Annotated in this window: 46 protein-coding genes and 3 pseudogenes (1 of these 49 running past the window's edge); 16 read left to right on the forward strand and 33 right to left on the reverse strand. The window is 68.9% G+C overall.

Annotated features, from left to right (window positions below):
- Positions 1-1,086: homoserine dehydrogenase (locus ACSAMQ_RS03545; RefSeq protein WP_435394317.1), on the forward strand; the 1,086-nt coding region annotated here is incomplete at its 5' end.
- Positions 1,087-2,075: 989 nt separating this feature from the next.
- On the opposite strand, the gene ACSAMQ_RS03550 is transcribed toward ACSAMQ_RS03545, so the two are convergent.
- The 8 genes from ACSAMQ_RS03550 to ACSAMQ_RS03585 all read right to left on the reverse strand — a co-directional run bounded on the left by ACSAMQ_RS03550 (position 2,076) and on the right by ACSAMQ_RS03585 (position 14,387).
- The gene (locus tag ACSAMQ_RS03550; protein ID WP_435394318.1) at positions 2,076-4,133 is read right to left on the reverse strand and encodes a glycosyl hydrolase family 18 protein; all 2,058 of its coding nucleotides are present in this window, start codon (positions 4,131-4,133) and stop codon (positions 2,076-2,078) included.
- 1,432 nt (positions 4,134-5,565) lie between these two features.
- Positions 5,566-6,582, reverse strand: a complete 1,017-nt coding sequence (locus ACSAMQ_RS03555; RefSeq protein WP_435394319.1) for an alpha/beta fold hydrolase — start codon at positions 6,580-6,582, stop codon at positions 5,566-5,568.
- Between the two features lie 158 nt (positions 6,583-6,740).
- Entirely contained in the window at positions 6,741-8,030 is a 1,290-nt protein-coding gene (locus tag ACSAMQ_RS03560) for a c-type cytochrome (protein ID WP_435394320.1), read from the reverse strand.
- Positions 8,027-8,614 carry a (2Fe-2S)-binding protein gene (locus ACSAMQ_RS03565; protein ID WP_435394321.1) on the reverse strand — a complete coding sequence of 196 codons (588 nt, stop codon included), beginning with the start codon at positions 8,612-8,614 and terminating at the stop codon, positions 8,027-8,029. The genes ACSAMQ_RS03560 and ACSAMQ_RS03565 overlap by 4 nt, the downstream gene beginning before the upstream one ends.
- Positions 8,611-11,481, reverse strand: coding sequence for a xanthine dehydrogenase family protein molybdopterin-binding subunit (locus ACSAMQ_RS03570; RefSeq protein ID WP_435394322.1), 2,871 nt, complete (start codon positions 11,479-11,481; stop codon positions 8,611-8,613). The genes ACSAMQ_RS03565 and ACSAMQ_RS03570 overlap by 4 nt, the downstream gene beginning before the upstream one ends.
- A 113-nt stretch (positions 11,482-11,594) precedes the next feature.
- Positions 11,595-12,320 (reverse strand): alpha/beta fold hydrolase, encoded by a 726-nt coding sequence (locus tag ACSAMQ_RS03575; protein ID WP_435394323.1) that lies wholly within the window; start codon positions 12,318-12,320, stop codon positions 11,595-11,597.
- A complete protein-coding gene (locus ACSAMQ_RS03580) occupies positions 12,317-12,976 on the reverse strand; it encodes a hypothetical protein (protein WP_435394324.1) in 660 nt (219 codons plus the stop codon). Before ACSAMQ_RS03580 ends, ACSAMQ_RS03575 begins: the two co-directional genes overlap by 4 nt.
- A 7-nt stretch (positions 12,977-12,983) precedes the next feature.
- Positions 12,984-14,387 carry an L-serine ammonia-lyase gene (locus ACSAMQ_RS03585; protein ID WP_435394325.1) on the reverse strand — a complete coding sequence of 468 codons (1,404 nt, stop codon included), beginning with the start codon at positions 14,385-14,387 and terminating at the stop codon, positions 12,984-12,986.
- A gap of 146 nt (positions 14,388-14,533) precedes the next feature.
- Between ACSAMQ_RS03585 and ACSAMQ_RS03590 the strand changes: the two genes are divergently transcribed.
- Positions 14,534-14,782: a glutaredoxin family protein gene (locus ACSAMQ_RS03590; RefSeq protein ID WP_435394393.1), complete on the forward strand. Its 249-nt coding sequence runs from the start codon at positions 14,534-14,536 to the stop codon at positions 14,780-14,782.
- An 814-nt stretch (positions 14,783-15,596) separates the two neighbouring features.
- On the opposite strand, the gene ACSAMQ_RS03595 is transcribed toward ACSAMQ_RS03590, so the two are convergent.
- From ACSAMQ_RS03595 to ACSAMQ_RS03605, 3 genes and pseudogenes are all read right to left on the reverse strand, one after another.
- Positions 15,597-16,151: a YceI family protein gene (locus ACSAMQ_RS03595; RefSeq protein WP_435394326.1), complete on the reverse strand. Its 555-nt coding sequence runs from the start codon at positions 16,149-16,151 to the stop codon at positions 15,597-15,599.
- 64 nt (positions 16,152-16,215) lie between these two features.
- Positions 16,216-16,773 (reverse strand): annotated as a pseudogene (locus ACSAMQ_RS03600) (cytochrome b); the annotation flags it as partial.
- Positions 16,770-17,516 (reverse strand): YceI family protein, encoded by a 747-nt coding sequence (locus tag ACSAMQ_RS03605; protein ID WP_435394327.1) that lies wholly within the window; start codon positions 17,514-17,516, stop codon positions 16,770-16,772. The gene ACSAMQ_RS03605 and the pseudogene ACSAMQ_RS03600, both read right to left, overlap by 4 nt.
- Positions 17,517-17,796: 280 nt before the next feature.
- Between ACSAMQ_RS03605 and ACSAMQ_RS03610 the strand changes: the two genes are divergently transcribed.
- The 3 genes from ACSAMQ_RS03610 to ACSAMQ_RS03620 all read left to right on the forward strand — a co-directional run bounded on the left by ACSAMQ_RS03610 (position 17,797) and on the right by ACSAMQ_RS03620 (position 28,837).
- Complete coding sequence (locus ACSAMQ_RS03610) at positions 17,797-21,312, forward strand: ATP-binding protein (protein ID WP_435394328.1); 3,516 nt, start codon at positions 17,797-17,799, stop codon at positions 21,310-21,312.
- A gap of 192 nt (positions 21,313-21,504) precedes the next feature.
- Complete coding sequence (locus tag ACSAMQ_RS03615) at positions 21,505-25,038, forward strand: ATP-binding protein (RefSeq protein ID WP_435394329.1); 3,534 nt, start codon at positions 21,505-21,507, stop codon at positions 25,036-25,038.
- A 127-nt stretch (positions 25,039-25,165) separates the two neighbouring features.
- Positions 25,166-28,837, forward strand: coding sequence for an ATP-binding protein (locus ACSAMQ_RS03620; protein ID WP_435394330.1), 3,672 nt, complete (start codon positions 25,166-25,168; stop codon positions 28,835-28,837).
- A gap of 192 nt (positions 28,838-29,029) precedes the next feature.
- Here the strand turns inward: ACSAMQ_RS03620 and hemE are convergent, their stop codons facing one another.
- From hemE to ACSAMQ_RS03635, 3 genes are all read right to left on the reverse strand, one after another.
- Entirely contained in the window at positions 29,030-30,106 is a 1,077-nt protein-coding gene (gene hemE, locus ACSAMQ_RS03625) for a uroporphyrinogen decarboxylase (RefSeq protein ID WP_435394331.1), read from the reverse strand.
- Between the two features lie 156 nt (positions 30,107-30,262).
- Complete coding sequence (locus ACSAMQ_RS03630) at positions 30,263-30,517, reverse strand: WGR domain-containing protein (RefSeq protein ID WP_435394332.1); 255 nt, start codon at positions 30,515-30,517, stop codon at positions 30,263-30,265.
- Between the two features lie 85 nt (positions 30,518-30,602).
- Complete coding sequence (locus ACSAMQ_RS03635; RefSeq protein WP_435394333.1) at positions 30,603-31,583, reverse strand: helix-turn-helix domain-containing protein; 981 nt, start codon at positions 31,581-31,583, stop codon at positions 30,603-30,605.
- Positions 31,584-31,701: 118 nt separating this feature from the next.
- Between ACSAMQ_RS03635 and ACSAMQ_RS03640 the strand changes: the two genes are divergently transcribed.
- Entirely contained in the window at positions 31,702-32,346 is a 645-nt protein-coding gene (locus tag ACSAMQ_RS03640) for a cysteine hydrolase family protein (protein WP_435394334.1), read from the forward strand.
- Between the two features lie 98 nt (positions 32,347-32,444).
- Here ACSAMQ_RS03640 and ACSAMQ_RS03645 read toward each other — a convergent pair whose 3' ends face one another.
- Entirely contained in the window at positions 32,445-33,032 is a 588-nt protein-coding gene (locus tag ACSAMQ_RS03645; RefSeq protein WP_435394335.1) for a hypothetical protein, read from the reverse strand.
- Positions 33,033-33,225: 193 nt separating this feature from the next.
- Between ACSAMQ_RS03645 and ACSAMQ_RS03650 the strand changes: the two genes are divergently transcribed.
- Positions 33,226-33,903 (forward strand): hypothetical protein, encoded by a 678-nt coding sequence (locus tag ACSAMQ_RS03650; RefSeq protein WP_435394336.1) that lies wholly within the window; start codon positions 33,226-33,228, stop codon positions 33,901-33,903.
- Positions 33,904-34,177: 274 nt separating this feature from the next.
- Here ACSAMQ_RS03650 and aroB read toward each other — a convergent pair whose 3' ends face one another.
- Together aroB and ACSAMQ_RS03660 are read right to left on the reverse strand one after the other, a co-directional pair.
- Positions 34,178-35,284 (reverse strand): 3-dehydroquinate synthase, encoded by a 1,107-nt coding sequence (gene aroB, locus ACSAMQ_RS03655; protein ID WP_435394337.1) that lies wholly within the window; start codon positions 35,282-35,284, stop codon positions 34,178-34,180.
- Positions 35,281-35,853 (reverse strand): shikimate kinase, encoded by a 573-nt coding sequence (locus ACSAMQ_RS03660; RefSeq protein ID WP_435394338.1) that lies wholly within the window; start codon positions 35,851-35,853, stop codon positions 35,281-35,283. Before ACSAMQ_RS03660 ends, aroB begins: the two co-directional genes overlap by 4 nt.
- Before the next feature lie 175 nt (positions 35,854-36,028).
- Here ACSAMQ_RS03660 and ACSAMQ_RS03665 point away from each other — a divergent pair, with 175 nt between their 5' ends.
- Positions 36,029-36,232, forward strand: coding sequence for a dodecin family protein (locus ACSAMQ_RS03665; RefSeq protein WP_435394339.1), 204 nt, complete (start codon positions 36,029-36,031; stop codon positions 36,230-36,232).
- A 66-nt stretch (positions 36,233-36,298) separates the two neighbouring features.
- On the opposite strand, the gene ACSAMQ_RS03670 is transcribed toward ACSAMQ_RS03665, so the two are convergent.
- Entirely contained in the window at positions 36,299-37,066 is a 768-nt protein-coding gene (locus ACSAMQ_RS03670; RefSeq protein ID WP_435394394.1) for a kinase, read from the reverse strand.
- Positions 37,067-37,215: 149 nt separating this feature from the next.
- On the opposite strand from ACSAMQ_RS03670, the gene pdxH reads away from it, so the two are divergent.
- Together pdxH and aac(6') are read left to right on the forward strand one after the other, a co-directional pair.
- The gene (gene pdxH, locus ACSAMQ_RS03675) at positions 37,216-37,821 is read left to right on the forward strand and encodes a pyridoxamine 5'-phosphate oxidase (protein WP_435394340.1); all 606 of its coding nucleotides are present in this window, start codon (positions 37,216-37,218) and stop codon (positions 37,819-37,821) included.
- Entirely contained in the window at positions 37,818-38,285 is a 468-nt protein-coding gene (aac(6'), locus tag ACSAMQ_RS03680) for an aminoglycoside 6'-N-acetyltransferase (RefSeq protein ID WP_435394341.1), read from the forward strand. Before pdxH ends, aac(6') begins: the two co-directional genes overlap by 4 nt.
- A gap of 62 nt (positions 38,286-38,347) precedes the next feature.
- Here the strand turns inward: aac(6') and ACSAMQ_RS03685 are convergent, their stop codons facing one another.
- From ACSAMQ_RS03685 to ACSAMQ_RS03705, 5 genes are all read right to left on the reverse strand, one after another.
- Positions 38,348-38,773 (reverse strand): GNAT family N-acetyltransferase, encoded by a 426-nt coding sequence (locus ACSAMQ_RS03685; protein ID WP_435394342.1) that lies wholly within the window; start codon positions 38,771-38,773, stop codon positions 38,348-38,350.
- A gap of 58 nt (positions 38,774-38,831) precedes the next feature.
- Entirely contained in the window at positions 38,832-39,626 is a 795-nt protein-coding gene (locus ACSAMQ_RS03690) for a cobalamin-binding protein (protein WP_435394343.1), read from the reverse strand.
- A gap of 416 nt (positions 39,627-40,042) precedes the next feature.
- Positions 40,043-40,528, reverse strand: a complete 486-nt coding sequence (locus tag ACSAMQ_RS03695; protein ID WP_435394344.1) for a DUF4426 domain-containing protein — start codon at positions 40,526-40,528, stop codon at positions 40,043-40,045.
- The gene (gene proC / locus ACSAMQ_RS03700; RefSeq protein WP_435394345.1) at positions 40,525-41,361 is read right to left on the reverse strand and encodes a pyrroline-5-carboxylate reductase; all 837 of its coding nucleotides are present in this window, start codon (positions 41,359-41,361) and stop codon (positions 40,525-40,527) included. Before proC ends, ACSAMQ_RS03695 begins: the two co-directional genes overlap by 4 nt.
- A 91-nt stretch (positions 41,362-41,452) precedes the next feature.
- The gene (locus tag ACSAMQ_RS03705; protein ID WP_435394346.1) at positions 41,453-42,151 is read right to left on the reverse strand and encodes a YggS family pyridoxal phosphate-dependent enzyme; all 699 of its coding nucleotides are present in this window, start codon (positions 42,149-42,151) and stop codon (positions 41,453-41,455) included.
- A 161-nt stretch (positions 42,152-42,312) separates the two neighbouring features.
- On the opposite strand from ACSAMQ_RS03705, the gene ACSAMQ_RS03710 reads away from it, so the two are divergent.
- Positions 42,313-43,350: a type IV pilus twitching motility protein PilT gene (locus ACSAMQ_RS03710; RefSeq protein ID WP_031370959.1), complete on the forward strand. Its 1,038-nt coding sequence runs from the start codon at positions 42,313-42,315 to the stop codon at positions 43,348-43,350.
- Positions 43,351-43,453: 103 nt separating this feature from the next.
- On the forward strand, positions 43,454-44,632 hold the full coding sequence (locus ACSAMQ_RS03715) for a PilT/PilU family type 4a pilus ATPase (RefSeq protein WP_051884544.1): 1,179 nt from the start codon (positions 43,454-43,456) through the stop codon (positions 44,630-44,632).
- A gap of 676 nt (positions 44,633-45,308) precedes the next feature.
- On the opposite strand, the pseudogene ACSAMQ_RS03720 reads toward ACSAMQ_RS03715, so the two are convergent.
- Positions 45,309-45,875: pseudogene (locus tag ACSAMQ_RS03720) on the reverse strand (DNA-3-methyladenine glycosylase I); the annotation flags it as partial.
- 214 nt (positions 45,876-46,089) lie between these two features.
- Between ACSAMQ_RS03720 and ACSAMQ_RS03725 the strand changes: the two are divergent.
- The 4 genes and pseudogenes from ACSAMQ_RS03725 to ACSAMQ_RS03740 form a co-directional block, all read left to right on the forward strand.
- The gene (locus ACSAMQ_RS03725) at positions 46,090-46,656 is read left to right on the forward strand and encodes a YqgE/AlgH family protein (protein WP_435394347.1); all 567 of its coding nucleotides are present in this window, start codon (positions 46,090-46,092) and stop codon (positions 46,654-46,656) included.
- Between the two features lie 5 nt (positions 46,657-46,661).
- Positions 46,662-47,147, forward strand: a complete 486-nt coding sequence (gene ruvX / locus ACSAMQ_RS03730; protein WP_435394348.1) for a Holliday junction resolvase RuvX — start codon at positions 46,662-46,664, stop codon at positions 47,145-47,147.
- Positions 47,144-48,079, forward strand: coding sequence for an aspartate carbamoyltransferase catalytic subunit (locus tag ACSAMQ_RS03735; protein ID WP_435394349.1), 936 nt, complete (start codon positions 47,144-47,146; stop codon positions 48,077-48,079). Before ruvX ends, ACSAMQ_RS03735 begins: the two co-directional genes overlap by 4 nt.
- A gap of 48 nt (positions 48,080-48,127) precedes the next feature.
- Positions 48,128-48,337: pseudogene (locus tag ACSAMQ_RS03740) on the forward strand (alkylphosphonate utilization protein); the annotation flags it as partial.
- Between the two features lie 264 nt (positions 48,338-48,601).
- On the opposite strand, the gene ACSAMQ_RS03745 reads toward ACSAMQ_RS03740, so the two are convergent.
- The 9 genes from ACSAMQ_RS03745 to hprK form a co-directional block, all read right to left on the reverse strand.
- Positions 48,602-49,324 carry a prolyl oligopeptidase family serine peptidase gene (locus ACSAMQ_RS03745; protein WP_435394350.1) on the reverse strand — a complete coding sequence of 241 codons (723 nt, stop codon included), beginning with the start codon at positions 49,322-49,324 and terminating at the stop codon, positions 48,602-48,604.
- Positions 49,325-49,532: 208 nt separating this feature from the next.
- Positions 49,533-50,225, reverse strand: coding sequence for a hypothetical protein (locus ACSAMQ_RS03750; protein ID WP_435394351.1), 693 nt, complete (start codon positions 50,223-50,225; stop codon positions 49,533-49,535).
- A 193-nt stretch (positions 50,226-50,418) separates the two neighbouring features.
- Complete coding sequence (gene mgtE / locus ACSAMQ_RS03755) at positions 50,419-51,780, reverse strand: magnesium transporter (protein WP_435394352.1); 1,362 nt, start codon at positions 51,778-51,780, stop codon at positions 50,419-50,421.
- Between the two features lie 188 nt (positions 51,781-51,968).
- The gene (gene ptsP, locus ACSAMQ_RS03760) at positions 51,969-53,678 is read right to left on the reverse strand and encodes a phosphoenolpyruvate--protein phosphotransferase (RefSeq protein ID WP_435394353.1); all 1,710 of its coding nucleotides are present in this window, start codon (positions 53,676-53,678) and stop codon (positions 51,969-51,971) included.
- 13 nt (positions 53,679-53,691) lie between these two features.
- The gene (locus ACSAMQ_RS03765) at positions 53,692-53,961 is read right to left on the reverse strand and encodes an HPr family phosphocarrier protein (protein ID WP_031370946.1); all 270 of its coding nucleotides are present in this window, start codon (positions 53,959-53,961) and stop codon (positions 53,692-53,694) included.
- A 53-nt stretch (positions 53,962-54,014) separates the two neighbouring features.
- Complete coding sequence (locus ACSAMQ_RS03770; RefSeq protein WP_435394354.1) at positions 54,015-54,407, reverse strand: PTS sugar transporter subunit IIA; 393 nt, start codon at positions 54,405-54,407, stop codon at positions 54,015-54,017.
- Between the two features lie 689 nt (positions 54,408-55,096).
- A complete protein-coding gene (locus ACSAMQ_RS03775; protein WP_435394355.1) occupies positions 55,097-55,453 on the reverse strand; it encodes a hypothetical protein in 357 nt (118 codons plus the stop codon).
- Between the two features lie 388 nt (positions 55,454-55,841).
- Positions 55,842-56,753 (reverse strand): RNase adapter RapZ, encoded by a 912-nt coding sequence (gene rapZ, locus ACSAMQ_RS03780; protein WP_435394356.1) that lies wholly within the window; start codon positions 56,751-56,753, stop codon positions 55,842-55,844.
- Positions 56,750-56,972 carry the 3' portion of an HPr(Ser) kinase/phosphatase gene (hprK, locus tag ACSAMQ_RS03785; protein WP_435394357.1) on the reverse strand. 728 nt of this gene lie beyond the right edge of the window, so only the last 223 of its 951 coding nucleotides appear in the window; the start codon falls outside the window, past its right edge; it ends in the stop codon at positions 56,750-56,752. The genes rapZ and hprK overlap by 4 nt, the downstream gene beginning before the upstream one ends.

A 56,972-nucleotide genomic window follows, 5' to 3' on the forward strand; every position in this document is an offset into this window, starting at 1 on the left:
CGCCCGACCAGCGCCGCCGCGGCCCGGTCGGCACCGGCGAGGGTCGCCTTGCTCGGCACCGGCACCGTCGGCGGCGCGGTGATCGCGCGGCTAGCCTCGTGGCGCGGCACCGCGCTCGGCGAACGACTGTCGCTGGTGCATGTCGCGAACTCGCGCCGCGCCGCGGTCGGCCTCGACGGCATTTCGCCGGAGCGGGCGGTCGCCGCCCTGGCCGATTCCGTGCAGCCTAGTTCGCTGGGCGATATCGCGCTGGCGCTCGAAGGCGAGGGTGCGCGGGTGGTGATCGATGCGACCGCCAGCGAAGCGGTCGCCGAACAACACGCGCAGTGGTTGGCGCAGGGCATCCATGTGGTCACCGCCTGCAAGATCGGGCAGGGCACTACCCTGGCGCGGTGGCGCGCGATCCGCGACGCCTGCGCGCAAGGCGGCAGCGGCTACGGCGATAGCGCCACGGTCGGCGCCGGCTTGCCGCTGCTGCGCAGCCTGCGCGAACTGCAGGCCGGCGGCGACCGTATCCACGCCATCGCCGGCGTGCTGTCGGGCTCGCTGGCCTGGCTGTTCAATCACTACGACGGCATGCGCCCGTTTTCGGCGCTGGTACGCCAGGCGCGCGATGCCGGCTATACCGAGCCCGACCCGCGCGACGACCTGTCCGGCGAGGACGTGCGGCGCAAGCTGTTGATCCTGGCCCGCGCCGCCGGCGTCGCTCTGGACGCCGGCGAGGTCGAAGTGGCTTCGCTGGTGCCGCCGGAACTGGCGATCCTGTCGCGCGACGGCGTGGACGCGGCGCTGCCGGCGCTCGATGCGCCCTTGCGCGAGCGTTATGCCGGAGCCTACAAGAACGGCGAGAAGCTGCGCTTCATCGCCCGCCTCGAGCGTCGCGACGACGGCCGCAGCTCGGCCAAGGTCGGCCTGGAATCCCTGCCCGGCGACCACCCCCTGGCCGGCGGCGCCGGCACCGACAACAAGGTCGCGATCTGGTCGGACCGTTATCGCGCACAGCCCCTGGTGATCCAGGGCCCGGGTGCGGGCGCGGAAGTGACCGCGGCGGGGCTGTTGGATGATGTATTGCGGCTGGTGGGGTGATCGTTCGCTCGCGGAGCGGCTTATAGGGCAGGAGCGGCGCGAGCCGCGACCGCCATGTCCCAATGTCGCGTCGCCTTCGGTTGTGCCCCTGAAGGAGCGAGGTGAGTCGCGACCATGGGACGCGCAGAGGCGGCGAGGCTGTCGCCGGTCGTAGAAGCGGCGTGCTCTCGCGAGGTAGGAGCGGCGCAAGCCGCGACATCGCTGCGACGGTTTCGCTACGTCTCTCTCAAACAAGATCAAGATCAAGTCCAAAGCTTCCGCCACTGAAGCGGCGGGTTACTTTCTTTTGTCTAAAGCAACAAAAGAAAGGTAACCAAAGAAGTTGCTTTGTTTTGAATCAAGGGCCCGCACGCGCGACGCATACGTGGGGCTTTTTCATACGGGACATCCCTGTCCCGATGAAAAACGGCCTGCATCCATGCAGGCCGCCCTCCGGGTCTTTCTCTTGCCTTCGCGAGTTCGCGGCTACACACGGCACCCGCGACGACTGCAGCTGTCATCGGAGCCACGCAGCCATCCTCCTGTAGGAGCGGCGCAGCCGCGACCGCGGATCTGCGGTTGCCGGCGCGGGCGATCGCGGTTGCGCGGTCGCGGCTTGCGCCGCTTCTACAAGCTCTGGGCCGGCGCATAGATCCGGCCGCGAAACGCGACCACCAGAAACGAAATCGGAGCGCCGATCGGGGGGATGATCGGCGCTCCGTTGCATATCACCGCGACGTATCGCTCGCCGCGGCTTTGCAAAACTGTGCCGAGGGCGCGCCAATCGGCTGGCCTTCGTAAAACGTGACTGAAGAGCGTTGGCGATGCTGCAGCAAGGCTCCGATCTGCATCCGCGATGTGCGATCCGCGATGCTGGCCGGACCTGAGGACGTCTGCCTCCGATCAGCCGAATATCCGTCGCGCTGCGATTGATCGTCGTTAAGCGAGCAACGTCCCGGCAACCCTCTCCCGCGTGGGGAGAGGGCCTTACTGGTGATTATTTCGCCGTCTTACTTCAGGCCGTCGCTGATCGCGGTGGCCAGGCTGCCCTGGGCGTCGTCGCCGCTGAACTCCCAGAAGAACGCGCCGCCGAGGTTCTGCGCCTTGACGTAGCTCATCTTCTGCGTGACCAGCGCCGGGGTGTCGTAGCTCCAGAACGTGGTGCCGTTGTACTTCCAGGTCGCGGTGGCGTTGGCATCGGTGTGGACGGTGCCGGCGAGATTCTTCAGGACCTTGTAGTCCTCGATGCCGGCTTCGTAAGTGCCCGGGGCCGCGGTGCCGCTTTGGTACAGGCCGTTGTTGACGTTCGGCACGTTGGTCCAGCCGCGGCCGTAGAACCCGATGCCAAGGTTGAGCTTGGAGGCCGGCACGCCGCGCGACAGGAAGGCTTCGATGGCGTCGTTGGAGTTGTAGAACTTCTGGTCGCCGGTCGAGGGATCGTTGGGCGAAGCGAACAGGGCGGAGTGATGGTTGGTCTTCGGGTCCCACGCGCCGTGGAAGTCGTAGGTCATCACGTTGATGAAGTCGAGGTAGGGGTGGTACGCGGCCGGGTTGGTCACGCGGATCTTGTCGATGCCGGCGCCGACGGCGACGGTCAGCAACAGGCCCGGTCGAACGGCATCTAGCTGCTTGCGGAACTCGGCCATCAACGCGGTGAAGTTGGCGTTGTCTTCCGGGGTGCCGCAGGCGATGCCGCAAGCGACCGGGTATTCCCAGTCGATGTCGATGCCGTCGAACACGCCGGCTGCCGCGCCCGGACCGCCCGCGCCGTCGGTGACCGGCAGGTTGCCTTTGATGTAGGCATCCACGCAGGATGCGACGAAGGCTTGGCGGTTCTCAGGACGCGCCGCGCTGGAGAAGCCGCGCGACCAGGTCCAGCCGCCGAGCGAGATCAGCACCTTGAGGTTCGGGTGCTTGGCCTTGAGCTGCTTGAGCTGGTTCCAGTTGCCGCGCAGCGGCTGGTCCCAGGTGTCGCTTGCGCCGCTGACGCTTTCGCCGGCCTGGAAGGCCTTGGTGTAATCGGCGAAGGCGTCGCCGCCGACGCCGGTGTTCGGGTCGGACGGAACGGTCACGCCGACTTCGCAGCGGTTGTTGCGGACGTTGCCGAAGGCGTAGTTGATGTGGGTGAGCTTCGCTGCCGAGCCGCTGGTGTCGATGTTCTTGACCCGGTAGTTGCGGCCGTAGATGCCCCACTGGACGAAGTAGCCGATCACCTTTTTGTTGCCGCCCGGGCCGGTCGGCTTGGTGGTCGCGCTGATGGATGCGGTCTGAGCCGAGGCGTTGCCGGCCTTGTCGCGCGCACGCACGGTGAAGCTGTAGCTGGTGCTGGCGGCCAGGCCGCTGCTGACGTAGCTGTTGCTCGTGGGCGAGCCGACCAGGCTGCCGTTGCGGTAGACGTCGTAGCCGGCCACGCCGCTGCCGCCGGCGTTGTCGGTCGATGCGTTCCAGGCCAGCGAGATGCTGCTGGAGGTCTGCGACGGCGAGGACAGGCCGCTCGGCACGCTCGGCGGCGTGGTGTCGGTGGGACCGGCGCCGACGGTGATGCTGACCGCGGCTGAGGTGGTGGTCGCGTTCTGGTTGTCCTTGGCCACGGCGGTGAAGCTGTGGTTGCCGGCGGTCGCGTTGTTCCAGCTCACGCCGTAGGGCGAGCTGGTGTCGACGCCGAGCGAGGCGCTACCGCGGAAGAACTCGACGCTGGCGATGCTGCCGTCGCTGTCGGCCGCGTTGGCGCTGACGGCGATGTTGGCGCCGGCGTTGTAGTTGGCGCCGTTGCTCGGCGCGGTCAGCGAGACGGTCGGCGACTGATTGCCGGGACCGGTGCCGCACACGCCCAGATCAACGTACCAGCCGCAGCTCGCACAATGGGTCGGCGGGGTGTTCCAGATCTGAATGGCGGCTTGGTACAGATGGTTCTGGTACGTCAGCTTGTCGCCGGCGTTGTAGATCGTCGAGGGGTTCCAGGCGGGAACTCCGGTGCAGGACGCGCCCTGCGCATACGCCGTCGATAGCGACGACGCGGCGAGCATGGCGGACAGCAACAGCAGGTTGGCGGACCGTGCGTGTCTCATGATGCTTCCTCTCTCCCGTGCATAGTCAAGACAGAGCCGGCCATGACCGGCCAGCGGCAGTTCCCCGCCGTGTTTGAAGAAAGGCCATGGCCTTCCGTCCTGCATGGGAGGCTCGTGCCTCCTCGAGTGATCGGCGCTCGCGCCGTCGTGTCTTGTGCTGCGGTCCTGCGGCGCACTGCCGCCGTGGCGGCGCGACCGGTGCGATAGGCCGGTCGTACGCATGTCGCTATGCGGCTTGGGCCGCGATCCCTCGGCATCCTCCCTGCGATGACCGCTGCGTCGGAGCGCCGGACGGCGCCTGCTCGCTGGTGGGCAAACTGGCCTTGCGTGACAACGTTGTCAACTCGTGATTCCAGCCTTTGCGGTGTGGTTCACAGAACACGATGACAACGTTCGCCGAATGCGACGGAATTTGCTGCGTCGCAGCGCGAAGGAAAATTGACTTATCTTTAGAAACAGTGACATACGGCGATGTCTCAAAGACATTGATGTCCATCGCAGGTCATTGGAGTTGTTGAAGTGTGCGATGACGCGGCGCAACATCGGCATTGCGCGATTGCGATGCGCGCGGCGACGAGGCCCGGGTCGGCGCGGTGGCGTTTAAGAAGCTCCTGTAGGAGCGGCGTGAGTCGCGACCATGGGACGCGCAGAGTTCACAACGCCTACGTCGTCGATCGGAGGTCGGAGCCGTCGCGAGGGTAGGAGCGGCGTAGCCGCGATCACGGACGAGCAGAGACGACGAGGCCGTTGCCGGCCGTAGAAGCTGCGTGCTCTCGCAGGGTAGGAGCGGCGCAAGCCGCGACTGCGACCTCTCAATCTCGCGTCGATGGTGGCCGCAGCCGGTCTGGGTAGGAGCGGCGCAAGCCGCGACTGCGACCTCTCAATCTCGCGCCGATGGTGGCCGCAGCCGGTCGGGGTAGGAGCGACGCAAGCCACGACTGCGACCTCTCAATCTCGCGTCGATGGTAGCCGCAGCCGATCAGGGTAGGAGCGGCGCAAGCCGCGACATCGCTGCGACGGTCTTGCTGCGTCTCTGTCTAGTAAGGTTAGAGCCAGAATCAAGATCAAGATCAAGATCAAGATCAAGCCTAAAGCTTCCGCCACTAAAGCGGCGGGTTACTTTCTTTTGTCTAAAGCAACAAAAGAAAGGTAACCAAAGAAAAACGCTTTGTTTTGAATCAAGGGCCCGCACGAGCGATGCCTCCGCGGTGATTTTTCATACGGGACATCCCTGTCCCGATGAAAAACGGCCCGCATCCCTGCGGGCCGCCCTCCGGGTCTTCTTTAGCCTTCGCTAGTGCGAAGCTGCGCACAGCAACAGCAACAGCAACAGCAACAGCAACAGCAGCAACAGCACCAGCACCAGCACCAGCACCAGCACCAGCAACAACAACGTTAGCGTCAGGGCCAGCCAGCGGTAATCGTGCGGCCGCTATGGCTTGGTGGCGGGGGCGGCGAGCGCTTCGATCAAATGGCGGTTGAAGCGGTCGGGCGCTTCGACTTGCGGTGAATGGCCCAGGTCGTCGAATTCGATCAGGGTCGAGTGGGCGATGGCGCGCGCTGCGCGACGGCCCAGCTCGGGATACAGGCCGAGCTTCGGCTTGAGCTCGGCCGAGGCGAGGTCGCGATTGATCGCGGTGCGATCGCGCTGGCCGATCAACAAGGTGGTCGGCACGCGCAGGTTGCCGAACTCGTGCACCACCGGCTGGGTGAATATCATGTCCGAGGTCAGTGCCTGGTTCCAGGCCACGCGTTCGTGGCCCGGACCGGCGTAGAGCCCGGCGAGCATGCCGACCCAGCGGTCGTACTCGGGTTTCCATTGGCCGCCGTAGTAGACCTCGAGTTGATACTGCTTGATCGAGGCGAAACTGGTCTTGAGTTCGCGCGCATAGGCCTCGTCGACGCTGCGCCACGGCACGCCGAGCGCTTTCCAGTCTTCCAGGCCGATCGGATTGACCAGCAGCAGACGCTCGCTGGCCTGCGGATACATCAAGGCATAGCGCGCGCCGAGCATGCCGCCCATCGAATGCCCGATGATGCTGGCGCGTTCGATCCGCAACGACTGCAGCAGCGCATGCGTGTTCGCGGCGAGCTGATGCAGGGTGTACTGATAATGCACGGGCTTGCTGGATTTGCAGAAGCCGATCTGGTCGGGCGCGATCACCCGATAGCCGGCGTCGCGCAGCGCGGCGATGCTGGATTCCCAGGTGGCCGCGCAGAAATTCTTGCCGTGCAGCAGCACCACGACGCGGCCGTTGGCGCGCTGCGGACGCACGTCCATATAGGCCATCTGCAGGGGTTCGCCTTGCGACCGGATGGCGTGGCGCTGCACCGAGTGCGGATAGTCGAAGCCTTCGAGTTGCGGACCGAACGAAGGCAGCGCCGGTTCGGCGGCGCCCGACGAAAGCGCGAACAGCGCCGGCAGGGCGGCGAGGAGGGACTTGCGCACCGGGAGCGCTCCATGAGGGGGAGCATGCATCTTATCCAAGCCGTGCAGCCGCATCGCCACGGCGCCACGGCGGCGACCGGGTTGGCCGAACGCCCGGCGACAGGGCGGCGAGTGATGCCCGGGAGTGCGCGAGCGCCTGCGGCTCAGGCGCCGCAGGCTCAACGATGCCCCGACTGCGGCGCTGCCGAGCGCAGCGCGCGCACTCGGCCGGCCGGGACCGGCTCGGTGCGGCCGCCGTAGCGGGCGCGCAGCCAAGTGGCGAGTTCGGCGACCTGGGCATCGTCGAACTGGTCGCCGAAACCAGGCATTTCCTGCATGCGTTCCAGGCCGGGCAGATCGTGTTCGGGCAAGCCGTCGAGGATCGCGACGATCACGTTGTGCGGATTCGCATCGCGCAGGCCGCTGTTGCCGCGCAGGGCCGGGGCGACGTGCGGCACGCCCTGGCCGTCGCGGCCGTGGCAACCGGCACAGACCGCGAGATAGCGATCCTGCGCCGGCGTCGCGGCGACCTCGCCGGCCGAGTGCGCGAGCGCCGCGGCGGGGCGGGGCGAATCGCCGGTGAGATAGGTCGCGATGGCATCGAGGTCCGGGCCGGCGAGTCGGCTGGTGGACAGATTCACCACCTTGAGCATTTCGTCCGAGGCCACCGCCTGCGCAGCGATGCCGGTGGCGAGGTAAGCGCGCAGACCGGCGCGGTCCCAGCCGCGCGCCGCGAGTCCGGTCGGGGTGAGATCCGGCGCGGCGTAACGGCCGAGCTCGTCGTTGCCGGTCAACGGGCGCTCGCGATCGACTTGGCCGAGCCAACCGCGCGGGCTATGGCACTCGCCGCAATGGCCCAGCGTTTCGACCAGGTATTCGCCGCGTTTCCAGGCCGCCGAACGACCCTGCGAGGCGGGCTGCGCATCGGCGCCGGCGAACAGCAGGTTCCAGGCGTGGATGCCGGTGCGGATGTTGAAGGGGAAGCCGACGCCGTTGGCGCGGTTGGCCTGCTGCACAGCCGGACGCGTCATCAGATAGGCATAGATCGCATCGCTGTCGGCCCGCGCCAGGGTCTTGTAGGAGACATACGGCATCGCCGGATACAACTGGTGACCGTCGCGCGCCTCGCCGCGGGTGACCGCGTGGAAGAACTCGTCGGCGCTGTAGCGGCCGATGCCGGTCTGCGCATCGGGGGTGATGTTGGTGCCGTGGATCACGCCGAACGGGGAGGCCAGCGGCACTCCGCCGGCGAACGGCGCGCCGCCGTCGGCGGTATGGCAGGCCGCACAGTCGCCCGCGGCGACGAGGTAACGGCCGCGTTCGATCTGTGCGGCGCTGGCCCGGACTTGCACGGCCGGGCCGCGCTGATGCCAGCGCTGCACCAGCCAGCTGCCCAGCATCCACACCAGTATCAACGCGGCGAGCACCAGCGCCCACAGGCCAAGGCGTTTCCAGCGGCGCCGGCTCATGGCGCGTCCTCCCGCCGGCTGCGTGCGGCATCGGCGCCGCGGACCAGGCCGGGCGTTTTCAGCACCAGTTCCTTGACCGCCTGGTAATAGCGGACATAGCCGGTGCAGCGGCACAGGTGCGGATCGAGCGCGTCGGTGATGGTGGCCTCGATTTCGCTATGCGCGATCGGCCGCTTGGCCAGGCGCTCGAGCAACACCGTGGCGGCGTTGACGAAGCCCGGCGTGCAATAGCCGCACTGGAAGCTGAAATGATCGAGGAAGGCCTGCTGCACCGGCGACAGCGCCTTGATCGCGCCGTCCTCGTCGCGCTGCGCGTGGCCTTCGACCGTGCGGATGCGTTTGCCGTTGAAATAGTGCGCGCCGGTGATGCAACTGCGCACCTCGCGCGGTCCATGTTCGTCGTCGACGATGACGGTGCAGGCGCGGCATACGCCCTGGCCGCAGCCGAAGCGGGTACCCGTCAGGCCGAGGTACTCGTGCAGGACGTCGACCAACATCATGTCCTCGGGCACCTCGAGCGGCCCATGGCGACGACCGTTGATGTCGAGCGCGAGCGGGCGCGTGCGGATCGGCGAGGCGCTCATGCGCGGGCCTCCTGGGCGGCAGCGGCGGTCGCCTCGTCGTCGGCGGCAGCCGCGAGGATCTTGTCCGGGGTCACCGGCAGTTCGCGGAACCGGTGGCCGGTGGCGTGGGCGACGGCGTTCACGATCGCCGGCACCACCGCGATCATCACCACCTCGGCCATACCCTTCGGCGCATCGGTCTGCGACACCGGCGGCAGCAACTCGCCGCTCTGCTTCCACACCGCGACGTCGCGCGCGCGCGGCAGGGCGTAGCGGTTGAAGTTCCAGCTGCCGTTGCCGGGGCCGTCTTCGTACAGCGGCAGGAATTCGTGCAGGGCATGGCCGATGCCCATCGCCAGCCCGCCTTGCAGCTGGCTGGATACCAACTCGGGCACGATCGGCGTGCCGCATTCGAGGATCGAATGATGGTTGAGCAGTTCGACGCGGCCGGTGCCGGTGTCGACCGCGACCTCGGCGATGGTGCCGACGGCGCTGTAATAGACGACGCCGGCGTTATTGCGTTGCGGCGGCGGATAGAACACGCGCGTGCGTTCGACGATGCGGTAGCCGTTGGCGGTCGGCGTGCCGGGTGTTCCGCTTGCCGGGGCTTCGGCGCCGTCGCCCCAGCGCAGGGCGAGGCCGTCCAGCGGCAGGCGCGCGTCGTCGCGCAACGGAAACTCGGCTTCGGCCCATTGCCAGCGATTGAAGGTGTGCACGATCGCGCCGGTGACGAGGCCGAGTTCGTAGGCCTTCGCGGTCAACTGCGGCAGGCTCAGCGGCGCCAGGCCGCCGGCGGTGAGCCGGCCTTCGACCCAGCGCGCATCCTCGCGCCGTATCGCCAGCGGCGAGAGTTGGCCGCCGCCGTAGCCCTGGCTCCAGATCGCCTGGGCAGCCGGCCACAGGCCCTGGGTGAACACCAGCCGCGCCGCTTCGCGGGTGGCGTGGCTGAAGAAATAGGCCGAGTTGCTGGCGCTGCTGGGGCTGGCGTAATTCGGCGTCCAGCGCGGGTCGCCGATGTGCGCGGCCTGCACCTCGGCCGTCATCAGCCAGGGATCGTCGGTGGCGAACATCGGCAGCTCGCGCCAGTCGGTTTCGCCGGTGCGGATCTCGTCGGCCGGCCGGCCCAGCCATTGCGCGCAGACCGCGGCCTGGCTGGTGGCCATGCCGGTGCCCATCTCGATGCCGATGTGGCGCAGGGCGATGCGGCCGTCGCGGTCGAGCGCCACTTCGGCGAAGGCGGCCTCGGCGCCGGTACCGTAGTCCTTCTGCACGCAGCCGAAGCCGACTCCGTAGCGCCGGCCGGGGTGCGCCGCCTCGTACTCGCGCTTGCGCGCCGCGCGTTGGCTCCACAGCGGATGCGCGCGCGCTTTGCGCAGGATATCCTCGGCGCGTTGCAGGCCGCCGGGAATCGCGCCCTGGGTGTTCTTCATGCCGGTCGCGAACACGTTGCGCAGGCGCAGTTCGATCGGGTCGAGCCCGAGCTCTTGGGCGATCTCGTCGACCAGCATCTCGGTCGCGCCCATGCTCTGCAGGGTGCCGTAGCCGCGCGCCGAGCCGGCATCGAGCGCGCGCGAGGCGATCACGGTACTGGCCAGGTCGCTGCGCGGAAAGTAATAGATCGACTGCGCCGCGGTCGCCGCGACCAGGCACACCGAGGGCGAGAAATTCATCCGGCCGCCGCCGTCGCCCTGCATGCGCCCCTGGAATACCTCGAACTTGCCGCTCGCCCGATCGAGCTTGAGCCGATAGTGCATGCGGAAACTGTGGCGCTTGAGGCTCGACTGGAATTGCTCGTAGCGGTCGTTGGCGAGCCGCACCGGCCGGCCATCGCCGTACAGCGCGGCGGCCAGGGCGTAGAACGGGTAAGGATTGTGGTCCTTGGAACCGTAGCCGACGGTGTAGCAAGGATGCAGGACCAGGTTTCTGACCCCGAACCGGCTGGCCGCGAGCATGCGCGCGCCGTCTTCGGCGACTTCGTTGGGCGATTGCGTCGCCGACACGGCATGCACGGTGGCGGTGGCGGCATCGAACCAGCCGTTGCCGTTGTCGAGCTCCATCGCCGCGGTGTCGATGGACTGGGAGAAATACTCGCGCTCGAACACTTGCTTGTCGGCGCCGGGCCGGTCGAGTTCGGCGGTCATCGCCTCGGCATGGGCCATGCCCTGTGCATCGATCGTGCCCATCGCATCGGCCAGCGGCCATTGCGGGGCCAGCTTGCGATAGCCCGCCGGAAACAGCGGGGTGTCCTTGAGGCTGGAATAGGCGTCGTCGTCGAACGGCGTCGCCCCGCCCACGCGCACGTAGCGGAAGCTGGCCCAGGGCGCGCGCTCCAACGGGCCGCTCTGCGCGCCCCAACGGATCAGCTCCTCGCGGAACTTGAGCCGGCTCTTGGCGGCGCGGAAGCGGGCGAAATCGTGCCAGATCAACAGAGCCACGGCGTGGCCGAGGTAAGCCGGGGTCTTGCCGGCCGGCAGCAGCATGTCCTCGCCGTAGAACTTGGGAAAGGCGACCCCGTCGCGCAGCAGATCGGCCGCGGTGACGATGCGGTCGGGCTGCAGCCCGGCGTCGAGCGAGGACAGGTCGATGCCTTCGAACACGTGGTCGGCGCGGGTCACTCGCAGCAGCATCGCGTGGGCCTGCGCGCGCGGCCAACCGGGCAGGTCGCGCGAACGCATGTCGTAGCTGAAAAGCTTCTCGCCGGTGACCTTGGCGGTGGCGTCGCTGCGGTAGCGGATGTGCCCGGTCTTGGGGTCCCAGGGCCCGGGCCGGATGCGCTCGCGCTCGAACAGGGCGGCGATGGCGGCGCTGCCCGGGGCGGCGATGTACACCGTGATCCCGGCCACCAGGCTGCCTTTGAGGAAATCGCGACGGCTCAAGCGGGCTGGCATGGCTGACTCCGGCTGGCGCTGGCCGATAGTAGTCACATGTTGCGCGGCAATATGCGGTGAAATCGCGCGATTCGACGGATCGACCGGCGGCCGGCGCGGCCGCGGCGCTCGGCTCAGCCGCGGACGGCGCCCGCGAATTCGTCGCGCCAGCCGCGGATCGCGTCGGCCGCGGCCTGGCCGCGGGCCTGCAGCAGGAAGTGCGGTGCGTCGATCTCGATGCAGCGCGCATCCGGCCGGGCTCGGCCGATGCGCCGCCAACTGTCGCCTGACACCAGGCGGTCGCGGCTGGCGCGCAGATACAGCAGCGGGCAGGCGATGTCGGCCAGCGCGGCGGTAACGTCGGCCGCGCCGCCTTCGCGCAGGCGATGACGCATCACCGCCGGGTCCAGCGAAGCCAATAGCGGGCCCAGGCGTTCGCGCCACGACGGCGACGACCAGCGGCCGAGCATGGCCGAGGCGACCCAGCGCGTCGGCATCCGGGCCAGCGGCAAGCGCCCGGCGAGCCGCGACAGCGTCGCTGCGCTCAGGGGCGAGCCCGGCGGCCGCGGCGCGCGCGCGAACGAGGCGCACAGCACCAACCCGGCGAGCTGCGGCGGCCTGGAGGCAGCGAGACGGATCGCGATCGGGCCGGAGAACGACTCGCCGAGCAGCAGATAGGGCGCGTGGGCCGGCAACTGCGGACGCACGAGTTCGATCAGTTCATCGTAGCCCAGCGGGCGATCGCGCGGGTAGGCGATGACCTCGGTGGCGAAGGCCGGCGCCATCGCCGCGACGAAGTCCGTCAGCAGCTCGCCGGTGCCGTCCATGCCGGGCAGCACGATGCAGCGCATCGGCGTCATGCCCGCGGTTGCGGGTCCGATAGCGCGCCGAGCCGGTCGAGCGACTTCAGCAACAACGGGCGATGACGCGCGAGTTTCATCCAGGTGGGCAGGCGCGAGACCATGCTCCGGTGGGCGACGCCGCGGCGTTCGCGCTGGTCGGCCGCGATGTAGCGGCGCAACTCGTCGAGGTGCTGCGCGTTATACGCCCACAACAGGCCGGCCCGGGTCGGTTCGATCAGCCGCAACGGCAAACCGAAGTGCGGATCGAGCCCCGCGTTCCCGCGCCGCCGCATGGCATCGACCTGGACCTCGCTGCTGCGCTCGCAGACCGGGCATTGCAACGGCAGCGACTCGCCCAGATGCGTCGAGCTGCATTCGTGCACGTGCCGGGCCTGGCTGGACGAGGGGCGAATCCGGTCGATGCACAGCCATTGGTGGCCGCAGTAGCCGCAGGGTCTTCTTCCGTAGACGCGGACCTCGCCGAACCAGTCGCAACGGGCGTCGCGCGCTTCCAGCGCACAGTGCGCGCAGACGAAGCGCGCATGCCATTGCCGGTCGCGCCAGTCGGCGCACACGGTGCCGGCCTGCCCGCAGCGCGGGCAGCGGACCTCGATGCGGTCGGCGAAGACGCCGAGGCTGCGGCCTTCGTCGCGGTGCCGGCGCGGCGCGCTCATCGCCGCCTCAGCACTCGATGACGTTGACCGCCAGGCCGCCGCGCGAGGTTTCCTTGTACTTGTCCTGCATGTCGCGGCCGGTGTCGCGCATGGTCTTGATGACCTTGTCGAGGCTGACCTTGTGCTTGCCGTCGCCGCGCATGGCCATGCGGTAGGCATTGATCGCCTTGACCGCGCCCATCGCATTGCGCTCGATGCAGGGGATCTGCACCAGCCCGCCGATCGGGTCGCAGGTCAGGCCGAGGTTGTGCTCCATGCCGATCTCGGCGGCGTTTTCGATCTGGCTCGGGGTGCCGCCGAGCGCGGCGACCAGACCGGCCGCCGCCATCGAACAAGCCACGCCGACCTCGCCCTGGCAGCCGACTTCGGCGCCGCTGATCGAGGCGTTTTCCTTGTACAGGATGCCGACCGCGGCCGCGGTCAGCAGGAAGTTGCGCACGCCTTGCAGGTTGGCGCCGGGGCAGAATCGGTCGTAGTAGTGCAGCACCGACGGGATGATGCCCGCGGCGCCGTTGGTCGGCGCGGTGACGACGCGGCCGCCGGCGGCGTTCTCTTCGTTGACCGCGAGCGCGTACAGATTGACCCAGTCGAGCACGGTTAGCGGGTCGCGCATCGCCGCTTCGGGCTTGCTCGACAGTTCCGCGAACAAGGCCGGCGCGCGCCGCGACACGTGCAGGCCGCCGGGCAGGGTGCCGGTCTCGCGGATGCCGCGCGCCACGCAGGACTGCATCGCGTTCCAGATCGCGTCGAGGCCGTCGTTGATCTCTTCGCTGGTGCGCCAGACCCGCTCGTTGGCCATCATCATCTCGGCGATGCTGAGGCCGCTGCGTTGCGCCTGCGCCAGCAGCTCGTCGCCGGAGTGGAACGGATACGGCAACTCGGTGGTGTCGGCGACGATGCGGTCTTCGGCCGCTTCGTCCTGGTTGACGACGAAGCCGCCGCCGACCGAATAATAGTCGCGCGTGGCGATGACTTCGCCGGCCGCGTCGTAGGCGGTGAAGCGCATGCCGTTGGTGTGGAACGGCAGTTTCTGGCGCTTGTTCATGATCAGGTCGTGCTTCTCGTCGAAGCCGATCTCGTGGCGGCCGAACAAACGGATGCGCTTGGTCGTGCGGATGCGTTCGAGCGCCGCCGGGATGATGTCGGGGTCGATCTGGTTCGGCCAGTGGCCCTCCAGCCCCATCAGCACCGCCTTGTCGGTGCCGTGGCCGCGTCCGGTCAGGGCGAGCGAGCCGAACACCTCGGCGCGCACGCGCGCGGTGCGGGCGAGGTCGGCGCCATCGGCTTCGGCGTTGCAGCCTTCGATGAGCCAGCGCTCGATGAAGCGCGCGGCGGCGCGCATCGGGCCGACGGTATGGGACGAGCTCGGGCCGATGCCGATCTTGAACAGGTCGAAACTGCTGACTGCCACGGGCTTGCTGCTCCAACGAGGGAAGAAGTCGGACGATGCTGGCGGACCGCGTCGCCGGCATCCGGACCGCGATGCCGCGGCAGGCGCGGAGCCGCTTATTCTACCCGGGTCGACCTGTTCCCGACGCCATACTGCGCCGCATTGCCATGACCGCCACCGCTCCCGTCCTGACCCTGTTCCAGCGCGACGACTGCCACCTGTGCGACCTCGCGCTGGAGGTGCTGGCGCAGGCCCGCGCGCCCGAGTTCGACAGCGTCTTCATCGACGAAGACGAAGGCCTGGAAGCCTTGTACGGAATGCGGGTACCGGTCTTGCGCGATGAGGCGGCCGGAATCGAGCTGGATTGGCCGTTCGATGCGGCGGCGGTCGCGGTGTTGCTGGGGCGGGTGGGGTGAGGACTGAGCGGCCGGGCTGCGTCTACGTTTCCCGCTTTGAGAAAGGGGGAGGGGCGTTGCCGCAAAGATTTTGCTGTTGTTCTACGCAGCCGAGTATTAGCGAAGGCCCTAGGAAGACCCGGAGGGCGGCCTGCAGGGATGCAGGCCGTTTTGCATCGGGGCAAGAAGGTCACGTATGGAAAATTCCGGCATCGGCATCGGCATCGGCATCGGCATCGCTCGTGCGGGCTTGTGATTACCTTTCTTTTTTTGCTTATGACAAAAGAAAGTAACCCGCCGCTTTAGTGGCGGAAGCTTTGGGTTTGATCTTGATCTATTGAACGAGAGAGCCGCCGCAAGACCGCCACAGCGATGTCGCGGCTTGCGCCGCTCCTACCCCTGGCGAAAGCACGCCGCTTTGGTGAACGAGATGAGCCTTGGTGCCGGTGCGCGTTCCGCGGTCGCGACTCACGTCGCTCCTACAAAGGGAGTTCGCTGCACCCTGAGTAAAGAGCAAAGCTTCCGTCCGTAACGGCCGGGTTACTTTCTTTTGCTGGCCCAAAGATAACCAAGGAAAAGGCCTTCCCTGCAAGGGCACACGCCCGCACGATCGCTGCCGACGCAGGGATGCTCCAGACAGGTCATCCATGGCCTGCTTGCGCACGGCCCGCATCCCTGCGGGCCGCCCTACGGGTCAGCTTTTGACCGGCAAAGCAGCAAAGCAAGTCAAAATCACGACAACGACAACGACAACGACAACGACAACGACAACGGCAAACGGCAAACGGTCAGCAACGCTGGCGTTAGGGGCCGCTGCCGCGACCCATCGCGCCGCTTACTTCGCCGGCGCGAACACCACCTTGGTGCTGACCGCCACTTCGTTCGGAATGATCGAGGTGTCGGCCCAGTCGCCGCCGCCCACGCCGAAGTCCAGGCGCTTGACCGTGGCCTTGCCGGCCAGCACGGGCTTGGCGCCGGCGGTCCAGGTGAAGGTCAGGGTGACCGGCTTGGTCGCGCCGCGCAGGTTGAGGCTGCCGTCGGCGGCGTAGTTGTTGCCGCCCAGGCTGCGGAACTTGGTCGCGGTGAAGCGGGCCTGCGGGAACTTGGCGATGCTGAAGAAGTCGGCGCCCTTGAGGGTGTCGTCGCGTTCGCTGTTCTTGGTGTTGGTGCCGGCCAACGGGATCACGACGTCGAGCTTGGAGGCGTTCAGCTGCGCGGGGTCGAAGCTGATGCGGGCGGTGAAGCCGGGGAAGTTGCCGGCGAACACCTCGCCCTGGTACTTGGTGGCGAAGGTCAGGCTGGAGCCGGGCTGCTGGACGTAGTCGGCGGCGAGGGCGGGCGCGGTGGCGGCGAACAGCAGGCCGGCCAGGGCGAGGGATTTAATCGGCATCGGGTTGCTCCGGAACTTGCGTAGGGGAAGGGGAAGAGGCATGGACAGGCGAGGCGGCCGGGGCGGGCTGCGGTTGGCGACGGCCCGGCAGCATCCGCGTCAGGGTGGCGTCGTTCTGGAACAGGTGGTGATAGAAGGCCGCGCCGGCATGCGCCAGGACCAGGGCGAGCAGCAGCCAGAAGCCGTATTCGTGGAGGTCGCGGCTCAGGCGCGACAGGTCTTCGCTGCGCTCGGCGATGCGCGGCAGATTGAACAGGCCGAAATACTGCAACGGGTAACCCGAGGACGAATTGAATACCCAGCCCGAAATAGGCAGGGCGAACATCAACGCGTACAGGGCCCAATGGGTCAGCGAGGCGATGCGTTCCTGCCAATGCGGGGTGCCGGCCACCGGGCGCGGGGCGCCGGCGTACAGCCGCCACAGCAGCCGCAGCGCGACCAGGCTCAACAGGGTCAGGCCCAGCGACTTATGCAGCGCGTAGATCTTGATCTTCGACGGGCCATTGCTCATGTCGGTCATGGTCAGGCCGATGATCGCGATCGCCGCGATCAGCAGCACGACCGTCCAGTGCAGCAACTGGCTGATCGGCCCCCAGCGGTCGGCGGTGTTCTTGAACGTCATCGGCGGGGCTCCGGTTCGGGCGTGGCTGGGCGGGGAGAAGGATCGGCGGTTTCGTCGCCGGCGGCAGGCAGGGCGTCGTCCGCCATCGGCTCGCTGTCGTCGGCGGGACTGTTGTCGAGATGCTGGTTGCGTACCGCCTCGGCTTCGATGCGCAGCTCGACCTCGTCGCCGATCACCGACTTCCAGGCGTCGATGCCGAACGCGGCGCGGCTCAGGCGCGCGGTCGCCGAGAAGCCGGCGGTATGGCGGAACGGCGGCAGCGGGTGGCGCTTGTAGGCATTGAGCCGCACCTCCATGCACAGCGGGCGGGTGACCCCGTGCAGGCTCAGCGCGCCGCAGACCCGGGCGCGGTCGGCGCGGTGCTCGCCCTCGGCCGGCAGCGGTTCGACGGTCTCGGAAACGAAGCGGGCGAGCGGGTGGCGCTTGCCGTCGAGCAGGTTGGCGGCGAGCGTGGCGGCATTCCATTTGGCGTCGCCGAGGTCCAGCCGGGTCAGCGGCAGGCTGACCTCGAGCTTGGCGCTGCGCCAGTCGTCGCGGTCGAACAACAGGCTGCCGCGGGCGCCCGACACGGTGCCGAGGGCCTGGGAGAAACCGGCATGCGAGACCGCGAACATCACCCGCGTATGCACCGGGTCCAGGCCGTAGCGCTGCGGCGGCGCCGCGCTTGCGACGGCCGAGGCCAACGCGAACGGCAGCGCGGCCAGCGCGGCGGTCAGGGCGGCGCAACGGCGGATGAGAGGCATGGCGGCTCCGGCAGGGTTCGGGGGATTCTAGGCATAGCCGCGCAAAGTCGTGTCTAGGCACGCGCAACGATCCGTTTCGACCCGCCGTAGCGGCGGGAGTTCGGTGCCGGCGAGCGGCGCCTCTTGCTTCGTACAGGCGGTATCGCCGAGCCTAGTGGGCGAGGGAACGAACAAGACGGGCGCTGGGACGCCGCGTTCCACCCGGGGAGGGGACCGAATGCTGCGTGCGCTGCTAACCGCCTGTCTGTGCCTGGGCGCCCCTTGGGCGGCCGGAGCCGCCGTGCCCGAAGTGCCGCGCGCGCGCATCATCGGCGTCGCCGACGGGTTGCCGTCGAGCAAGGTCAACGGCATGGCCTTCGACCACGCCGGCTATCTGTGGCTGGCCACGACCGACGGCCTGGCCCGCTACGACGGCATCGGCATGAAGGTCTGGCGGCATACGCCCGGCGACCCGGCGTCCTTGCCCGGCAACGACCTGACCCTGGTCTCGGTCGACGATCGCGACCGCATCTGGGTCGCGGCCGAGGGCCGCGGCCTGAGCATGATGGACGGCAAGCGCGAGGGCTTCGTCCACTACCGCCAGGCCGACCGCCCCGAGATCGGCAGCGACGACACCTTCGCCGTCGCCAGCCGCAACGGCGAGATCTGGTTCGGTACCTACGGCGGCGGTCTGCACCGGCTCGACCGCGACGGCCGCATCACCCGCTTCGTGCCCAAGCCCGGCGATCTGCGCAGCCTGCCGGCGGAAACGGTGCTGTCGCTGGCCTACGACGCCCGCGGCGATCTGTGGGTCGGCACTTTCAAGGGCCTGGCGCGCTGGACCGGCAGCGATTTCGAACGCATCGACGTGCCCGGCGAAGAGCCGGCGCCGTGGATCTTCTCGGTCACCCCGGTCGGCGACCAGCTCTGGGTCGGCACCAAGACCGGCCTGTACCGGCGCGAGCGCGACGGCCGCTGGACCGATCCCGACTACTCGGTGATGTTCGGCCATCTCAATGCGGTGCTGAGCCTGGCGCCCGACCGCGGCGGCAATTTCTGGCTCGGCACCCAGCGCAGCATCTGGCGGGTCGCGCCGGGCGCGGTGCCGGTGCCGGCCACGCTCGGCCCGGCCCGGCCGGCGCGGCCGGTGCAGCAGATCGTCGGCCAGGACGACGGTTCGTTCTGGTTTCCGTTCGCCGGCACCGGCGTGGGCTATCTGCGGTCGGACTGGCGCCGCATCGCCCAGTACTCGCGCGAACGCGGCACCTTGTCGAGCGAGCTGTATCCCTCGCTGGCGCCGTCGGCGAGCGGCGGGTTGTGGCTGCTCGGCGCGCGGGGCGAGATCGAACGCCTCGGCGCCGACGGCGTGGTCGAGCCGGTCAGCGACGGGCCGCACGACTCGATCGGCCACAGCCTGCCCAATGCCGCGGTCGAAGACCGCAAGGGCCGGTTGTGGGTCGCGACCAGCCGCAACAGCGTGGTCCGGATCGATCCTTCCGGCGTGTGGCGCGACTGGACCGTGGATACGCCGGAACCGGCGCTCAACGGCGAGCCGGAGCGGATGCTGATCGCGCGCGACGGCAGCCTGTGGATCTCGTTCCTGACCCAGGGATTGCAGCAGCGCGACACCGACACCGGCAAGGTGTTGTCGACGATCCTGGTCGGGCCCGAGCAGGGCATCGGCGTCGGCGACCTGGGTTCGATGAAGATTGCGCCCGACGGCGCGCTGTGGGTGGCGTCGGGGCAGGGCATGCTGCGCCACGATGCCGCCGGCAACCGCATGCGGCCGGTGCAGGGCCTGCCGCGCGAGCGGGTGTTCGGTTTCGTCTTCGACGACGCCGACAGCCTGTGGCTGCAGACCCTTCAGGGGTTGGCGCAATATCGCCGCGACGGCGCACGCTGGCGCCTGCACTTGCAGGTCGGTGTGGCCGAGGGCATTCCCGCGGTCGAGGCGACCGACCTGTTCCGCGACCGCCTCGGCCGGATCTGGATGCCGACCTCGCGCGGCCTGTTCCGCTGGGATCCCAAGCACCGTCAACTGCGCCACTTCGGCGTGCAGAACGGCATGAGCAGCCAGGAATTCATCCGCCGCGGTTCGGTCATGACCCCGCGCGGCGTGCTCGCATCGGCGTTGTCGGACGGCAGCGTGGTGCTGGTCGATACCGAGCTGGCCGACCCGCCGCCGCGCCAACCGCGGCTGCAATGGCATCAGCTCGACGTGCGTCGCCACGGCCGCTGGGTGCCGCTGCCGCTGCAAGGCTCGTCGCTGCCGGCGGGCGCGACCCGCGCCGCGCGTTACGCGACGATTCCGTCGCTGGCGCCGGACGACCGCGAAATGCGCGTGCAACTGCGCCTGCTGTCGTTCGACGATCCGCAGGCCAATCGGTATTACACCCGGCTGGAAGGCTACGACAGCGACTGGGTATCGGTCGGCAACAGCGGCGAGCGGGTGTTCGCCGGGCTGCCGTCGGGCAGCTACGTGCTGCATGCACGTGCGATCGACGCCAACGGCAACGCCGCGGTCGAGCGCACCCTCGAATTCAACGTGCGCCCGCCGTGGTGGCGCACGCCGCCGGCGCTGGCGGCGCTGGCCGGGTTGATCGCCTTGCTGGTGTGGTGGATCGCGGCCTCGTACCGGCGCCGCCTGCAACGCCGGCTGTCCTGGCAGGCCGCCGAACACGAGCGCGAAGTCGCCAAGCAGGCGTCGTTGGCGAAGACCCGCTTCCTCGCCACCCTCGGCCATGAAGTGCGCACGCCGATGACCGGCGTGCTCGGCATGAGCGAGCTGCTGCTCGACACGCCCTTGAACGAGCGCCAGCGCGGCTACACCGAATCGATCCTGCGCGCCGGCCAACACCTGTTACGGCTCGTCAACGACGCCCTGGACCTGGCCCGGATCGAATCGGGCAAGCTCGAACTCGCCGACGAGTCCTTCGACCTGCGCGCGCTGATCGAACAGGCGGCCGAACTGATGCGGCCGCTGGCGCAGCAGCGCGGGCTCGCGTTCGAGGTGCTGATCGCGCCGAGCGCGCCGCGCGGCCTGCGCGGCGACGCCAGCCGGGTGTGCCAGATCCTGCTCAACCTGCTCGGCAACGCGATCAAGTTCACCGAGCAGGGCAAGGTCAGCCTGATCGTCGATGCGCTGGCGCCGCAGGGCGTGCGCTTCGAGGTCGCCGACACCGGGCCGGGCTTGAACGAAGAACAAAAGGCGCGCCTGTTCCGCCGCTTCGAACAAGCCGACGGCGCGCGCACCGCGGCGCGCTACGGCGGCAGCGGCCTGGGCCTGGCGATCTGCCAGGAGCTGGCCGCGGCGATGGAAGGGCATATCGCGGTGCACAGCGAGCCCGGCCAGGGCGCGCATTTCGTGTTCGAGCTGCCGTTGCCGAGCGCCGAACCGCCGGTATCGCCGTCGTCGACGCTGGAACCTGCCTCGCGCGGCGCGCAGGTAGGACCGCTGGCGTTGCTGTTGGTCGAAGACGATCCGACCGTGGCCGAAGTGATCGCCGGCCTGCTGCGTGCGCAGGGCCACCGCGTCACCCATGTGGCCAATGGCCTGGCGGCGCTCGCCGAAGTCACCACCGCGCATTTCGATTTGGCGCTGCTCGACCTGGACTTGCCCGGCATCACCGGCCTCGACCTGGCCCGGCAACTGCGCGCGCAAGGATTCGCCGCGCCCCTGGTCGCGGTGACCGCGCGCGCCGACGCCGATGCCGAACCGCAGGCGAGCGCGGCCGGCTTCGACCGCTTCCTGCGCAAGCCGGTGACCGGCGCGATGCTCGCCGACACCGTGGCGGCGGTGCGGGCGCAGAAGCCTTGATCGCCCCGCGCTGTCGCCCAAGCGCCGGGGCAAGCGTGACCCGATGCGCAGTTGAGATCCGCGTGCCCGCCCGGGGCGCCCGATGAACCGGATGGATGTCGCACAATGAGCCACGCTTGCGCCTGCGGAACACCGTTGCGACGATAGCGTTCGACCGCACCGGGGGCTTCGCTCGCGGTCCAGGAGGTACCCGTGCTGGGACGTTGTCTGTGTCTGCTGATGTTGCTGTTCGCCATGCAGGCAGAGGCACGCCTTCCCGAAACGCCGCGTTTCCGCCGCTACGGCCAGGAACAGGGGCTGCCCAAGTCGGTCGTCAGCATGGACCTGGATCGCCAGGGCTATCTGTGGATCGCGACCGAGGACGGGCTGGCCCGCTACGACGGCGTCGAGTTCACCGTCTGGCGCCATGTCATCGGCCTGTCCGGCTCGCTGCCGGACAATTCGATCGAAGACGTTTATGTCGACGGCCGCGACCGCGTCTGGGTCGCCAGCCGCGATGGCCTGAGCTGGCTCGGCAGCGATCGCAAGGAATTCGTCCGCGTCGTCTTCGAGGGCCAGGACGCTTCGTGCAGCGATGATGTCTCGTACATGACCGGCACGCCGGACGGCGCGATCTGGACCGCGACCTACGACGGCGAGATGTGCCGCATCGACGCGGAGGGCCGCCTGTCGCGCTATACCCCCGGCGTCGGCGCCGGCAAGCGCCTGCCGCCGGGGCCGGTGACCGCGCTGCTCAGCGACGACCGCGGCCGCCTGCTGGTCGGCACCATGCATGGGCTGGTGCGGTTCGAGCGCGGCCGCTTCGGCCCGATCGGCGGCGACGACACCGCCGGCGTGCGGATCGGCGAGTTGTCGCGCGATGCCGACGGTTCGATCTGGGTCGGCAGCCAGCGCGGGCTGTTCCGGCTCGGCACCGACGATCGCATGACCCCGGCGCCGTGGGCGCTCGGCGAGCAGACCACCAACGCCATCGTCGTCGGCGACCAGTCCGGCGGACGCTGGATCGGCACCACCGCCGGCCTGTACCGGGTCGACCGCAACGGCGAGGCGCGGCTGTTGCAGGACGACGCCGGGGACGGCATCTGGGATCGCCGCAGCGGCCTGCAGCAGATGCTGCGCGACGGCGAAGGCGGGCTGTGGCTGGTGACCTATTCGCAGGGGCTGGTGTATCTGCCGCCGGACTGGAACCGTTTCGCTTCGATCACCTCGGTCGGCGGCGTGCAGATCGACCGCCTCGACGTGCGCGACATCGCGCCCGACGGCGAGGGCGGCTTCTGGATGTTGTCGGCCACCGACCTGTATCGCCTGCGCCGCGATGCGCGTGTGCTGGAACCGGTCGCCGACAACCGGCAGCTCGGCCTGAAGTGGATGCACACCCTGTATCTGCGCCCCGACGGCACCTTGTGGATCGGCCATTCCAGCGGCCTGAGCCTGTTCGACCCGGCCACGCGCACGGCGCGCAGCTGGCCGTTCGGCGCCGGCGAGCTCGGCACCACGGTGTGGTTCCTGCACGAGTTGCCCGACGGCGGCCTGTGGCTGTGGTTCTCCGACGGCAGCGCGCGCCGCTACAACGCCGCGGGCGAACGCCTGCCCTCGGGCGAGATCGAACGCGTGTTCGCGACCGCCGGTTTCACCACCGGCGCGGCGACCTTCGTGGTCGGCCCCGGCGAACGGCCCTGGTTCGCCGGCACCGCGGGTTTATGGCGTTGGGACGGCAAGCGCTTCGTCGCCGTGCCGGGTGGCGCGTTCGGCGACGTCCAGGCGATGGCCTTCGCCGGCCCGCACCGGCTGTGGGTCGCGCGCAACGGTGCCTTGGAGTCGCATCGCTGGGCCGAGGGTCAGCTCGTGTTCGAGCAACGCATCGACAACAGCGCCGGTTATCCCGACACCAGCGTGTCCGGCCTGCTGGTCAGCGACGCCGGCATGGTCTGGGCGACGACCTCGCGCGGGCTGCTGCTGGTTTCGCCGAAAGACAAGCGCCTGCGCCTGTTCGGCCTCGGCGACGGTATCCCTAACGTCGAGTTGAACCGGACCGCGCCGCAGCGTGGGGCCAAGGGCATCGCCGCGACCCTGTCGCTCGACGGCATGGTGCTGTTCGACCTCAATACGCCGTTCCCGCGTTCGCGGCCGCCGCGCCTGTCGCTGGAAAGCCTCAGCGTGCGCCGCGAAGAGGACGAGTGGGCGTTGCCGATCGAGCACGACACGGTGCAACTGGAATCCGGCGACCGCGATTTCCGCGTGGTCGCGCGGTTGATGTCCTTCCTCGACCCGCGCTCGCACACTTACCGTTTCAAGCTCGAAGGCTACGACCCGGACTGGATCGAGCAACGCGCCAACGGCGAGCGGGTGTTCTCGCGCCTGGAACCGGGCGAGTACCGGCTGCAGGTGAAGGCCGCCGGGGCCGACGGCATCTGGTCCGATCCGGCCGCTTTCACCTTGCACGTCAAACCGCCGTGGTGGCGCGCGACGTGGGCCCAGGCCGGGTTCGTATTGCTGGGCCTGTTGCTGCTCGGGATCGGCGCGCTTGGGTACCGCCGCCGGCTCGGCCGACGCAGCGCCTGGCAGCTCGCGGTGCACAAGCGCGAACTGGCCGAACAGGCCTCGCTGGCGAAGACCCGCTTCCTCGCCACCCTCGGCCACGAAGTGCGCACGCCGATGACCGGCGTGCTCGGCATGAGCGAGCTGCTGCTGGATACGCCGCTGGACCCGCGCCAGCGCAGCTACACCGAGGCGATCCGCCGCGCCGGCGAGCATTTGCTGCGGCTGGTCAACGACGCGCTGGACCTGGCGCGGATCGAATCGGGCAAGCTCGAACTCGAAGATCGCGCCTTCGACCTGCGCGCGCTGGTCGACGAGGTCACCGGGCTGATGCAGCCGCTGGCGCGCCAGCGCGGGCTCGCCTTCGAGGTGGTGATCACTTCGAGCGCGCCGCAAGGCCTGCGCGGCGATCCGAGCCGGGTCTGCCAGATCCTGATGAATCTGCTCGGCAACGCGATCAAGTTCACCGAGCAGGGCAAGGTCAGCCTGATCGTCGATGCGCTGGCGCCGCAGGGCGTGCGTTTCGAGGTCGTCGACACCGGCCCGGGCTTGAACGAGGAACAGAAGACCCGGCTGTTCCGCCGCTTCGAACAGGCCGAAGGCGCGCGCACCGCGGCGCGCTACGGCGGCAGCGGTTTGGGCCTGGCGATCTGCCAGGAGCTGGCCGCGGCGATGGAAGGGCACATCGCGGTGCAGAGCGAACCCGGCCAGGGCGCGCGTTTCATCTTCGACGTGCCGCTGTTGCCGGTGGCGGCGCCGCCGCACGAAGCTTCGTCGTCGCCGCCGGAGCCTGCTTCGCGCGGTCTGCGGATCAGGCCGCTGGCGCTGCTGTTGGTCGAAGACGACGCCACCGTGGCCGAAGTCATCGCCGGCCTGCTGCGCGCGCAAGGCCATCGCGTCACCCATGTCGCCAACGGCCTGGCCGCGCTGGCCGAAGTGGCGACCGGGCACTTCGACCTGGCCCTGCTCGATCTCGATCTGCCCGGGCTCAACGGGCTTGATCTGGCGCGGCAGTTGCGCGCGCAGGGCTTCCTGCGGCCGCTGATCGCGGTGACCGCGCGCACCGACCCGGACGCCGAGCCGCAAACGCGCGAGGCCGGCATCGACCGCTTCCTGCGCAAGCCGGTCACCGGTGCGATGCTGGCCGAGGCGATCGCCGCGACGATGGACGGCGCAGCCCCGGAATAGGCGCGATGCCAGTGCAGGCGGCCCGCGCCGGAGCATGGCGGTGCAGCCCCGCCGCGGCCGCGCTTGCGCGATAACACACACATTGCGACGATCCCGGATCGCCGCGCGTTGTGGCGAGGGAGTCCGGATGCGGCGCACTATTCGTTGGCTGTTCGCGCTGTGCCTGGCGGCGCTGTCCTGCGCCGTGGCGCCGCCCGGCTCGATCTTGAGCAGCGTGATCGCGACCGCCGCGGCCGGCCTGCCCGAGACGCCGCGGCCGCGCCAGCTCACCGTCGCCGACGGCCTGCCGTCCAACACCGTCAACCGCATCGCCGAAGACCGCCAAGGCTATCTGTGGCTGGCTACCAGCGAAGGGCTGGCCCGCTACGACGGCAGCGGCTACCGGGTGTGGCGGCGCGAACAGGGCCTGCGCGACAACTTCCTGTGGGCGGTGCACGTCGATGCGCACAACCGGGTCTGGATCGGCACCAGCCAGTCCGGCCTGGCGATGCTCGACGCCGAGCGCAAGCAGTTCCGCTACTACGACCGCGCCAACACCCCGGGACTGGGCGACAACAACATCTGGTCGATCGCCTCCACGCCCGACGGCGCGCTGTGGTTCGGCACCGCCCACGGCGGCCTGCACCGGATGGCGGCCGACGGCCGCATCACCCGCTACGTCGCCCGCGAAGGCGATCCGCGCAGTCTGCCGAGCGACGGCATCGCCAACCTCAGCGTCGCCCCCGACGGCAGTCTGTGGGTGAGCACGCTGGCCGGTGCGGCGCGCTGGACCGGGCGCGATTTCGAGCGCGTGCCCAAACGCGCGCTGACCTCGGACATCGTCAACACCATTACTTTCGAGAGCGACGGCACCGCCTGGTTCGGCACCCCGCACGGCGTCGGCGTGCGCCGTCCCGACGGCCGCTACGAGGCGCAGCCGTGGGCGCGCTTCGCCCCCGACAAGACCATCATCGACGTGCTGCGCCGCGACCGCACCGGCCAGTATTGGTTCGACCTGCCCGAAGGACTGGGCATCGGCAACGCCGAAGGGGTGGCGGTGGTGCCGTTGTTCAGCAGCACCAGCCAGGGCCTGGTGCGGCCGAACTGGTCGGGCGCCTACGAGGACCGCGAAGGCGGCCTGTGGTTCGCCAGCAACGGCCACGGCCTGTGGTATCTGCCGCCGAACTGGCGCCAGTTTTCGGTGCTGACGCGGCGCATCGACGACCCCTCGACCCTGGCTAACGCCAGCGTGCGCGGCATCGCGCCGGCGCAGGGCGGCGACATGTGGCTGGTCGGCAGCGGCGGGGTGCTCGACCGGCTCGATCCCGAGAGCGGGCATGTGGTGCATGTCGCCCAAGGCTTCAGCGGCAACCTCGGCCTGGACAGGGTGCTGCAGGATCGCGCCGGCCGGGTCTGGGTGACTTACTACGGCGGCCTGGCGCGGATCGATCCGGCCACCGGCGCGTATCGCAACTGGAGCCTCGACAGCGCCCGCGACCCGACGGTCGGCGGCACCACCGCCGAGCTGGTCGAAAGCCAGGGCCTGATCTGGCTGCTCGGCAGCGACGGCGACCTGCAGGCGCGCGACCTCGACGGCCGCGTGCGCGAGTCGTTTTCGTTCGGCGAGCGCGGACTGCCGAAGGACGCCGCCCTAGAACAAAGCAGCAACGGCCCCGATGGCGCCTTGTGGGTGTCCAGCTCGCAAGGGCTGTGGCGCTGGAATGCCGGCGCGCGCCGCTTCGAGGCGGTGCCCGGTTCGCCGGCGCAGCCGGTGCATGCCTTCGCTTTCGAAGGACGCACGCGGATGTGGGCGGCCGGTTTCGGCACGCTCGAGGCCTATCGCTGGGACGGCGTGCGCCTGCAGCACGAGTCGAGCCTGGGCGCGCGCGCCGGCCTGCCGCTGACCGAAGCGCGCGGGCTGATCGTCGACAGCGCCGGATTGATCTGGATGACCACCACGCGCGGCCTGGTGCGGGTCGACCCGCAACTGCGCTCGGTACGCGTGTACGGAGTGAAGGACGGTCTGCCGAGCCAGGAATTCCTGGAGCGGCCGCAGGCGCGCCCGAGCGACGGCCGCATCCTCGTCGGCAGTCCCGAGGGTCTGATCCTGTTCGACCCGGCGGTGGTGCGGCCGGTCGACCGCGCGCCGCCGTTGATCATCGAGACCATCGAAGTGCGCAGGCGCAACGAGCGCATCGCGTTTCCGGTGGCGAATGCGGCGACGACTGCCGCGGTCGATGGCGTCGCGCCGATCACCAAGGCCGACGGCATCGCACCCACTACGCTCACGGCTGGCATCGCACCCATTACGATCGCCGATGGCGATCGCGACCTGCGCATCGTGGCGCGGCTGTTGTCGTTCAACAACGCCCAGACCAATCGCTACCGGTTCCGGCTCAGCAACTACGACCCGGGCTGGGTCGACGTCGGCGCCAGCGGCGAACGCAGCTTCTCGCAGCTCGCCCCAGGCGACTACCGACTCGAAGTGAAGGCCAAGAGCGCCGACAACGTGTGGACGCCGGTGCAGGCGATCGCCATCCACGTCGATTCGCCGTGGTGGTGGAGCCCGTGGGCGATCACCGGTTTCGTCGCCCTGGTGCTGTCGCTGCTCGGCCTGCTCTGGTTCGCCTATCGTCGGCGCGCGCGCCGGCGTCTGGCCTGGCAGCGCGCCGAGCACGAACGCGAAGTCGCCAAGCAGGCCTCGCTCGCCAAGACCCGTTTCCTCGCTACTCTCGGCCACGAAGTGCGCACGCCGATGACCGGCGTGCTCGGCATGAGCGAACTCCTGCTCGACACCCCGCTAGACGAACGCCAGCGCAGTTACACCCTGGCGGTACGCCGCGCCGGCGAGCATCTGTTGCGCCTGGTCAACGATGCGCTGGACCTGGCGCGGATCGAATCGGGCAAGCTCGAGCTCGCCGACGAAGCCTTCGACCTGCGCGCGCTGGTCGAAGAGGCCAGCAACCTGATGGCGCCGCTCGCGCGCCAGCGCCGCCTCGCCTTCGAGATCGATATTTCCACCGGCGCGCCGGCGGGGTTGCGCGGCGACGTCAGCCGGGTCTGCCAGATCCTGCTCAACCTGCTCGGCAATGCGATCAAGTTCACCGACGAAGGCAAGGTCAGCCTGCGCGTGGAAGCGCTGAAGCCACAGGGCGTGCGCTTCGAGATCGCCGACACCGGCCCCGGCCTCAACGAAGAGCAGAAGAACCGCCTGTTCCGCCGCTTCGAACAGGGCGACGGCGCCCGCACCGCGGCGCGCTACGGCGGCAGCGGCCTGGGCCTGGCGATCTGCCAGGAGCTGGCCGCGGCGATGGACGGGCACATCACCGTCTACAGCGAGCCGGGGCAGGGCGCGCGTTTCGTGTTCGACCTGCCGCTGCCGGTGGCGGTGCCGCCCCGCACGGCACCGTCGGCGTCGGAGCCCGCCTCGCGCGGCTTGCACGGCCGACCGCTGTCTTTGCTGTTGGTGGAGGACGACGCGACCGTGGCCGAAGTCATCGCCGGCCTGTTGCGCGCGCAGGGGCATCGCGTGGCCCATGTCGGCAACGGCCTGGCGGCCTTGACCGAAGTGGCGACCGGGCACTTCGACCTGGCTCTGCTCGATCTCGATCTGCCCGGGATCAACGGCCTCGACCTGGCGCGGCAGCTGCGTTCGCAGGGTTTCGCCCAGCCCTTGATCGCGGTGACCGCGCGTGCCGACGCCGACGCAGAACCGCAGGCCAGCGCCGCCGGTTTCGACCGTTTCCTGCGCAAACCGGTGACCGGCACGATGTTGCGCGAAGCCATGGACGCAGTGCTGGCGCGCAAGGCGGGCGGCTGATCTCGCTCTGACGATCCGGCTCGAACGTTTGACGTTATGGCGTGCTCTCGTCCGGCCTTTGGCCACCTTTTCCCGCCAGCGGGAGAAGGGATGGCGTCGCGATGATCCGCTTAGCCCCTCTCCCGTTCGCGGGAGAGAGGTGGGGTAGGGTGAGGGCGCCAGCCACTGCGGCCCCTCACCGACCAACGCGCCTCAGCGCGCGCTGAGCTCGTGCACCGCCGCGACCATCGCCGCGACGTGCTCGGGCTGCATGTCGGGCGACATGCCGTGGCCGAGATTGAAGACGTGGCCTTCGCGCGAGCCGCCGTTGCCGTCGCGGTAATCGTCGAGCGCGCGGCCGACTTCGCCGCGGATCGTTTCGGGGGTGGCGTACAAGGTGACCGGGTCGAGGTTGCCCTGGATCGCGACCTGCCCGCCGATGCGGCGCGCGGCGTCGCCCAGGCCGATGGTCCAGTCGACGCCGACCGCTTCCGCGCCGCTCGCGGCGAGGTCTTCGATATAGGGATCGTTGCCCTTGCCGAACAGGATCAGCGGCGCGCGTTCGTCGCCCTCGCCGCGCGGCAATTCGGCGGCGATGCGCTGCAGGTAGCGCAGCGAGAATTCGCGGTACATCGACGGCGACAGCACGCCGCCCCAGGTGTCGAACACTTGCAGCGCCTGCGCGCCGCTGGCGTGCTGGGCCTTGAGGTATTCGATCACCGCATCGGTGACCACCCTCAACAGGCGGTGCATCGCCGCCGGGTCGTTGAGCGCGAGCGACTTCACCTTGCCGTAGTTGTCGCTGCCGCCGCCTTCGACCATGTAGCAGGCCAAGGTCCACGGGCTGCCGGAGAAACCGATCAGCGGCACCGAGCCGTTCAGTTCGCGGCGGATGGTGCTGACCGCATCCATCACGTAGCGCAGCTCCTGGCCCATGTCGGGCACGGCCAGGCGGTCGATGTCGGCGGTGGAGCGGATCGGGCGCTCGAACTTCGGGCCCTCGCCGTCGGCGAAATACAGGCCCAGGCCCATCGCGTCGGGGACGGTCAGGATGTCGGAGAACAGGATCGCCGCATCGAGCGGGAAGCGGCGCAACGGCTGCAGAGTGACCTCGCAGGCCAGCTCCGGGTTCTTGGCCAGGTTGAGGAAGCTGCCGGCCTGGGCACGGGTGGCGCGGTATTCCGGCAGATAACGGCCGGCCTGGCGCATCAGCCAGACCGGGGTGCGGTCGACGGGTTGGCGGCGCAGCGCGCGCAGGAAGCGGTCGTTGACGGGAGAAGGATTGGACATGAAAGAACCGTGGCGGGGAACGCCGTCAAGGGGAGGAGAGAAGGAGCGCGGCAGGCTCCGGATATTGTCGCCGCCACAAGCCGTTCCCCCCTTTTGCCAAAAGGGGGCAGGGGGGATTTGCTGTTCCCGCCCGACCGGACCGAACCACGGAAAGCCTCATCGCGGCGCTTCGGCGCCCTGCGAGAACATCAGCTGGAAGCCGCGCTTGAGCTGCTGGTCGCGTGCCTGCTCGAGCGCCGCCAGGGCGCTGGGCTGGTCCATGAACTGCTCGCGCCGGACCGTGCTGCGGCCGCCGATCTGGCCGCTTTCGCGCACCAGCGTCCAGCCGCCGAGCAAGTCGGGCTGCAGCATCAGCTGTACGAAGCGGGGAGCTTCGCGGCCTTCCGGCCGTTGTTGGAGAAGGAGGCGCACCCGGCGATTGTAGCGGGTACCGGGCCCGCGCCGACCGGGCGCGTTGTCGCGGTGCGCACCCCGGAGCGTTGCGCCGGCGGGGCTTTCAGGCGCCGCGGAAACCGCGCCGGTAGGCCGAGGGCGAAGTGCCGAGCTGGGCGGCGAAGTGCTGGCGCAGCGAAGCCGGGCTGCCGAAGCCGGTCTCGGCGGCGATGGTGTCCAGGCCGGCGTCGCTGGTTTCCAGCAGGCGCTGCGCCCGCGCCAGGCGCTGGCTGGTCAGCCATTGCCCGACCGTGGTGCCGGTGCTGTCGCGGAAGCGGCGGGTGAAGGTGCGCCGGCTCATCAGCGCGCGTTCGGCCAGGGCGTCGAGGCTGTGCGGCTGGTCCAGGTGAGCCAGCGCCCAGGCCAGCACCGCGGCCACGCGGTCGTCCTGGGCCGAGGCCGGCAGGGGTTGTTCGATGTACTGGGCCTGCCCGCCCTGGCGGTGCGGCGCGATCACCAGGCGGCGCGCGATGCGGTTGGCGATCTCGGCGCCGTGCATGCCGCGCAGCAGATGCAGGCAGCAATCCAGGGCGGCGGCGGTGCCGGCCGAGGTGGTGATGCGTTCGTCGTCGACGTAGAGCACGTCGGGCTGCAGCGCGACCTGCGGATAGCGCGCGGCGAAGTGCTCGCTCCAATGCCAGTGGGTGGTCGCGCGGCGTCCATCGAGCAGGCCCGCTTCGGCCAGCACGTACGCGCCCAGGCACAGGCCGACGATGTGCGCGCCGCGTTCGTGGGCGCCCCGCAGGGCCTTGAGCAGGGGCTCCGGCGGGCGTTCGTCGGCGTCGCGCCAGGACGGCACGATGACGGTGTCGGCGCTGCGCAGCGCCTGCAGCCCGTAGCGCGTCTCGATGCTGAAACCGGCGCGGGTGCGCAGGCGGCCGGGTTCGGCGGCGCAGACTCGCAGGTCGAATTGCGGCAGGTCGGGGTCGCGATCGCTCTCGCTTTCGCGGTTGTCGAACACCAGGCAGGGCACCGACAGGTGGAAGGGGCTGATGCGGTCGAAGGCGACCACGGCGAGGCGGCGGGTAGCGGCGGATTCGTTCATGGCCCGATTCTACATGGCCCGATCCTATCGAATATTGTCATTCGGGCCAGTATCGGCGAGGCCGGCGCGAGCGAACAATGAGCCCACTTCGCAACATTCCCTGCCCCGGAGACCGCTCATGAACGCTTCCAACCGCAGCCAACGCGCCCTCGTCGTCATCGACGTGCAGAACGACTACTTCGCCGACGGCCTGCCGATCGAATACCCGCCGGTCGCCAGGACCCTGCCGAACATCGGCCGCGCCATGGACGCCGCGCGCGCCGCCGGGGTGCCGGTGGTGGTGGTGCAGAACACCGCGCCGGCCGGCTCGCCGGTGTTCGACAAGGGCACGCCGGGCTGGGAGCTCAACGAGGTGGTCGCCAGCCGCCCGCGCGATCACTACATCGAGAAAAACTATCCGAGCGTGTTCACCGGCACCGACTTCGGGCAGTGGATCGAGCGCAACGGCATCGATACTCTCAGCGTGATCGGCTACATGACCCACAACTGCGACGCGTCCACCGTGTTCGAGGCCGCGCATCTGAACTTGAACGTGGAGTTCCTGCACGACGCCAGCGGCTCGCTGTCGTACGAGAACAGCGCCGGCCATGCCAGCGCCGAGGAGATCCACCGGGTCTTCATGGTGGTGTTCCAGAGCCGTTTCGCCGCGGTGCTGAGCACCGAGGAATGGATCGATGCGCTGCACACCGGCGCGGTGCCGCAGCTCGACAACCCGCATGCGTCGAACCAGCGCGCACGCGCGCGCAACCTGGCCGCCGCCTGAAACCCGGCGCGGTTCGCGCCCAACCAGATTCGGTTCGGCCACCTTGCAATGCGAAGCCCCGCCATGGCGGGGCTTCGTCTGTCGGTGTTCGGGCGGGCTCAGAACGTCGGCGGGTTCTTGAGCTGGATCTGCTGCACCCAGGTGCCGAAACCGGTGTCCAGATGCACGACCTCGCCGAGCAACTGGGCACCGAGCGCCTCGGCCTTGATGAAGACCGAGCCGTTGTTGTACTCGTTGATCTCGTACTCGGGGCGGCCGCGTACGATCGTGCGCGTGGCGTTCACGTACTGCAGGCCGGTCAGCACGATGTTCCACTGATTGCCGTCGGCGCTGAGCGTGGCGAAGGCCGAGGAGTCGTAGACGCCGCCGTTGTTGAAGTTCAGCACCGCGTGCTTGATCGCATCGGTGAGCGCGTTCCAGCTGATGTTGAAGATCACCGTGCTGGTGCGCGCGTTCGGATAGTTGCCGAAGCGCTCGTAGGCGGTCTGGGCGGCGACCTCGGGAATGTCGGTCGGGTCGAAGTGCTTGTCGAGGAATTCGAACTGATTGGCCATGGACGGCTCCTTGGTGGTGACGGCGGCGGAGGGTGCGGAAGTGGACGGGCCGGCGCCCGCCGCATCCGTCGCGGGCGACGGCTGGGTCAGGGCCTTGTGCAGAAGCAGCAATTCCAGGGGGTTCAGGGCCATGCGGTGCCGATCCTCAGCGCGGGCGGTGCACAGCTGGAAACGCGGGGACGGGCGGGTTGTGAAGCGCGGGTGCGCGCCGGCGGCGGGGTTCACGGACGCGGCGCGGCGGCGTTAGTTCGGGTAATGGATCCAGACAGGGCGTTCGCTGCGCGCGCCGCCTTCGATCTCGTTGCGTCCACCAGGAGCCGCCCCGATGCCCGTGTTGACCCCCGCACAACTGCAAGGACTCGCCAGCAACCGCCTCGATGCCGGCACCGAACTCGACCCCGATTGGCCCGACCCCTGGCCCGATGCGCCGTGCTGGGGCTATGCATTGTTCGCAGGGCCGGGCGGGCATGCCGCCAACACGCCGCCGACGATCTTCGAACAGGCCTGGTCGTTCGACGCCGAAGCCGAAGACTTCGTGCTCAACCCGGGCTTCGTCGACTGGGTCCATGCCACCTTCGGCAACGCGGCCGCCGATGCGCAGGCGCAGATCGTCGCGGCGAACGCCGCCGCCGCCGGCAACGACGCCGCGCCCGGCAGCGCCGCGGCGAAGCAGGCCTGCACCGGCGCGCTCGCGCGGCTGTGCATGATCCTCAGCGGCCTGACCTTATCGGGCGACGACGGAACCGCGCCGACGCAGTACGCCATCGTCATGGCCTCGGACGGTTGGCGGACCTGGGAACATTGGGCGCTCGGCCTGGCGAACAACGTAGGCGCGCCGGAAAACCCGGCGGTCCAGTACACCCAACGCGACGCCGGCGTGAACCCGGTCAACACGCGCTGCGGCATCGTCTGGGGCAATCACCCTATCCTGACCACGCTCTACGTCACCGAACTGCTGCCAGGGCACGTCGAATATCTGCAACATGCGGTGGGTTGGCCGTGAGCGGAGGCGCGCGATGCAGGCGTTGGATGGATCGCCCACGAAACTTACCCGTTGTCGTTCCCGCGAAGGCCGGCTCCGTTTTACTTCGGCGGAGCCGAACACCCAGGGCTTGATCGAGGAATGACTCTGAAGTCTCTGGATCTCCGCCCTCGCGGAGATGACGAGCTGAAGATTCGACCCGCGTCGCGAGCTGAAAGATTCACCCGCGAAGTGACCTGCCGTCATGCCCGCGAAGGTGGGCACCGAAGCCGTCGCGCTGCGCTCGCGGTGCCCCTCAACCTGTGGCGAGCACCGCCAGCACCGCGTCGTCGGACACGTCCGAGACGATCCGCGCCGCGCCGGCCTTGTCCCAGAGGATGAAACGCAGGCCGGCGGCGTCGGCCTTCTTGTCCAGGCGCATGCGCGCCAGCAGCGCCTGCGGCGACAGGCCGTCGGGGATCGAGGTCGGCAGGTCCAGCCGCTCCAGCAGGTGCCTGAGGCGATCGGTGTCGGCCGCGCTCGCGCGTCCCAGCGCCGCCGACAGGCGCGCCGCCAGGACCATGCCGACCGCGACCGCTTCGCCGTGGTTGAGGCCATCGCCGCGGGTGCCGGCGTAACCCTGCTCGGTTTCGATGGCGTGGCCGAAGGTGTGGCCGAAATTGAGCATGGCGCGGTCGCCGTGTTCGTACAGGTCGCGGGCGACCACGTCGGCCTTGTAGCCGCAACTGCGCGCGACCGCTTCGGCGAGGGCCTCGCCGTCGCGGGCCAGCAAGGCCTCGGCGTGCGCTTCCAGCCAGTCGAGAAAACCGGCGTCGAAGATCGCGCCGTACTTGACCACTTCGGCCAGGCCGGCGCGCAGCTCGCGGTCGGGCAGGGTGCGCAGAGCCGCGGTGTCGGCGATCACCGCGCGCGGCGGATGGAAGGCGCCGACCAGGTTCTTGCCGCTGGGCAGGTCGACCGCGGTCTTGCCGCCGACCGAGGAGTCGACCATCGCCAGCAGCGTGGTCGGCACCTGCACGCAATCGATGCCGCGCATCCAGCACGCGGCGGCGAAACCGGCCAGGTCGCCGACCACGCCGCCGCCGAGCGCGATCACGCTGGCGTCGCGGGTGGCGCCGAGCGCGGCGAGCGCTTCCAGGCATTCGCCGAACCGCGCCAGGGTCTTCTCGTGTTCGCCGGGCGGGATCACGAAGCGGGCGAGGCTCAGGTTCGGCTTCGCCGCGCGCAAGGCGGCTTCGACGCGGGCGAGATACAGCGGCGCGACGTTCTCGTCGCTGACGATCAACGCATGGCGGCCGCGCACGCTGCGGCCCAGGCGCGCGCCGTCGTCGAGCAAGCCCGCGCCGATTTCGATGCTGTAGGCGGACTCGCCGGATACTTCGACCTTGCGTACCGCACTCATGCGTTGACTCCGGAATGGGGTTGGGGCGCCGGTGGGGCCTGCGGACGTCGCCAGAGCCGGGCGAGTTGTTCGGCGAGCCCGCTCGCGGCATCGGCCGAACTCAGGACGCCGGTGTCGAAGCGCAGGTCGGCGACTTCGGCGTACAACGGCGCGCGTTGTTCGGCCAGGGTGCGCAGCACCTGCTCGCGGTCGCTGCCGGCGAGCAAGGGCCGGCTGCGGTCGAGGGCCAGGCGTTCGAGCTGCTGCTCGACCGTCACCAACAACTGCACCACGAAGCCGCGCTTGCGCAGCAGGCGCCGGTTGTCTGCGGCGAGCACCGCGCCGCCGCCGGTGGCGAGCAGCAGACCTTCGCCTTCCAGCAGCTCGGCCAGCACCGCGCTCTCGCGGGCGCGGAAACCGGCTTCGCCTTCGTGCTCGAAGATCGCCGCCACGCTGGTGCCGGTGCGTTGCTCGATCTCGCGGTCGGCATCGGCCAGGCGCAGGCCGAAACGCTCGGCGAGGCGTTTGCCGATGCAGGTCTTGCCGGCGCCCATGGGGCCGACCAGGATCAGATTGCTGGCGGGGTTCATGCCCTCGATTGTAGGGCACCCAACAGGACAGGCCGTAGGGCGGCCGCGTGGCAGCCGCACGACCGTGCTTGCGTCTTCTTAACGGGCACCGGCCTAGGCTCGGATCTCCGTCGCCGCGCAGGCGGCGGTCAGTCCTCCGGGACGCCCATTCGCAGCACCCATCGGGAGAAGCACCATGGCGGTCGCCAAAGTCATCGAACTCAATACCTCGTCCACCATCGGCATCGAGGACGCGGTGAAGACCGGCCTGGCCAAATGTGCCGAGTCGGTCAAGAACATCCAGGGCGCCTGGGTCAACGACGTCAAGGTGGTGACCGACGATTCCGGCAACATCACCGAATGGCGGGTCAACCTGAAGGTGACCTTCGTCGTGAAGTAAGCGCGACCGCCGCAGCCGATCGGGAGTGACGAAGCCGGCATCGCCGCCGCTTCGCCACTTCCGAAGTCACGGCTGGGTCTCGACGGAAATCACCCGCCTCGCGGCGTCCAGGCGCAGGCTCGCATCGGCGATTCCCGGCAACCGCCTCAGCGCCTGGCGGCTGACCCGCTCGAACAGGCTCACGAAGCGTGCCACCTGCGCCCGCGTCATCGCCTGGTGGCTCGGGCGCCGTGCCTGCATCGCGCACTCCTGTTGCCAGCGCCACTGCGGCACGACCTCGAAACCCGGCGGCTCCAGGAACAGCAGACGGTCCAGGCGCGACCACAGCGCCGGATAGTCGCGCCCAAGGGCCTCGTTGCAGTAGGCACGCCAGCGGCCGTCGCCGTCTTCGTCGCGTTCCAGCGCATTGACCGGCGCGATCAGTTCGGCCTGGCCCTGCGCGGGTGTCTTCAGGAACCAACCCTCGAACAGGATCAAGTCGGCCGCTTCGGCCCGCGCCCAGCGCGACGGCGCCAGCCGGGTGTCGCGCAGTTTGTCGAAGCGCGGCCAGCGCACCGCGGCGCCGGCGCGCAGGCGGTCGAGCACCTCGCAGGCAAGGCCGACTTCATGGGTGCCCGGCGGCCCGCGCGTGGCCAGCAGGGGATGGACCTCGCGACCCAGGCGCAGGCGTTCGCGCCGGCCCAGATAGAAGTCGTCGATCGACAACACCGCCGCGCGCAGCCCGCGCGAACGGGCGAGTGCGGCGAGCTGGGCCGCCAGCGTCGATTTGCCGCTGCCCTGCAGGCCGCAAATGGCGTAAATGCGGGCGTTCGCGGCCAGCGCGTCGTCGAGCATGCGTTCGACCCAGCGCGATGCGAAGCCGGACGCGTCGGCGCCGCCCGCTCCGGCGGCGCGATCGGCGTCCTGGCCGGGCGCTTTGCCGGGCTCGGTGCCTGGACGGGCGGGCGGATGCAGGCGCGGCGACATCGGCTCACAATAGCGCAATGACCACGACCCACGACCTGCTCAACGAAGCCCTCGCCACCTTCGATACGCTGTTCGAAGAAGCCTCCGTCGCCGGCGAGCCCGACCCGACCGCGATGACCGTCGCCACCGCTTCGCTCGATGCGCGACCGTCGGCGCGCACTGTGCTGCTGAAGGCCCACGACGCGCGCGGTTTCGTCTTCTACACCCATCTCGACGGGCGCAAGGGCCGCGAACTCCAGGCCAACCCGCATGCGGCGCTGCTGTTCCATTGGCCGCGCGTGCGCCACGGCGTGCAGGTGCGCATCGAAGGCACGGTCGAAGTGGTCGGCGATGCCGAGGCCGATGCCTATTTCGCCACGCGCGCGCGCGGCAGCCAACTCGGCGCCTGGGCCTCCAAGCAATCCGAGACCCTGGCCGATCGCGAAACTTTCGAGCAACGCCTGGCCCAGGTCGAACAACAGTTCGAGGGCCGCGAGGTGCCGCGCCCGCCGCGCTGGACCGGCCTGCGCGTGCGCGCCGAGAAGATCGAGTTCTGGTACGGCGCCGATTTCCGTCTGCACGAACGCTGGTCCTACGAAAGCGACCGCGCCGGCGACTGGAGCAAGCGGATGCTGTATCCATGAGCGCGGCATGGCGGGTGCGCGCCGCGACCGCCGCCGATGCCGAGGCGTGGTCGCGGCTGCGCCAGGCGCTGTGGCCGCAGGTCGACCCGGGCCAGCACGCCGGCGACATCGAACAGATGTTGGCCCGGCCCGAGAACGCCGCCGCCTTTCTGCTCGTCGATGCCGAAGGCGAGGCGCGCGGCTTCGCCGAAGCGAGCCTGCGCCGCGATTACGTCAACGGCACCGAGAGCTCGCCGGTGGGCTTTCTGGAAGGCTGGTACGTGCAGGCGGACTGGCGCGGCCACGGCGGCGGGCGCGCCCTGATCGCCGCGGTCGAGCACTGGTCCACGCAACGCGGGGTCAGCGAACTGGCCTCGGATGCTCTGCTCGACAACGACGCCGGCCACCGCGCCCACCAGGCCTGCGGTTTCGAAGAGACCGAGCGGGTGGTGTATTTCCGCAAGCGGCTACGCGAGCCGGGCTGAAGCGCGGAAAGCGGACGGCGAGCGTCGCCGCGCGAGCCAAGGCATGAAGCTCGCGGCGCGGCTCAGTGCTCGCGCTTGTACCAGAAGGTGTCCTGCATCCGCGCCATGCCGGCGCGCTCGTAGAAGCCGACCGCGTCCGGCACCGAGGCCAGGATCACGCTGACCTGGGGCCCGACCTGCTGGCGCACGGCGTCGAGCAGGCCTTTGCCGATGCCGAGCCCCTGCGCCGAGGCCGACACCGCCAGTTCGGACAGATAACAGCACCAGGCGAAATCGGTGACGCAGCGGGCCACGCCGACCAGGGTCGCATCGGCCTGGTCCAGGCGCGCGGTCACGATCAGGTTCGCCGCCGACAACATCGCCTGCAGGCGCGGCTCGTCGGCGACCGGGCGGATCGCGCCGAGGCCGGAGCGCTCGAGCACCTGGCGGAACTCGGCGACCTCGATCGTCGGTTCGCGGGCGTAGACGATGCGGACGGGTTCGGCCATGGCGACACCATCGCATCGCCCGCGCCGCGGTGCAATCGCGCACTCGCCGCCGGCGGACTCAGCGATGCTTCGCCGACCAGGCCTGGACGATCGCGCTCAGTGCATCCAACCCCGCGGTCAGCGCGGCGGGGCCGGGCTGCAGGATGATCGGCGACTTGATCTCGTGCAGTTCGCCGTCGCGCACCGCGGGGATCGCGTCCCAGCCCTCGCGCGCGGCCACTTGCTCGGGGCGGAACTTCTTGCCGCACCAACTGCCGAGGATCAGGTCCGGCGCGCGCCGCACCACTTCGAGCGGGTCGGCCAGGATCCGGTCGCGCGCCAGCGGCATCGCCGCGCGTTCGGGGAAGACGTCGTCGCCGCCGGCGATGCCGACCAGTTCCGAAACCCAGCGGATGCCGGTGATCGGCGGCGTGTCCCATTCTTCGAAATACACCCGCGGCCGGCGCGGCATCGCCGCGGCGCGCGCCTGCACCTCGGCGATGCGCCTTTCGTATTCGCCGGCGAGGGCGTCGGCGCGGTCGCCGGAGCCGACCAGCGCGCCGAGGCGGCGGATGTAGTCGAGGATGCCGGCCACGCTGCGGTGATTGCTGATCCACACCTCGATGCCGTGCTTGATCAGCTCGCTGGCGATCTCGGCCTGGATGTCGGAAAAGCCGACCACGAAATCGGGCTGCAGCTTGAGGATCTCGCCGATCTTGGCGCTGGTGAAGGCGCTGACCTTGGGCTTTTCCTTGCGCGCGATCGCCGGCCGCACGGTGAACCCGCTGATGCCGACGATGCGGTGCTGTTCGCCGAGCAGGTACAGCGTTTCGGTGGGTTCCTCGGTGAGGCAGACGATGCGTTGCGGGCCCATGGGGTTCCGAGACTGAAAGCGAAGCGGGGATTGTCGGCCAAGCCGGCGACCCACGGCGAGGGCCGCGCTTGCCGATGCACTAGCCGATGCGCCCGCCGACGCGTTGACGGCGCCGCGCGCAGATTTGGGTGCATCGCAGCAATCGCCGGGCCGCCCGGGGCGGGGTGAATAGCGGATTCGCACGGCCGGATCACAGTTCGTAGCCGTATGGTGCGGCGTGGCGTGGGTTGACCATAACCGCCTCGTACCGTGGTCGCGGCTTGCGCCGCTCCTACCTTGCTTGCGTCGCCCAGGGGTAGAAGCGGCGCAAGCCGACCGCCATGGTCAACCGTTGCGTCCATGCGACGGTCCTGTCAAACGCCTGCCGCTGGCTCATCCCGGCGAAAGCTCGATGAACGGATGCGCGACCGGCCGCCTCAGAAAAAATCCCGATTGAACTGCAAGGTATAGCGCTGCCCGTGCTCGCCGATCGCGGTGACGTCGAAGCGCAGAGTGTCCGGCGGGGAGATCGCGACCACGCCGACGTAGTCGAGCAGGTCGCCGTCGCGCATCTCGCGCATGCTCACCGCCTGTTTGCGGCCGAGCAGGTCGATGCTGGTCGCCGTGACCTTGGCCGGCACCGACACCGAGGTCGCGTCGTCGCCCTTGCGCAGCGACACCACCAGCAGCACCGTGCGTTCGTCGTGGCTCGCGCCGTAACGCTGGGCGATCGCCGGCGACAACTGCCTGGCCTGGATCGCGCTGGCGCGCACGCTGATGTCGCCGACCCGCACGACTTCCTCGCTGCGCGCGGCGTTCGGGTTCTGCGCCGGCGCCGGGCCCTCGCCGCCGCAGCCCGCGAGCAGAGCCAGCAACAGGGCCGGCAACAGGGCGGCCGCGGTCTTGCCTGCGAGCCGGTTCATTCGTTCGCCGCCGACAGTTGACGGCCGCGCTCGGTCGCGGCCGCGATGGCGCGGTCGACCAGGGCGCGGAAACCGCCGGCCTCGAAGGTCTCGATCGCGGCTTGGGTGGTGCCGCCCGGCGAGGTCACCCTGGCGCGCAGCACCTCGGCCGGGTCGTCGCTGTGGGTCAGCATGGTCGCCGCGCCGAGCAGGGTCTGTTGGACCAGGGCGCGCGCCGCGTCGGCGCTGAGCCCCTGGGATTGGCCGGCCTGTTGCATCGCTTCGGCGAGCAAAAACACGTAGGCCGGACCGCTGCCGGAGACCGCGGTCACCGCGTCCATCTGCGCTTCCTCGTCGATGCGCACGGTCGGCCCGACCGCGTCGAGCAAGCCCGCCGCCTGGCCGAAACGCGGGGCCGCGGCGGCATTGGCGTACAGACCGGTGATGCCGGCGCCGAGCAGGGCCGGGGTGTTCGGCATCGCCCGCACTACCGCGACGCCGCCGCCGAGCCAACGGTCGAGCTGGCCGGCGGTGATGCCGGCGGCGATCGAGATCGCCAGCGGCTTCTGCGCGGCGGCTTGCGTCGCCAGGCTCGCGCAGACCTCGCGCATGACCTGCGGCTTGACCGCGAGCAGCCACACCGACGCGCCTTCGGCCGCGGCGCTGGCGTTATCGAAGCACTGCACGCCGAAGTCGCGCTGCAGGGCCTCGCGCAGGGACTCGACCGGTTCGGCGACGCGGATGTCGCGCGCGGCGAGGCCGCGGGCGACCAGGCCGCCGATCAGGCTGCGCGCCATGTTGCCGCCGCCGATGAAGGCGATCGGCCCGGAGGGAAGGGAAGCGGGTTCGGACATGTTCGACCACTGCGGAGACCGGAGCGCAGGATAACAACCGGCGTCGGCGCGCGTCCGCCGCGCACCCTTGGGTGCTTTTAAGTCCGGCCGGTCAGGCCGGCGGCTTGGCCCGTGCGCCGAACAGGGCGGTGCCGATCCGGACCATGGTCGAGCCCTCGGCGATCGCCACCGCATAGTCGTCGCTCATGCCCATCGACAAGGTGTCGACGCTGTGGTGAGTTTGAGTGAGCGAGTCGAACAACTGCTTGCTGCGCCGGAACGCCGGGCGCAGCAGCTCCGGGTCGTCGTGCGGCGCCGGGATCACCATCAGCCCGCGCAGGCACAGCCGCGGCTCGGCCGCGACCGCCGCCGCCAACGTTCCGACCTCGTCCGGACGGCAGCCGTGCTTGCTGGCTTCGTCGTCGATATTCACTTGAATCAATACGTTGAGCGCGGCCTGGTCGGGGCGCCGGTGGCGGGCGAGCGCGGTCACCAGCTTCGGCCGGTCGACGGTCTGGACCCAATCGAAGCGCACGGCGGCCTCGGCGGCCTTGTTCGACTGCAGATGGCCGATCAGGTGCCACTCCAGCGCCATCCCGGCCGCGGCGGTGCCGGGCATGGCCGCCTGCTTGGCCAGAGCCTCCTGAACGTAGTTCTCCCCGAACGCGGTCTGCCCTTTCAGTGCCAGATTCGCGACCGCCGTCTCATCCCGGGTCTTACTGACCGCAAGCAATCGAGGTACCGGCCTTGCGGCGTCATGCGCCGCACGCGCCAACTGATGCAAGATGTCGTGCAGGACGTGCTCGTGCACGAGGGGAATCCTGTTGTGAGGTGGGCTGGATCGGACACGCCGTCAGGGGGCTATACTGCCTCGCAGGGGTGGTTTGGTTCCAGCTTGAAGTTGCAATCAAGCCCATGAGGCTGGCTTTTCACGGACCCGGTTGACGGGTCCCTGCAGTGCGGGGAGCACGCATGGATATCGCCGAATTACTGGCGTTCTCGGTCAAGAACAAAGCATCCGACTTGCATCTGTCGGCGGGTCTGCCGCCGATGATCCGGGTCGACGGCGACGTGCGCCGGATCAACATCCCGGCCCTGGACCACAAACAGGTCCATGCGCTCGTCTACGACATCATGTCGGACAAGCAGCGCCGCGACTTCGAAGAATTCCTCGAGGTCGACTTCTCGTTCGAGATTCCGGGCCTGGCGCGTTTCCGCGTCAACGCCTTCAACCAGAACCGCGGCGCCGGCGCGGTGTTCCGTACCATTCCCTCGGAAGTGCTGTCGCTGGAAGACCTCGGCTGCCCGCCGATCTTCCGCCAGCTCATCGAGCAGCCGCAGGGCCTGATCCTGGTGACCGGCCCGACCGGTTCGGGCAAGTCGACCACGCTCGCGGCGATGATCGACCACATCAACAAGAACGAGTACGCGCACATCCTGTCGGTCGAAGACCCGATCGAGTTCGTGCATACCTCGCAGAAGTGCCTGATCAACCAGCGCGAAGTCCACCGCGACACCCACGGCTTCAACGAGGCGCTGCGTTCGGCCTTGCGCGAAGACCCCGACTACATCCTGGTCGGCGAGTTGCGCGATCTGGAAACCATTCGCCTGGCGCTGACAGCGGCCGAGACCGGCCACTTGGTGTTCGGCACCCTGCATACCTCCTCGGCGGCCAAGACCGTCGATCGCATCATCGACGTGTTCCCGGCCGGCGAAAAGCCGATGGTGCGCTCGATGCTGTCGGAGTCCTTGCGCGCGGTGATCTCGCAGGCCCTGCTCAAGAAGGTCGGCGGCGGCCGTACCGCGGCCTGGGAAATCATGGTCGGCATCCCCGCCATACGTAACCTGATCCGCGAAGACAAGGTCGCGCAGATGTATTCGGCGATCCAGACCGGCCAGAGCCACGGCATGATGACGCTCGACCAGCACCTGCAAGACCTCGTCAAGCGCGGCATGATCCTGCGTCCGCAGGCGCGCGAGTACGCGAAGGACAAGCGTCTGTTCGACTGACGCGCCCGCCGGCGAAGCGCCCGCTTCGCCGGCCTCCGCTTCGCGCCGATAGCCGCTTGCGTACCACATCCCCTGGTTTCAGACCTCCCGAGGAGGTAGCCCCATGAACAACCCAGCCAATCCCAATCCGGCCGGCCCGGCCAGTCCCGCCACCGGCGCCATCGACTTCACTTCCTTCCTCAAGCTGATGGCGCACCAGCGCGCCTCGGACTTGTTCATCACCTCCGGCATGCCGCCGTCGATGAAGGTCCACGGCAAGATCAGCCCGATCACCCAGAACCCGCTGACGCCGCAGCAGAGCCGCGATCTCGTGCTCAACGTGATGAGCCCGCAGCAGCGCGAAGAGTTCGAAAAGACCCACGAGTGCAACTTCGCCATCGGCGTGACCGGCGTCGGCCGCTTCCGCGTGAGCTGCTTCTACCAGCGCAACCAGGTCGGCATGGTCCTGCGCCGCATCGAGACCAAGATCCCGACCGTAGAAGAGCTGAACCTGCCGCCGATCATCAAGACGCTGGCGATGACCAAGCGCGGCATCATCATCTTCGTCGGCGCGACCGGTACCGGCAAGTCGACTTCGCTCGCGGCGATGATCGGCTACCGCAACCAGAACTCGACCGGCCACATCATCACCATCGAAGACCCGATCGAATTCGTCCACCGCCACGAGGGCTGCATCATCACCCAGCGCGAAGTCGGCATCGACACCGACAGCTGGGAGAACGCGCTCAAGAACACTCTGCGCCAGGCGCCGGACGTGATCATGATCGGCGAGGTGCGCACCCGCGAAGGCATGGACCACGCCATCGCATTTGCCGAAACCGGCCACCTGGTGCTGTGCACCTTGCACGCCAACAATGCCAACCAGGCGATGGACCGCATCATCAACTTCTTCCCCGAGGACCGCCGCGACCAGTTGCTAATGGACTTGTCGCTGAACCTCAAGGGCGTGGTCGCGCAGCAGCTGATCCCGACCCCGGACGGCAAGGGCCGCCGCGTCGCCATGGAAATCCTGCTGGGCACCCCGCTGGCCCAGGACTACATCCGCGACGGCGAGATCCACAAGCTCAAGGAGCTCATGAAGGAATCCGTGCAGCTCGGCATGAAGACCTTCGACCAGGCCTTGTTCGAGCTCTACCAGGCCGGCGAGATCGGCTACGAAGACGCCCTGCGCTACGCCGACTCGCAGAACGAAGTGCGCCTGCGCATCAAGCTCGCCCAGGGCGGCGATGCGCGCACCTTGTCGCAAGGCATGGACGGTGTCGAAGTGGCTGAAGTGCGGTAAGGCATCGGCGCATCGTCAGAAATGAAGAACCCGGCTTCGGCCGGGTTTTTTGTTGCGCGGTGTGTGCCTTGGCTTGCTTGAATTCACAAATCGGTGAATTGCAGCTTGTGCGTCTTGAAAGATGAGATCGTCAAGCGTGATCACCGCGAAGGGTGTTTCTTGACTGGAACGATAAGGTGAGCCGACTTCTGCGTTCGATTTTGGTGGGCGCCGGAATTTTCGGCTCCATTATCGCTGGAGGTTGGGGGTTTCCCTATTGGCGATGGACACTTTTCTTATTCTTTGGTTTGTTTGTAATTTCCGAATCGCTATGCAAAAAATCGAGAAAGAAATAGAAGGGATTATTGAGAAAGGGGAACAGAGCAGGGCGGGGGCGTGCTCATGGTCGGTCCTTGATCGGGGGCCGCGGTCCTTGCGGCAATGCCGGCCCGGCCGAAGTCGGGCGCGGCGTTGCCGTCGGCGGCGTTCGGTTTCAGCCGTTACGGCGCGGCTTGCGCGCGGGTGCTTTGCTCGCGGCCTTGTTCACGGCGGTGTTTTTCGTGGCCGGTTTCGCTGCCGATTTTTTCGCCACGCGCTTTTTCGCGACCGTTCTTGCCGCCGGCTGTTTCGTGGCGGCCTGTTTCGCGGCGGTTTTTTTCGCGGCGGGCTTGGGCACCGCCTTGGACGCCGCCGGCGCCGTATCGGCCTGAGCCTGGGCCTGCCGCCAATACGGTCCCTGTTGCTCGATGCGCCGGTAGGCTGGGCAATCTTCGCGATGCGCCCCGGGCAGATAGCCCAGGCTCATCAGGAATTCGTTGGTGATTTCGCCGCCGGTGAAGCGGAAGGTCTGCTTGAACAGCTTGATCCATGCGGCCTTGTCGCGCGGGCGGCCGTCCAGCAGCAGGTGGGCGTCCAGCCATTCGGCGAAGCCGCCGTGGCTGGCGCGCAGCCCCTGGATCACCTGGGCGTTGTGGATCGCGGCGTCGACCTTGAGCCGGTTGCGAATGATGCCGGCGTCTTCGAGCAGGCGCAGGCGCTCGTTCTCGCCGTAGCCGGCGACGGTGTCGACGTCGAATCCGTCGTACGCACGGCGGAAGCCCTCGCGCTTGCGCAGGATCGTTTCCCAGCTCAGGCCGGCCTGGTTGATCTCCAGGATCAGGCGCTCGAACAGCTCGGCTTCGTCGCGCCGCGCATAGCCGTATTCGTGATCGTGATAGTCGCCGTGGACCGGATGGCCCGGCGCGATGTCGCAATAGCCCGACATGGGAACCTCGTGGGACGCGGACCTGGATTGTGGTGCCCGGGCCCAGGGGAATCCAGAGGCGGGGGCCGTGGTCCATAGGCCGGTCGCGCGCCCAGACGCAAGCCGGAACGCAAGCCGGGACAGGTCCCGGATTCGGGACGCAGGCCCGCCGGCGGCGGCCGCGGACCGGGGGTTATCGAGTCCGATTTCACGCCGGGGCGGTTAGAATGGGGCCATGTCCGTGATGCCCACACCCCTCGCCAATCAGGTCCTGATCGCGCTGTCCGCGCTGGCCGATACCAATTTCTCGCGCAGCGTGGCGTTGATCTGCCAGCACGACGACGACGGTGCGATGGGCATCGTGGTGAACCGCCCCTCCGAATACACGCTCGGCGAAGTGTTCGGGCAGATGGGCGTGGACGGCGGCGACGAGTCGCTGCGTTCGCAGGTCGTGCTGGCCGGCGGCCCGGTCCATCCGGAACGCGGTTTCGTGCTGCACGACGGCGGCACCCGCTGGGACTCGACCCTGGTGATCGGCAACGACCTGTTCCTGACCACCTCGCGCGACATCCTCGAGGCCATGGCCAAGGGCGAAGGCCCGGACAATGCCATCGTCGCCCTGGGCTGCGCCGGCTGGGGTTCGGGCCAGCTCGAACACGAGATCACCGAAAACGACTGGCTGACTGCGCCGGCCGACGCCGAGCTGCTGTTCGAGCTGCCGCTGGACGCGCGTTGGCAGGCGGCGGCGGGGCGCATCGGCGTCGATTTCGCCCACCTGGCCGACTACGCCGGTCACGCATGAGTTCGGTGGCGAGCAAGCCCCCCAGCATCCGTCGCGACGGTACCGTGCTCGGGTTCGACGTGGGTTCGCGCCGCATCGGCGTGGCCGTCGGCAGCGCCTTCGGCTACGGCGCACGCGCGCTGGCGGTCATCGACGTGCACGGCGCCGGCCCCGACTGGGGCACGATCGACCGCCTGCATAAGGAATGGCGACCCGACGGTTTCATCGTCGGCGACCCGATGACCCTGGACGGCGGCGACCAGCCCGCGCGCACCCGCGCCCTCGATTTCGCCCGGCAACTGCGCGTGCGCTACAAACTGCCGGTGGTGCTGGTCGACGAGCGCTCCAGCTCGATCGAGGCCGCGCACCGTTTCGCCGCCGATCGCGCCGAAGGCCGCAAACGCCGCCGCGACGCCGAGGCGCTCGATGCGGTGGCCGCGGCGGTGATCGTCGAGCGCTGGCTGGCCTCACCCGACGACGCAACCGATATCGACGAGCTTCCGCACATATGAATGCCCCTGTTTCCACCGTCGCCGGCTTGCGCCATCTGCTGAGCCTGGCCGACGCCTCGCGCGACACGCTCGAAGCCCTGCTGATCCGCGCCCAGGCCTTCGCCGAGGGCCATTACGACCGCCGCGCACTCGACGGCATCGCGGTCTGCACCCTGTTTTTCGAACCCTCCACCCGCACCCGCCTGAGCTTCCAGCTCGCTGCGCAGCAGCTGGGCGCGCACGTGTTGAATTTCGACGCCTCGACCTCGTCGACCAGCAAGGGCGAGACCGCGCTCGACACCCTCAAGAACATCGAGGCGATGGGCGTGCGCGGTTTCATCGTCCGCCATCGCGAAGACGGCGCGGTCGCCGCGCTCGCCGCACAGGCGCGCGAAGGCACCTGCCTGGTCAACGCCGGCGACGGCCGCAGCGCGCACCCGACCCAGGGCCTGCTCGACATGCTCAGCCTGCGCCAGGCCAAGGGTCGCGACTTCTCGCGCCTTCGGGTGGCGCTGATCGGCGACGTCAAGCATTCGCGCGTCGCGCGCTCGGACTTGCAGGCCCTGCGCACGCTCGGCGCCGGCGAGATCCGCGTCTGCGGCCCGGCCTCGCTGCTGCCCGACGACGGCATCCTCGACGGCTGCGTCGTGACCCAGGACTTCGACGCCGCGCTCGACGGCGTCGATGCGGTGATGATGCTGCGCCTGCAGCGCGAGCGCATGGAAGAAGGGTTGGTCAGTTCCCTGCAGGACTATCACCGCGATTATGGTTTGACCTCAGCGCGCCTCAAGCGCGCGGCGGCCGATGCGGTGGTGATGCACCCGGGCCCGATGAACCGCGGCGTCGAGATCACCGACGAAGTCGCCGACGGCCCGCAATCGTTGATCCTGACCCAGGTCGCCAACGGCGTCGCCGTGCGCATGGCGGTGCTCGAAGCCCTGCTCAAAGGCTGAACCTCTGCCGCGCCCCTCCGGTGCGGCCGCTTACCGGATACCGACATGATCGTGAAAGACAGCAACGGCACCCCGCTCGCCGACGGCGACTCGGTGCTGCTGATCAAGGATTTGAAAGTGAAGGGCACCTCGGTGACCCTCAAGCGCGGCACCTTGTGCAAGAACATCCGCCTGACCGACGAGGAGGGCGAGATCGAGTGCAACGTCGACAAGGTCAAGGGGCTGGTGCTGAAGACCGAGTTCCTGAAGAAGGCTTGAGCGGGGTTGCCGGGCAGAGGCTGCGGCTAGGGTAGGTACAACAGCAACAGCGCCCTCCCAAAAGGGGGCTCGGGCGATTTCGCCGTGTTCCGAAGACAAGAATCTTCGAGCCGGCTGCGTCGTGATCGCCGGCTGGGCCACGACGTACCGAGACGCTTCCGAATCGTCTTGCGAAGAACCCAGTCGCTTTAAAACCCTCCCGAATGATTCCCCTATTTGGGACGGGGGGATTGGCTCTCCCCGCACCCATCCGCGCGTCCATCCTCAACGTCGCTGCGCGAACAGCCACGGCCATAGCTCGGCGGTCGCATAGGCCGGGTCCCAGGCGTTGTGGCCGGTGTCCGGAAATTCGGTGTAGCGCACGTCGGCGCCGGCGCGCTTCAGGGCATCGACCATCTGGCGCGAGTTCTCCACCGAGACCACGTCGTCCTTCGCGCCATGGAAGACCCAGAACGGAATGCCGCGCAGTTTGCGTGCGGCTTCGTCGTGGCTGGATACGCCGCCGAGGGCCTTGCGGCGGGCGACGAACTGCGCTTCGGGCGGGTCGAAGCCGCCGCAGATCGGCACCACCGCGGCGAAGCGCTCGGGCTGCATCAGGGCGAGTTCGAAACTCGCGTAGCCGCCCAGCGACAAGCCGGTCAGCAACACCCGCTGTGGGTCGCCGCCGAATTCGGCCTGCACCGCATCGAGGATCGCGAAAGCGGTATCGCCGAAGCGTTCGAGGTCGGCCTCGTCGGAATGAATCTGCGGGAACACGACGATCGCCGGGAATTCGTCGAGACGCGAACGGACCACCGGCCCGAGCCCGACCTCGACCTGCTTGCGGTTGTCGTCGCCGCGTTCGCCCGAGCCGTGCATGAACATGATCAACGCGGGGCGCTCGCCGCCGGCGCGGCGCGAAGGCAGGAACACCTGGTAACGATGGACGATGCCGTCGCGCTCGAGTTGGCGCGAAACGAACTGGCCGTGCGTTCTCGGGTCGGACATGGAGGCGGTATCGGGTCGGGTCGACGAAGGGGCGCAAGCGGCGCCGAACAGCAGCGAGCCGCCCAGCAGTAACGCGACGGCGAGACGAAGCGGGCGGCCAGTCGGCATCGGCATTCTCCGGAGCGGTTGCCCGCATCATCGGCCGCGTCCGGCAGCGGTTCAAGCGCGACGCGCTACCGGCGTCGCAGTATCGACTTCACGGTCCACGTCAGCCCAGCGCGGCCAGGCGCTGCCGCAGCAGGGCCGACGCCTCGAGGATCGACACGGCACTGAGGCGGTACTTGCGCTTGGGCGCACCCTGTTCGGTCCAGGCGAAGCGTCGCCACAGCACCAGCGGCACACCGATCTCGGCGCCGCCGCCGCGCAGCCGGCGCAGCAGGGTCTCGGTATAGGCATACAGCGCCAGGGCTTCGCGGAACGAGGCATCGCGCATCAGCCGGTCGACCTCGCCGTCTTCGAGCAGGCGGTCGTGCTCCAGCGCCAGTTCGTCGAGGCTGTGGCGCATCTGCCGGTCGGCACGACGGCGGTCGCCGCTGGAGATCGTGCGCGCCTTCAGCGAGGCGTTGTGGATGTACCAACTGCACATCTCGCAGAAGCAATGCGCATCCGGCGAGTACAGGCGCTGGCCCGGATCGCGGACCAAGCGCTGGCCGCCGTCGAGATACGTCGTGAACAAACGGCAGAACGCGGCGAGGTGTTCGCGCGGCGGACGCGCCGCCGGCGGCAGATCGGCGTAATGGCGTTCGATCCAGGCCGCGGCGGCCTGGGCGTCGTGGGCATAGGCATGGGCGGCGTCGAAGCCGATGAAGCCGCGCCGGATTCCCTCGGCCATCCACTTCAGCAGGGCATAGCTGCGCGCCTGCAGGTCCACGGCCTGTTCGATGTCTGCTTCCTGCAACATGCGGCGATCTTAGCCGGCGGCTGCGGCAGTGCCGCCGCCGCTCGTCCGGGTACGAACGGTCGCGCTCGGTGCCCGGCAAGGACTGGCAATCAGGACTCGGGGATCAGCGCTGGCGAATCGGCGCTGGCGAATCAGGACTAGCGAATCGGGACTAGCGAATCGGGACTAGCGAATCGGGACTAGCGAATCGGGGCTAGCGAATCAAGATCAGCGTCGCCAGGCCGAGGAAGCTCAGGAAGCCCATCACGTCGGTGAGGGTGGTCAGCATCACGCCGCCGGCGAGGGCCGGGTCGAAGCCGAGCCGCTTGAGCGTGATCGGCACCAGCACGCCGCCCGCGGCGGCGGTCAGCAGGTTGATGGTCAGGGCGGCGCCGATCACCAGCGACAGGCCGGGCTGGCGGAACCACGCCAGTACGATCAGGCCCAGGCCCACGCCGAGCACGAGGCCGTTGATCAGCGCGACCATCAATTCCTTGCGCAGCAGCACGCCGACGTTGGAGGCGCCGATCTGGCCGAGGGCCAGACCGCGGATCATCAACGCGAGCACCTGGGTGCCGGCGTTGCCGCCCATGCCGGCAACGATCGGCATCAGCGCCGCCAGGGCGACCAGCTTGGCGATGCTGTCCTCGAACTGGCCGACCACGCTGGCGGCGAGGAAGGCCGTGCACAGATTGATCGACAGCCAGATCAGGCGGCGCCGGAACGCGCGCCGCACCGGACTGAACAAGTCTTCGTCCTCGTCCAGGCCGGCCGCGCTCAAGGCCTGGTGTTCGGCCTGTTCGCGGATGATGTCGACCACGTCGTCGATGGTGATGCGGCCGAGCAGGATGTTGTTGTCGTCGACAACCGGGGCGCTGATCCAGTCGTGGTCGGAGAATTGGCGGGCGACCTCGGCGGCGGTCTCGCCGACGTCGATCGCCGGCTGTTCGTCGTCGATCAGCTTGTTGATCGCGGTGCCGGGCTCGTGGGTGAGCAGGGCGGCCAGGGCGATGCGGCCGAGGTATTGATGACGGCGGCTGACCACGTACAGGTGGTCGGTGTGTTCGGGCAGTTCCCCGCGCAGGCGCAGGTAGCGCAGCACCACGTCGATGGTGGTGTCGGCGCGCACCGTCACCACGTCCGGGTTCATCAGGCGGCCGGCGGTGTCTTCCGGATACGACAGGACCTGTTCGAGCCGCTCGCGGTTCTCGCGGTCCATCGACTTGAGCACTTCGTCGATGACGGTGTCGGGCAGGTCTTCGACCAGATCGGCGAGGTCGTCGATGTCGAGGTCTTCGACCGCGGCGACGATCTCGTCGGTGTCCATGTCCGCGAGCAGGCTTTCGCGCACTTCCTCGCCGACGTGGACCAGCACTTCGCCGTCGTCTTCCGGGTCGACCAGGCCCCACACCACCACGCGCTTGCCCGGAGGCAGCGACTCGAGCAGGTTGCCGATCTCGGCCGGGGACAGGGTGTTGACCAGGCGCCGCACCGGCCCCAGACGACCGCTGTCGAGCGCGTCGGAAAGCAGGCGCAGCTGACGTGCGGTTTTGTCGTGGCGGACGGCTTCGGCCATACGGTACTTCCTGGCGGGTGACGGACGCGGCCACGAAGCCGGCGAGGGTCAGATGTTCATGCGGCGATTATCGCCCCTGCAGCTTACAAAGCCCAGCTTTCACGTTCGCGTCGGAAGACAGCGTGATCGGTCCGCCCGGATGAACGACGCGACGTACCGGGCCGGGGCAGCGCGGACCGAGGCCGCGCTCAAGCGCGCAGCCAGGCCTCGATGCCGGCGCGGTCGCGCGCCCGCAAGAGTGCCGGCGCGCGCTTGCGCAGCACGCCGAGGTCGAGGCCGCGGATCGCGCGGCGCAGCTCGAGCAGGGTCGCCGGGTGCAGGCTGAACTCCTCCAGCCCCAGCGCGAGCAGCAAGGGGGCGAAGTTCGCGTCGCCGGCCATTTCGCCGCATACCGCGACCGGCTTGCCGCGCGCCTGGGCCAGGCGGATCACGTCGCGGATCACCTTCAGCACCGCCGGATGCAGCGGCGTGTACAGCTCGCTCAGCGCCTCGTTGTTGCGGTCGACCGCGAGCAGGTACTGGACCAGGTCGTTGGTGCCGATCGACAGGAAATCGATGGTGTTGATGTAGCCTGGCAGGGCGATCGCCGCGGCCGGCACTTCGATCATCGCCCCGAGCGGCACCTGATCGGCGATCTCATGGCCCTGCCGGCGCAGGTCGGCGGCGACCCGGTTCAACAGCCCGCGCACGGTGCGCATTTCTTCGGCCGAGCTGACCATCGGCACCAGAATCCGCACCGGGCCGTAGCCGGAGGCGCGCAGGATCGCGCGCAACTGGGTCTCGAGCAGGCCCTCGCGGGCCAGCGACAGGCGCACGCCGCGCACGCCGAGCGCCGGGTTGGGTTCGTCGCGCAGGGCCAGGCCGGTCTTGTCGGCCTTGTCGGCGCCGAGGTCGAGGGTGCGGATGGTGACCATGCGCCCGGTCATGCCGAGCACGACGTCGCGATAGACGCGGAACTGTTCGTCTTCGTCGGGCAGTTCGTTGCGCTGCAGGAACAGGAATTCGGTGCGGTACAGGCCGACGCCGGCGGCGCCGAGCGAATGCGCCTCGGCCACGTCCTCGCGCGATTCGGCGTTGGCGTACAGCTTTATGTCGACCCCGTCGAGGGTGCGGGTCGGCTCGCGGCGCAGGCGGTGCAACTGCTTGCGTTCGCGGGCGAGCTCGCGGGTGCGCACGCGGTGGCTGCGCAGGTCCTCGGCGTTGGGTTCGAGAATGACCGTGCCGGTGGCGCCGTCGACGACCAGGGCGTCGCCGTCGTTGATCTTGAGCAGCGCCTGGGCGGTGCCGACCACGAGCGGTAGATGCAGGCTGCGGGCGAGGATGGCGCTGTGCGACAGGGTGCTGCCGGCGGCGGTGACGATCGCCATCACCCCCTGGGCCTGCAACTGCGCCAGCTCGGCCGGGGCGACGTTGTCGGTGACCAGGATCTCGCCGGCTACCCCGGAGGTATCGTGGTCGCGCCGGTGCAGCGCGGCGTGGATGCGCCCGATCACCTGGTCGATGTCGTCGACGCGGCTGCGGAAGTAGGCGTCGTCCATGGCCTCGAACACCGAGGCGATGCGGTCGCGCTGCAGGCGCAGGGCGTAGTCGGCGGCGTAGTGGCCGCTGCGGATCAGCTCGTCGAGGCCGTGCAGCAGCTCCGGGTCGTCGAGCAACAGGGTGTGCAGATCGAGGAATTCGCCGACCTCGTGCGCGAGCGCGCCGTGCAGCCGGTCGCGCAGGGTGTGCATTTCGTTGCGCACGGTGTCGATGGCGACGTGCAGGCGGGCCAGCTCGGCCTCGACCTGGTCGTGGCCGATGCGTTCCTCGGCGACTTCCAGCGCATGCGGCAAGCGGACGCGGGCACGGCCGAGCGCGCTGCCGCGCGAGGCACCATGACCCTGGAATTCCTGCCTCATGCGCGCCTCCGGCTCAGCTGTCTTCGTCGAAGCGACGATCGAACAGGGCGATCACCGCGTCGGCGGCGTTGGTTTCGTCCTCGCCCTCGACGCGCAGTTTGACGTGGGTGCCCTGGCCGGCGGCGAGCAGCATCACCCCCATGATGCTCTTGGCGTTGACCTCGCGGCCCTTGGCGGTGAGCGTGGCGTTGCTGCGGAAGGCCGACAGCACCTGGACCAGCTTGGCGGTGGCGCGGGCGTGCAGGCCGAGTCGGTTGGAAACAGTCAGGTCGCGTTCGATCATGTCGGGGTCCTCAGGCAATGGTCTTACGCGTCGTTGCGAGTCGCGTCATGCGGTCAGGCGTCATCCAGGATCACACCGTTGCGGGCGCCGGCGGAGGCGACCGCGGGCAGTTGGTCCAGTTCCAGCTCCGAATAATTCATCACCCGCAGCAGCATCGGCAGATTCAGAGCCGACACTCGCCGTACCGGCGTACCCAGCCGCGACACGCGTGCGGCGAGGTTGCTCGGCGAAGCGCCGTACAGGTCGGTCAACACCAGCACGCCATCGCCGTCGTCGACGCGGCGCAGCGCCGCGCTCGCCAGCGGCAGCAGAGCGTCGGGGTCGGCGTCGAACGGGACCTCCAGCGCTTCGGTGCGCAACGGCAAGGGGTTGAGCAGGCGGTTGGCGACGGCGACCAAGGCGCTGCCGATACCGGAATGGGTGATGAGAAGGACGCCGACTGACATGCCGCCAACTTAACAGAGCGGAGTGACAAGCCGGAAGCGCCGAATGCGGCGGTCCGCGGACATGGCAGCGCAGGGCCCGGCCGAACGCCGGGGGGCGCGGGCAACTGTTTGATTCTGCGTTCGCGAATCGCCGTAGGTAGCGGGCGGTGGTGGGGCGGCGCCGCGTCGGAGCGGGCCGTCATTGCCGCAACGCCGCCCAAGCGATGAGAGGCAGCGGATCGAAGGCGCGCTGGCCAAAGCCCGGCGGACCGGGTTCACGAACGCAGCGGGCCGCGAAAACGACCCGCTGCATTACCGGTGATGCGGCGTCACTGCTTCGACGGGGCTTGGTCCGCGGTCGGCGGCGGGGGCGCGGTCGGGTCGGTCGGGGTCGGTTGCGGGTTCTGAACCGGCGGGGTGTCGGTAGGGGTATCGGTCGGCGGCGGCAGATTAGTCGCAGGCAAGTCCGAGGATGGAGCGTCGGCCGGCGGAGCAGTGTCCGTGGCCGGTGCGGGCGCCGGTCCCGGATCGGTCGTGGCCGGGGCCGGCCCGCTCGATTCCATCGGCGCCGGATCGGGTTTGTCGCAGCCGCTCAGCAGGCCGGCCGCAAGCATCACGCCCAAGGCCAGGCCCAGGCTGCGCGGGTGTGTCGGGGAAGTATTCATCGTGATCCTTGGCTGTCGGGAGGGAGGGGCGCGGCGGGCCAGAGGTTATTTGTCGCCGCTGCGCTTGCCATGGCCGGCCTGGTACTCGGCCAGCGACAGGGCGCCGTCGCCGTCGTGATCGTGCATGGCGAAATTGGCGGCGAGGCGCGCATCGAGCGCGGCTTCGTCGCGGCTGATCTTGCTGTCGCCGTTGCTGTCGAGGTCGGTGAAGTTCGCCGGAACGGTGGGATCGGCCGGGGGAGGCATCGGCGCCTGGCCGCGTTGATCGTTGACCGGCGGCTCGGTGCGCTGCATCGCCTCGCCCGGCGGCGCGGACTGTGCTTGGGCCATTACGGCCGGCGCCAGGGCGAGCGCGCCGACCGCAAGCAGCATCGGCGTGAGGCGGCGGATCGTGCTTTTCATGGCGTTGCTCCGTGGGAGGGACGCACCGGAGCGCTCGGCATCCGGCACAGGCCGAACCTAATGCGAGGCCTGCAAGCGTCGCGACACGGCAATGGGAAAATTTTGTAAGGATGCCAAGTCGGTCGACGGCGTGGCTCGGAACGGTTCAGATCGCTGCGATGGGCGCACTACGGATGGCTTGCTTGTCCGCCGCGCCCATTCGCGCCGACGACAGTGCCCCTATGCAGAGGGGCGGCGCCCGGCGGTGGTGAGAAGCCGCAGCGAAGACGAGTGGCGCGGGAGGATGCCGTTCGCGCGCGGTGGCCTGCCTGAGCAGCCCTCAACGCCTTAGCAAATCTCGACCGCTAAGAAAGCCGCATCGAGGCCGGACGAGCGTCGCGCAGCGAACTCAGTCGAGCTCGCGATGGTGCACGGCGACTTCGTTCCAGCCGCGGGTTCGGGCGTGTTCGGCCATGCGTTCGGCCAGGTAGACCGAGCGATGCCGGCCACCGGTGCAGCCGAAGGCGATGGTCGCGTAGCTGCGGGTGCTGTCGGCCTGCAAGCGCGGCAGCCAGGTGTCGAGGAACTGGCTGATCTGCTCGACGTAGAGGTTCACGTCGGCCTGCGCTTCCAGATAGTCGCGCACGCCGCCGTCTCGGCCCGACAAGGGCCGCAACGCCGGGTTCCAGTGCGGATTCGGCAGCCCGCGCGCATCGAACACGAAGTCGGCATCGGCCGGCACGCCGCGGCGGTAAGCGAAGGACTCGAACAGCAGCGACATGCCGGCGTCGCCGCCCATCGCGAATTCGGTGATGACGTGGCGGCGCAGCTGATGGACGTTGAGCTCGCTGGTGTCGACGATCGCATCGGCGATCTGGCGCAGCGGCTTGAGCACCTGGCGTTCGAGCGAGATCGCATCGGCCAGGGCCAGGCCGAACTGGCTCAGCGGATGGCGGCGCCGGGTGTCGGCGTAGCGCTTGAGCAGCACGCCGTCGCTGGATTCGAAGAACACCAGTCGCGGATCGGCGCCGAGCGCGCCGACCGCCGACAGCCATTCCGGGATGTTGGCCAGATCGCTATGGCGATTGCGCACGTCGATGCCGACCGCGAGCTTGGTCGGCATGCCTTCCTCGGCCTTGATCACGTTCTGCACGAACTGCGGCAGCAGTTCCGCCGGCAGGTTGTCGACGCAGTAGAAGCCCAGGTCCTCGAAGGTGTTCAGCGCCACCGACTTGCCCGAGCCGGACATGCCGCTGACGATGACCAGGGTGAAGGCGTTGCCCTCGCCGGACGCGGCGGGGTCGAAAGGGGAATTGCTCACGATTCGCCGCGCTCCAGGAAGTTGCTGTGCCGGGCGATGAAGGCCGCGGCCGGGTCCAGGCCTTTCATGCGCAGGCTGTGCAGCCGCGTCGCCGCTTCGGTCAGCACGGCGAGGTTGCGGCCGGGCATGACCGGCAGCGTGATCATCGGCACGTCGAGATCGAGCACGCGGCGGATGCCGGTGTCGCCGGTCAGGCGTTCGATTCCGGCCGGAACCGGT

It is taken from the genome of Lysobacter sp. 1R34A (assembly GCF_051217035.1).
Taxonomy (GTDB): Bacteria; Pseudomonadota; Gammaproteobacteria; order Xanthomonadales; family Xanthomonadaceae; genus Lysobacter.

Excerpts from the sequence above, each read along its gene's own strand:
- ACSAMQ_RS03690 (WP_435394343.1), bottom strand. The coding sequence starts at position 39,626 with ATGGGCCCGCAACGCATCGTCTGCCTCACCGAGGAACCCACCGAAACG.
- ACSAMQ_RS03765 (WP_031370946.1), bottom strand. The coding sequence starts at position 53,961 with ATGATCGAACGCGACCTGACTGTTTCCAACCGACTCGGCCTGCACGCC.
- ACSAMQ_RS03695 (WP_435394344.1), bottom strand. The coding sequence starts at position 40,528 with ATGAACCGGCTCGCAGGCAAGACCGCGGCCGCCCTGTTGCCGGCCCTG.
- ACSAMQ_RS03590 (WP_435394393.1), top strand. The coding sequence starts at position 14,534 with ATGACCGCCACCGCTCCCGTCCTGACCCTGTTCCAGCGCGACGACTGC.
- ACSAMQ_RS03595 (WP_435394326.1), bottom strand. The coding sequence starts at position 16,151 with ATGCCGATTAAATCCCTCGCCCTGGCCGGCCTGCTGTTCGCCGCCACC.
- ACSAMQ_RS03575 (WP_435394323.1), bottom strand. The coding sequence starts at position 12,320 with ATGACGCCGATGCGCTGCATCGTGCTGCCCGGCATGGACGGCACCGGC.
- ACSAMQ_RS03750 (WP_435394351.1), bottom strand. The coding sequence starts at position 50,225 with ATGTTGCAGGAAGCAGACATCGAACAGGCCGTGGACCTGCAGGCGCGC.
- ACSAMQ_RS03665 (WP_435394339.1), top strand. The coding sequence starts at position 36,029 with ATGGCGGTCGCCAAAGTCATCGAACTCAATACCTCGTCCACCATCGGC.
- ACSAMQ_RS03745 (WP_435394350.1), bottom strand. The coding sequence starts at position 49,324 with ATGTCCGACCCGAGAACGCACGGCCAGTTCGTTTCGCGCCAACTCGAG.
- ACSAMQ_RS03565 (WP_435394321.1), bottom strand. The coding sequence starts at position 8,614 with ATGAGCGCCTCGCCGATCCGCACGCGCCCGCTCGCGCTCGACATCAAC.
- mgtE (WP_435394352.1), bottom strand. The coding sequence starts at position 51,780 with ATGGCCGAAGCCGTCCGCCACGACAAAACCGCACGTCAGCTGCGCCTG.
- ACSAMQ_RS03605 (WP_435394327.1), bottom strand. The coding sequence starts at position 17,516 with ATGCCTCTCATCCGCCGTTGCGCCGCCCTGACCGCCGCGCTGGCCGCG.
- ptsP (WP_435394353.1), bottom strand. The coding sequence starts at position 53,678 with ATGAGGCAGGAATTCCAGGGTCATGGTGCCTCGCGCGGCAGCGCGCTC.
- ACSAMQ_RS03685 (WP_435394342.1), bottom strand. The coding sequence starts at position 38,773 with ATGGCCGAACCCGTCCGCATCGTCTACGCCCGCGAACCGACGATCGAG.
- ACSAMQ_RS03650 (WP_435394336.1), top strand. The coding sequence starts at position 33,226 with ATGCCCGTGTTGACCCCCGCACAACTGCAAGGACTCGCCAGCAACCGC.
- ACSAMQ_RS03735 (WP_435394349.1), top strand. The coding sequence starts at position 47,144 with ATGAATGCCCCTGTTTCCACCGTCGCCGGCTTGCGCCATCTGCTGAGC.
- ACSAMQ_RS03660 (WP_435394338.1), bottom strand. The coding sequence starts at position 35,853 with ATGAACCCCGCCAGCAATCTGATCCTGGTCGGCCCCATGGGCGCCGGC.
- ACSAMQ_RS03620 (WP_435394330.1), top strand. The coding sequence starts at position 25,166 with ATGCGGCGCACTATTCGTTGGCTGTTCGCGCTGTGCCTGGCGGCGCTG.
- ACSAMQ_RS03715 (WP_051884544.1), top strand. The coding sequence starts at position 43,454 with ATGAACAACCCAGCCAATCCCAATCCGGCCGGCCCGGCCAGTCCCGCC.
- ACSAMQ_RS03645 (WP_435394335.1), bottom strand. The coding sequence starts at position 33,032 with ATGGCCCTGAACCCCCTGGAATTGCTGCTTCTGCACAAGGCCCTGACC.
- ACSAMQ_RS03775 (WP_435394355.1), bottom strand. The coding sequence starts at position 55,453 with ATGAAAAGCACGATCCGCCGCCTCACGCCGATGCTGCTTGCGGTCGGC.
- ACSAMQ_RS03580 (WP_435394324.1), bottom strand. The coding sequence starts at position 12,976 with ATGAGCGCGCCGCGCCGGCACCGCGACGAAGGCCGCAGCCTCGGCGTC.
- pdxH (WP_435394340.1), top strand. The coding sequence starts at position 37,216 with ATGACCACGACCCACGACCTGCTCAACGAAGCCCTCGCCACCTTCGAT.
- proC (WP_435394345.1), bottom strand. The coding sequence starts at position 41,361 with ATGTCCGAACCCGCTTCCCTTCCCTCCGGGCCGATCGCCTTCATCGGC.
- ACSAMQ_RS03570 (WP_435394322.1), bottom strand. The coding sequence starts at position 11,481 with ATGCCAGCCCGCTTGAGCCGTCGCGATTTCCTCAAAGGCAGCCTGGTG.
- ACSAMQ_RS03725 (WP_435394347.1), top strand. The coding sequence starts at position 46,090 with ATGTCCGTGATGCCCACACCCCTCGCCAATCAGGTCCTGATCGCGCTG.
- aroB (WP_435394337.1), bottom strand. The coding sequence starts at position 35,284 with ATGAGTGCGGTACGCAAGGTCGAAGTATCCGGCGAGTCCGCCTACAGC.
- ACSAMQ_RS03640 (WP_435394334.1), top strand. The coding sequence starts at position 31,702 with ATGAACGCTTCCAACCGCAGCCAACGCGCCCTCGTCGTCATCGACGTG.
- hemE (WP_435394331.1), bottom strand. The coding sequence starts at position 30,106 with ATGTCCAATCCTTCTCCCGTCAACGACCGCTTCCTGCGCGCGCTGCGC.
- ACSAMQ_RS03710 (WP_031370959.1), top strand. The coding sequence starts at position 42,313 with ATGGATATCGCCGAATTACTGGCGTTCTCGGTCAAGAACAAAGCATCC.
- ACSAMQ_RS03670 (WP_435394394.1), bottom strand. The coding sequence starts at position 37,066 with ATGCTCGACGACGCGCTGGCCGCGAACGCCCGCATTTACGCCATTTGC.
- ACSAMQ_RS03560 (WP_435394320.1), bottom strand. The coding sequence starts at position 8,030 with ATGAGCCGGCGCCGCTGGAAACGCCTTGGCCTGTGGGCGCTGGTGCTC.
- ACSAMQ_RS03770 (WP_435394354.1), bottom strand. The coding sequence starts at position 54,407 with ATGTCAGTCGGCGTCCTTCTCATCACCCATTCCGGTATCGGCAGCGCC.
- ACSAMQ_RS03550 (WP_435394318.1), bottom strand. The coding sequence starts at position 4,133 with ATGAGACACGCACGGTCCGCCAACCTGCTGTTGCTGTCCGCCATGCTC.
- ACSAMQ_RS03635 (WP_435394333.1), bottom strand. The coding sequence starts at position 31,583 with ATGAACGAATCCGCCGCTACCCGCCGCCTCGCCGTGGTCGCCTTCGAC.